The organism is Reyranella sp. (assembly GCF_030651995.1).
In the GTDB taxonomy this organism is placed as follows: domain Bacteria; phylum Pseudomonadota; class Alphaproteobacteria; order Reyranellales; family Reyranellaceae; genus Reyranella.
Genome location: NZ_JAUSBN010000054.1, coordinates 112,539 through 163,918, shown reverse-complemented (window position 1 = coordinate 163,918; position 51,380 = coordinate 112,539). Strand labels below are relative to the sequence as shown.

The 51,380-nt window shown below is 67.2% G+C and carries 50 protein-coding genes, 1 tRNA gene and 1 riboswitch (1 of these 52 only partly in view); of the genes, 24 read left to right on the top strand and 27 right to left on the bottom strand.

Annotated features, from left to right (window positions below; genetic code table 11):
* Positions 1–330: 330 nt before the first annotated feature.
* Positions 331–405, bottom strand: a tRNA-Gln gene (locus tag Q7V45_RS16790).
* A 64-nt stretch (positions 406–469) separates the two neighbouring features.
* The gene (locus Q7V45_RS16785) at positions 470–985 is read right to left on the bottom strand and encodes a flavin reductase family protein (protein ID WP_304854094.1); all 516 of its coding nucleotides are present in this window, start codon (positions 983–985) and stop codon (positions 470–472) included.
* Between the two features lie 250 nt (positions 986–1,235).
* Between Q7V45_RS16785 and Q7V45_RS16780 the strand changes: the two genes are divergently transcribed.
* From Q7V45_RS16780 to Q7V45_RS16770, 3 genes are read left to right on the top strand one after another with little or no spacing between them, the layout of a single operon-like run.
* Positions 1,236–2,060, top strand: a complete 825-nt coding sequence (locus Q7V45_RS16780; RefSeq protein ID WP_304854092.1) for a CHAD domain-containing protein — start codon at positions 1,236–1,238, stop codon at positions 2,058–2,060.
* A gap of 22 nt (positions 2,061–2,082) precedes the next feature.
* Positions 2,083–3,258 (top strand): GTP-binding protein, encoded by a 1,176-nt coding sequence (locus Q7V45_RS16775; RefSeq protein ID WP_304854090.1) that lies wholly within the window; start codon positions 2,083–2,085, stop codon positions 3,256–3,258.
* Entirely contained in the window at positions 3,255–4,136 is an 882-nt protein-coding gene (locus Q7V45_RS16770; RefSeq protein ID WP_304854087.1) for a fumarylacetoacetate hydrolase family protein, read from the top strand. The genes Q7V45_RS16775 and Q7V45_RS16770 overlap by 4 nt, the downstream gene beginning before the upstream one ends.
* Before the next feature lie 21 nt (positions 4,137–4,157).
* Here the strand turns inward: Q7V45_RS16770 and Q7V45_RS16765 are convergent, their stop codons facing one another.
* The 3 genes from Q7V45_RS16765 to Q7V45_RS16755 form a co-directional block, all read right to left on the bottom strand.
* Positions 4,158–4,736, bottom strand: a complete 579-nt coding sequence (locus Q7V45_RS16765) for a TMEM165/GDT1 family protein (RefSeq protein ID WP_304854085.1) — start codon at positions 4,734–4,736, stop codon at positions 4,158–4,160.
* Between the two features lie 64 nt (positions 4,737–4,800).
* Positions 4,801–4,943, bottom strand: a riboswitch (yybP-ykoY riboswitch).
* A gap of 89 nt (positions 4,944–5,032) precedes the next feature.
* Positions 5,033–5,359 carry an NIPSNAP family protein gene (locus tag Q7V45_RS16760; RefSeq protein ID WP_304854083.1) on the bottom strand — a complete coding sequence of 109 codons (327 nt, stop codon included), beginning with the start codon at positions 5,357–5,359 and terminating at the stop codon, positions 5,033–5,035.
* A gap of 32 nt (positions 5,360–5,391) precedes the next feature.
* Positions 5,392–6,294, bottom strand: coding sequence for an ABC transporter substrate-binding protein (locus tag Q7V45_RS16755; protein WP_304854081.1), 903 nt, complete (start codon positions 6,292–6,294; stop codon positions 5,392–5,394).
* A 60-nt stretch (positions 6,295–6,354) separates the two neighbouring features.
* On the opposite strand from Q7V45_RS16755, the gene polA reads away from it, so the two are divergent.
* A complete protein-coding gene (gene polA, locus Q7V45_RS16750) occupies positions 6,355–9,273 on the top strand; it encodes a DNA polymerase I (RefSeq protein ID WP_304854079.1) in 2,919 nt (972 codons plus the stop codon).
* A gap of 98 nt (positions 9,274–9,371) precedes the next feature.
* Positions 9,372–9,989 carry a glutathione S-transferase family protein gene (locus Q7V45_RS16745; protein ID WP_304854078.1) on the top strand — a complete coding sequence of 206 codons (618 nt, stop codon included), beginning with the start codon at positions 9,372–9,374 and terminating at the stop codon, positions 9,987–9,989.
* Here the strand turns inward: Q7V45_RS16745 and Q7V45_RS16740 are convergent.
* Positions 9,970–11,316 carry a glycosyltransferase family 1 protein gene (locus tag Q7V45_RS16740; protein ID WP_304854075.1) on the bottom strand — a complete coding sequence of 449 codons (1,347 nt, stop codon included), beginning with the start codon at positions 11,314–11,316 and terminating at the stop codon, positions 9,970–9,972. The two genes, Q7V45_RS16745 and Q7V45_RS16740, sit on opposite strands and share 20 nt — an antisense overlap.
* On the bottom strand, positions 11,313–12,656 hold the full coding sequence (locus Q7V45_RS16735) for a glycosyltransferase family 1 protein (RefSeq protein WP_304854073.1): 1,344 nt from the start codon (positions 12,654–12,656) through the stop codon (positions 11,313–11,315). The genes Q7V45_RS16740 and Q7V45_RS16735 overlap by 4 nt, the downstream gene beginning before the upstream one ends.
* Before the next feature lie 114 nt (positions 12,657–12,770).
* Between Q7V45_RS16735 and Q7V45_RS16730 the strand changes: the two genes are divergently transcribed.
* Both Q7V45_RS16730 and Q7V45_RS16725 read left to right on the top strand, forming a co-directional pair.
* Entirely contained in the window at positions 12,771–13,520 is a 750-nt protein-coding gene (locus Q7V45_RS16730; protein WP_304854071.1) for an SDR family oxidoreductase, read from the top strand.
* Between the two features lie 225 nt (positions 13,521–13,745).
* Positions 13,746–14,420 (top strand): formyltransferase family protein, encoded by a 675-nt coding sequence (locus tag Q7V45_RS16725; protein ID WP_304854069.1) that lies wholly within the window; start codon positions 13,746–13,748, stop codon positions 14,418–14,420.
* A gap of 10 nt (positions 14,421–14,430) precedes the next feature.
* Here the strand turns inward: Q7V45_RS16725 and Q7V45_RS16720 are convergent, their stop codons facing one another.
* The 7 genes from Q7V45_RS16720 to Q7V45_RS16690 all read right to left on the bottom strand — a co-directional run bounded on the left by Q7V45_RS16720 (position 14,431) and on the right by Q7V45_RS16690 (position 21,631).
* On the bottom strand, positions 14,431–14,778 hold the full coding sequence (locus Q7V45_RS16720; protein ID WP_304854067.1) for a hypothetical protein: 348 nt from the start codon (positions 14,776–14,778) through the stop codon (positions 14,431–14,433).
* A gap of 12 nt (positions 14,779–14,790) precedes the next feature.
* On the bottom strand, positions 14,791–15,012 hold the full coding sequence (locus Q7V45_RS16715; protein WP_304854065.1) for a bacteriocin: 222 nt from the start codon (positions 15,010–15,012) through the stop codon (positions 14,791–14,793).
* A 31-nt stretch (positions 15,013–15,043) separates the two neighbouring features.
* Entirely contained in the window at positions 15,044–15,961 is a 918-nt protein-coding gene (locus tag Q7V45_RS16710) for a DUF2950 domain-containing protein (protein ID WP_304854063.1), read from the bottom strand.
* Complete coding sequence (locus tag Q7V45_RS16705) at positions 15,958–17,121, bottom strand: DUF3300 domain-containing protein (protein WP_304854061.1); 1,164 nt, start codon at positions 17,119–17,121, stop codon at positions 15,958–15,960. The genes Q7V45_RS16710 and Q7V45_RS16705 overlap by 4 nt, the downstream gene beginning before the upstream one ends.
* A gap of 102 nt (positions 17,122–17,223) precedes the next feature.
* Complete coding sequence (locus tag Q7V45_RS16700) at positions 17,224–19,071, bottom strand: adenylate/guanylate cyclase domain-containing protein (protein WP_304854059.1); 1,848 nt, start codon at positions 19,069–19,071, stop codon at positions 17,224–17,226.
* A gap of 50 nt (positions 19,072–19,121) precedes the next feature.
* Entirely contained in the window at positions 19,122–20,729 is a 1,608-nt protein-coding gene (locus Q7V45_RS16695) for a phosphoenolpyruvate carboxykinase (protein ID WP_304854057.1), read from the bottom strand.
* A 182-nt stretch (positions 20,730–20,911) separates the two neighbouring features.
* Positions 20,912–21,631 (bottom strand): HugZ family protein, encoded by a 720-nt coding sequence (locus Q7V45_RS16690; RefSeq protein ID WP_304854055.1) that lies wholly within the window; start codon positions 21,629–21,631, stop codon positions 20,912–20,914.
* A gap of 121 nt (positions 21,632–21,752) precedes the next feature.
* Here Q7V45_RS16690 and Q7V45_RS16685 point away from each other — a divergent pair, with 121 nt between their 5' ends.
* From Q7V45_RS16685 to trxA, 13 genes are all read left to right on the top strand, one after another.
* The gene (locus Q7V45_RS16685) at positions 21,753–22,448 is read left to right on the top strand and encodes a response regulator transcription factor (RefSeq protein ID WP_298309189.1); all 696 of its coding nucleotides are present in this window, start codon (positions 21,753–21,755) and stop codon (positions 22,446–22,448) included.
* Positions 22,417–24,216 (top strand): stimulus-sensing domain-containing protein, encoded by a 1,800-nt coding sequence (locus Q7V45_RS16680; protein ID WP_304854051.1) that lies wholly within the window; start codon positions 22,417–22,419, stop codon positions 24,214–24,216. The genes Q7V45_RS16685 and Q7V45_RS16680 overlap by 32 nt, the downstream gene beginning before the upstream one ends.
* Positions 24,217–24,224: 8 nt before the next feature.
* Positions 24,225–24,680, top strand: coding sequence for an HPr kinase/phosphorylase (locus tag Q7V45_RS16675; RefSeq protein ID WP_304854049.1), 456 nt, complete (start codon positions 24,225–24,227; stop codon positions 24,678–24,680).
* 17 nt (positions 24,681–24,697) lie between these two features.
* Positions 24,698–25,633, top strand: coding sequence for an RNase adapter RapZ (gene rapZ, locus Q7V45_RS16670; RefSeq protein ID WP_304854048.1), 936 nt, complete (start codon positions 24,698–24,700; stop codon positions 25,631–25,633).
* A gap of 8 nt (positions 25,634–25,641) precedes the next feature.
* Positions 25,642–26,046 (top strand): PTS sugar transporter subunit IIA, encoded by a 405-nt coding sequence (locus Q7V45_RS16665; protein ID WP_304854047.1) that lies wholly within the window; start codon positions 25,642–25,644, stop codon positions 26,044–26,046.
* Positions 26,043–26,354, top strand: a complete 312-nt coding sequence (locus tag Q7V45_RS16660; protein WP_370692615.1) for an HPr family phosphocarrier protein — start codon at positions 26,043–26,045, stop codon at positions 26,352–26,354. The genes Q7V45_RS16665 and Q7V45_RS16660 overlap by 4 nt, the downstream gene beginning before the upstream one ends.
* A 157-nt stretch (positions 26,355–26,511) precedes the next feature.
* Positions 26,512–27,903: an adenosylhomocysteinase gene (ahcY, locus tag Q7V45_RS16655; RefSeq protein ID WP_304854045.1), complete on the top strand. Its 1,392-nt coding sequence runs from the start codon at positions 26,512–26,514 to the stop codon at positions 27,901–27,903.
* A gap of 40 nt (positions 27,904–27,943) precedes the next feature.
* On the top strand, positions 27,944–28,387 hold the full coding sequence (tsaE, locus tag Q7V45_RS16650; RefSeq protein WP_304854043.1) for a tRNA (adenosine(37)-N6)-threonylcarbamoyltransferase complex ATPase subunit type 1 TsaE: 444 nt from the start codon (positions 27,944–27,946) through the stop codon (positions 28,385–28,387).
* Positions 28,374–29,381, top strand: a complete 1,008-nt coding sequence (locus tag Q7V45_RS16645; protein ID WP_304854042.1) for an aminoglycoside phosphotransferase family protein — start codon at positions 28,374–28,376, stop codon at positions 29,379–29,381. The genes tsaE and Q7V45_RS16645 overlap by 14 nt, the downstream gene beginning before the upstream one ends.
* On the top strand, positions 29,378–30,070 hold the full coding sequence (locus Q7V45_RS16640) for a nucleotidyltransferase family protein (protein WP_304854040.1): 693 nt from the start codon (positions 29,378–29,380) through the stop codon (positions 30,068–30,070). Before Q7V45_RS16645 ends, Q7V45_RS16640 begins: the two co-directional genes overlap by 4 nt.
* On the top strand, positions 30,067–33,015 hold the full coding sequence (gene addB, locus Q7V45_RS16635) for a double-strand break repair protein AddB (protein WP_304854039.1): 2,949 nt from the start codon (positions 30,067–30,069) through the stop codon (positions 33,013–33,015). The genes Q7V45_RS16640 and addB overlap by 4 nt, the downstream gene beginning before the upstream one ends.
* Positions 33,012–36,449, top strand: coding sequence for a double-strand break repair helicase AddA (gene addA, locus Q7V45_RS16630; RefSeq protein WP_304854037.1), 3,438 nt, complete (start codon positions 33,012–33,014; stop codon positions 36,447–36,449). The genes addB and addA overlap by 4 nt, the downstream gene beginning before the upstream one ends.
* A gap of 83 nt (positions 36,450–36,532) precedes the next feature.
* The gene (gene trxA / locus Q7V45_RS16625; RefSeq protein ID WP_304854035.1) at positions 36,533–36,853 is read left to right on the top strand and encodes a thioredoxin; all 321 of its coding nucleotides are present in this window, start codon (positions 36,533–36,535) and stop codon (positions 36,851–36,853) included.
* A gap of 12 nt (positions 36,854–36,865) precedes the next feature.
* Here the strand turns inward: trxA and Q7V45_RS16620 are convergent, their stop codons facing one another.
* Genes Q7V45_RS16620 through Q7V45_RS16610 form a run of 3 tightly spaced genes read right to left on the bottom strand, consistent with a single transcriptional unit; the run spans position 36,866 to position 40,338 of the window.
* Positions 36,866–38,164, bottom strand: coding sequence for a folylpolyglutamate synthase/dihydrofolate synthase family protein (locus Q7V45_RS16620; RefSeq protein WP_304854033.1), 1,299 nt, complete (start codon positions 38,162–38,164; stop codon positions 36,866–36,868).
* Position 38,165: 1 nt separating this feature from the next.
* Entirely contained in the window at positions 38,166–39,056 is an 891-nt protein-coding gene (accD, locus tag Q7V45_RS16615) for an acetyl-CoA carboxylase, carboxyltransferase subunit beta (protein WP_304854031.1), read from the bottom strand.
* A gap of 37 nt (positions 39,057–39,093) precedes the next feature.
* The gene (locus tag Q7V45_RS16610; protein ID WP_304854029.1) at positions 39,094–40,338 is read right to left on the bottom strand and encodes a D-alanyl-D-alanine carboxypeptidase family protein; all 1,245 of its coding nucleotides are present in this window, start codon (positions 40,336–40,338) and stop codon (positions 39,094–39,096) included.
* A gap of 53 nt (positions 40,339–40,391) precedes the next feature.
* Between Q7V45_RS16610 and Q7V45_RS16605 the strand changes: the two genes are divergently transcribed.
* Positions 40,392–41,030, top strand: a complete 639-nt coding sequence (locus Q7V45_RS16605) for an MBL fold metallo-hydrolase (RefSeq protein ID WP_304854027.1) — start codon at positions 40,392–40,394, stop codon at positions 41,028–41,030.
* Here Q7V45_RS16605 and Q7V45_RS16600 read toward each other — a convergent pair.
* From Q7V45_RS16600 to Q7V45_RS16560, 9 genes are all read right to left on the bottom strand, one after another.
* Positions 41,027–41,632, bottom strand: a complete 606-nt coding sequence (locus tag Q7V45_RS16600; RefSeq protein WP_304854025.1) for a zeta toxin family protein — start codon at positions 41,630–41,632, stop codon at positions 41,027–41,029. The genes Q7V45_RS16605 and Q7V45_RS16600 overlap by 4 nt on opposite strands.
* A gap of 5 nt (positions 41,633–41,637) precedes the next feature.
* Positions 41,638–41,844, bottom strand: coding sequence for a hypothetical protein (locus Q7V45_RS16595; RefSeq protein WP_304854024.1), 207 nt, complete (start codon positions 41,842–41,844; stop codon positions 41,638–41,640).
* Between the two features lie 90 nt (positions 41,845–41,934).
* Positions 41,935–42,768, bottom strand: a complete 834-nt coding sequence (trpA, locus tag Q7V45_RS16590) for a tryptophan synthase subunit alpha (RefSeq protein ID WP_304854022.1) — start codon at positions 42,766–42,768, stop codon at positions 41,935–41,937.
* A 2-nt stretch (positions 42,769–42,770) separates the two neighbouring features.
* Positions 42,771–43,985 (bottom strand): tryptophan synthase subunit beta, encoded by a 1,215-nt coding sequence (gene trpB / locus Q7V45_RS16585; RefSeq protein WP_304854020.1) that lies wholly within the window; start codon positions 43,983–43,985, stop codon positions 42,771–42,773.
* A gap of 58 nt (positions 43,986–44,043) precedes the next feature.
* Positions 44,044–44,625 carry a RidA family protein gene (locus Q7V45_RS16580; RefSeq protein ID WP_370692614.1) on the bottom strand — a complete coding sequence of 194 codons (582 nt, stop codon included), beginning with the start codon at positions 44,623–44,625 and terminating at the stop codon, positions 44,044–44,046.
* Positions 44,626–44,637: 12 nt separating this feature from the next.
* Positions 44,638–45,276: a phosphoribosylanthranilate isomerase gene (locus Q7V45_RS16575; RefSeq protein ID WP_304854018.1), complete on the bottom strand. Its 639-nt coding sequence runs from the start codon at positions 45,274–45,276 to the stop codon at positions 44,638–44,640.
* On the bottom strand, positions 45,273–46,025 hold the full coding sequence (gene pyrF / locus Q7V45_RS16570; RefSeq protein WP_304854016.1) for an orotidine-5'-phosphate decarboxylase: 753 nt from the start codon (positions 46,023–46,025) through the stop codon (positions 45,273–45,275). The genes Q7V45_RS16575 and pyrF overlap by 4 nt, the downstream gene beginning before the upstream one ends.
* 38 nt (positions 46,026–46,063) lie before the next feature.
* On the bottom strand, positions 46,064–47,548 hold the full coding sequence (gene glpK / locus Q7V45_RS16565) for a glycerol kinase GlpK (protein WP_304854014.1): 1,485 nt from the start codon (positions 47,546–47,548) through the stop codon (positions 46,064–46,066).
* Between the two features lie 14 nt (positions 47,549–47,562).
* Positions 47,563–48,582, bottom strand: a complete 1,020-nt coding sequence (locus Q7V45_RS16560) for a polyprenyl synthetase family protein (RefSeq protein ID WP_304854012.1) — start codon at positions 48,580–48,582, stop codon at positions 47,563–47,565.
* Between the two features lie 145 nt (positions 48,583–48,727).
* On the opposite strand from Q7V45_RS16560, the gene Q7V45_RS16555 reads away from it, so the two are divergent.
* Genes Q7V45_RS16555 through Q7V45_RS16545 form a run of 3 tightly spaced genes read left to right on the top strand, consistent with a single transcriptional unit; the run spans position 48,728 to position 50,717 of the window.
* A complete protein-coding gene (locus Q7V45_RS16555) occupies positions 48,728–49,372 on the top strand; it encodes a tRNA1(Val) (adenine(37)-N6)-methyltransferase (protein ID WP_304854010.1) in 645 nt (214 codons plus the stop codon).
* Between the two features lie 25 nt (positions 49,373–49,397).
* Positions 49,398–50,237 carry a S49 family peptidase gene (locus Q7V45_RS16550; RefSeq protein ID WP_304854008.1) on the top strand — a complete coding sequence of 280 codons (840 nt, stop codon included), beginning with the start codon at positions 49,398–49,400 and terminating at the stop codon, positions 50,235–50,237.
* A 12-nt stretch (positions 50,238–50,249) separates the two neighbouring features.
* Complete coding sequence (locus Q7V45_RS16545) at positions 50,250–50,717, top strand: ketosteroid isomerase (protein ID WP_304854006.1); 468 nt, start codon at positions 50,250–50,252, stop codon at positions 50,715–50,717.
* 3 nt (positions 50,718–50,720) lie between these two features.
* On the opposite strand, the gene Q7V45_RS16540 is transcribed toward Q7V45_RS16545, so the two are convergent.
* A protein-coding gene (locus Q7V45_RS16540; protein WP_304854004.1) for an N-carbamoyl-D-amino-acid hydrolase crosses the window boundary here: on the bottom strand, positions 50,721–51,380 show its 3' portion. 276 nt of this gene lie beyond the right edge of the window; only the last 660 of its 936 coding nucleotides appear in the window; its start codon lies beyond the right edge, outside the window; its stop codon occupies positions 50,721–50,723.

The window sequence follows — 51,380 nt, the reverse complement described above, 5'->3', positions numbered from 1 at the left end:
CGGCGGCCTGATGGCCCGCCTGAATCGAGGCATTCCCACCGACTGGGATCAGCAGCTCACCTCGTTCTGACGTCGGCCCACCGCGTCATTCTGTCTCAAGATGCCGTATCTGGCCCCTTCGGTTGTGGCGGCGACCATGTTCTTGGCAAGACGCAACATGGAGTGAGACCACCATCTGGGCGCCCCAGAGACACTCGGGCCAAAACCGGCAATTTGCTCAGAATTTCAGAAAAAAGGCCGGTCTCTGGTTTCACCATAGCCGGCAAAAGGCCCGGCGTTAGCGACTTTTGCCGAGGTGTCTCTGGCATGGCCGCCCAACTCGGGGGTGGCTGGCTGGGGCGCCAGGATTCGAACCTGGGAATGGAGGAATCAAAATCCTCTGCCTTACCGCTTGGCGACGCCCCAGCAGGCGCCCGTTCGGGCGGGCGGGAACATAGTGGGTTGGCGCCGGGGCGCAACCCCGCCTTCGTCAGGCCGCCTGTGCAGCCTTCTTCAGCGCCTCGCCATGAACGAAAGTTCCATCGGCATAGAGAAGCGGCAGGGCGGTTTCGTGCAAGGCCACGTCGACGATCTCGCCGATGTAGATCGTGTGCGTGCCGGCCGAGAGTTCGGTGACCAGCTTGCAGTCGAAGGACACGGGACATCCCTTCAGCACGGGCGCACCGGTGGTGAGCGTCGTCCACTCGCCCATGTCCCGGAACCGTTCGTCGCCCTCGGTGCCGTCCATCCCGGCGAAACGCTCGGCGAGCTTGCGATGCTCCGGGCAGAGGATGTTGACGCAGAAGAAGCCCGCCTCGCCGATCGGATCGTGGGCGCTTGCGGATTTGTTGACGCAGACCAGGATCTGCGGGGGTTCGGCCGAAACCGAACAGACCGCCGTGGCGGTGAGCCCGCCACGCTGGTCCTGAACTTTCGTGGTGATCAGGGTTACGCTCGCCGCCAGGTGGCGCATGCCCTTCTTGAAGGCCGCCGCATCGATACTCATGGCGGCGACTCTAGGCCACGCCGGCCTGCCGCCGCCACTGCAAAGACGGCGTAACAGACGCCTCCAAAGAGGGGGCTGGCCGCTGAAACCCGGTGAATTCCAGTGAAACCGGACGGTCCAGCGTCTCGCGGATGCAACAAAACCTTCACCAGACTGTCGCTCTTTACGGTTGCCCCCTCGCCGCGCGGCGCTACGGTCGTATGCAATGTCAGCTTCCGGGCGAAAACCTGCCCCTGAAACCCCTCCCGAGGTGGCGCTTCGGACGATCGCCGCCTCCTGCCGGGCCGATCTCTCGAAGTATCGGAACATCGTCCTCCAGAGCCGCAGGCCCATCGGCATCCACCAGGCCCGCGTGGCGCTGCGCCGCCTGCGGGCCGCCTTCAGTGTATTTCGCCCTGCAGTCGACAACCCGGAAGTCCGTGCCCTTTCAGCCGAGGCCAGGTGGCTGGCAGGCGAATGCGGCCCCGCACGCGACCTGCATGTATTCCTGACGGAGAGCGTGACCGGCGTGTCGCCGGTCGTGAAGCGGGTTGGCGCGAGACTGGCCGCAAGCCACCTGGAACGCGCCCGGGCTGCCCTGGGGAGCGCCCGGTATGAGGCGTTCGACCAGCGACTCGCGGCCTTCGCCGCCGAGCCGGCCTCGATGGACGACAGGGGCGCGCTGCGGCTCGACGAGTTCGGCCGTCACGTCCTCGATACCCGCCACTCCAAGGTGGTCCGCCGCGGCCGGCTGCTGGACAAACTGAGCGAGGAACAGCTTCACCGCCTTCGCATCGGCATCAAGAAACTCCGCTATGCAGCGATCTATCTCAGCCCCGCCTTTGCCTCGCCCGTGGCCAAGCCCTATATCGAGGCAACGGTGCGCCTTCAGGGCGCGCTCGGCGCCTTGAACGATCGCGCGACGGCGGCCCGCATGCTGGCCGATATCGCGACGGCCTCCCGTCCCTCCGAGGACACGGCCTCGGCCCTCAAGGTTCTCGCGAGGCAAGCGTCAAGCGGCGAGAAGCGCCGCCGTCGCAAGCTGGAGCGGACCTGGAAGGAGTTCAGGAAGGTCGAGCGCTTCTGGCGGGCGTGATCCCCGAACACAGGATATTCAGATGAGCGACCCGCAGAACGCTGCCGAGCAGCGCATCCCCGTCACCGTGCTGACGGGCTTCCTCGGCAGCGGCAAGACCACCCTGCTCAACAAGCTGCTGCGCCGGCCCGAGCTGGCCGACACCGCCGTCATCATCAACGAGTTCGGCGAGATCGGCCTCGACCACCTCCTGGTCGAGAAGTCCGACGACGAAGGCATGGTGACCCTGAACTCGGGCTGCCTGTGCTGCACGGTGCGCGGCGACCTGGTGCGCACCATGAGCGAGCTGTTCCTCAAGCGGTCGCGCGGCGAGGTCTCGCCCTTCAAGCGCATGGTGGTCGAGACCACGGGCCTCGCCGACCCCGCCCCCATCCTGCACACGCTGATGACCGATCCGCTGCTGGCCTCGCGCTACCGCCTCGACGGCGTGGTGACGACCGTCGACGGCGTGAACGGCGCGAGCACGCTCGACAATCACGAGGAGGCCGTGAAGCAGGCTGCCGTCGCCGACCGGATCCTGCTGACCAAGGTCGACATTGCCGATGCGCCCAAGCTCGCCGAACTGAAGCACCGGCTGCACCACCTCAATCCCGGCGCACCGTTCCACACGGTCGCGACGGGCGAGATCGATCCCAACCAGATCCTCAATGCCGGCCTCTACAATCCCGAGACCAAGAGCGCCGACGTGAAGAAGTGGCTGCAGGCCGAGGCCTATGAAGGCAGCCACGACCACGGGCACGGCCATCACCACCACGGACACGACCATGGTCACGATCATGGCCATTCCCACGACAAAGATCATGGGCACGCTCACGGCGAGCAGGACCCGCACGACGTCAACCGCCACGACGACCGTATCCGCTCCTTCTGCATGACCTTCGACGAGCCGATGAGCTGGTCCACGGTGGCTGCGGCCTTCGACGCGCTGGTGACCTATCGCGGCCCCGACCTGCTGCGCATGAAGGGCATCCTGAACGTGAAGGACACCGACAAGCCCGTGGTGATCCACGGCGTGCAGCACGTCTTCCATCCGCCCGCCACGCTCGACGCCTGGCCGGAAGGCGACGACCGCAAGAGCCGCGTCGTGTTCATCACGCGCGACATCGGCGAGAGCACCATCCGCAAGGTCTTCGCCTCCTTTTTCGACGCCGAGAAGAAAGGCTGGGGCAACGCCGCCGAGCCGGCGAAGCCGCAATGAAGCTCGCCACGATCACGCACGGCGGCGTCTCGAAGGCCGCGCTCGTGAGCCCGGATGGCAAGACCTTCTGGCCGCTCGAGGAGATGCTGGGGCGTGTCGTTCCGACCCTCGGCGCCATCGTGGGCGAGCTCGACGCGATCAGGTCGAGTATCAAACCGACCGGCGCGGGCCTTCCGCTGTCGGCCGTCAAGATCGAGGCGCCGATCCCGCGCCCGGCACGCAACGTCATGTGCGTCGGCAAGAACTATCACGAGCATGCGAAGGAGTTCACGCGCAGCGGCTTCGACAGCAGCGCCAGCTCCGCGGCCGACGCCATCCCGACCGCGCCGATCGTCTTCACCAAGGCGCCCGAGTGCGTGATCGCCGACGGCACCGACATCCGCTATCCCGAGGGCGTCAGCGACTCGGTGGACTACGAGGCCGAGCTCGGCCTGGTCATCGGCAAGGGCGGCCGCGGCATCTCAAAGGGCGATGCCTACGGCCACATCTGCGGCTACACGATCATCAACGACGTGACCGCGCGCGACCTGCAGGGCAAGCACAAGCAGTGGTTCCTCGGCAAGTCGCTCGACACGTTCTGCCCGATGGGCCCGTGGCTGGTGACGTCCGACGAGGTCGATCCGGAGAACCTCGGCGTCAAGTGCTGGGTGAACGACGAGTTGCGCCAGGACGCCAACACGCGCGACCTCATCTTCGACATCCCCACGCTGATCGAGACGATCTCCGCCGGCATCACGCTCCAGCCAGGCGACGTCATCGCCACCGGCACGCCGGTCGGCGTCGGCATCGGCTTCACGCCGCCGAAGTTCCTGAAGCGCGGCGACCGCGTCACGATCGAGATCGACGGACTGGGCCGGCTGTCCAACGGAGTGGCGTAACGCCGGCCCGGCCTCCGAGGGTCAGCCGCCCATCAGGCCCATGTCGAGCTTGAGCAGCGCGAGCAGGCCCAGCACGACGAAGGAAGCCGCCGCCAGCGAGCGCACGAGCTTCAGCGGCACCTTGCGCGACAGCACGTCGCCGAACAGCACCGCGGGCACGTTGGCGATCATCATGCCGAACGTCGTGCCGGCCGTGACGGCGACCAGATCGTTGAAGCGCGCCGAGAGCGCCACGGTCGCGATCTGGGTCTTGTCGCCGATCTCGACCAGGAAGAAGGCGATGGCGGTGGCGATGAACGCACCGGCGGCGCCTGCGACCTTCGGCCCTTCGTCGGCCTTGTCGGGAATCAGGCACCACACCGCCATGGCGAGGAACAGGACACCGAGGATCCAGCGCATCGCGTCGGGCCCCAGCCAGGCGGCGACGGCGGCGCCGGCCCAGGCGGCGAGCGCGTGGTTGGCCAGCGTCGCGACCAGGATGCCCAGGATGATGGGAACGGGTCGGCGATAGCGGGTGGCGAGAATCATCGCCAGGAGTTGCGTCTTGTCCCCGATCTCGGCGACAGCAACGAGTCCTGTTGAAACAAGGAAGGCTTCCAAGACGGATCACACAGCGGGACCGAGCACGAACCTATGGCTCCCGGTGCCGCCCGATCCCGCGGGTAAAGACACTGGAAAGCCAAAGGTCTCGCCAAGCGCGGTCCGCTGGACCGTCGGTCGCCGGATGGGCCATGGTTCCCGAAGGACCCAAGTCTGTTGACACATCCGCCTCTGGGGTGAGGCCGGCTACTCCCCGATGACGGGATGCTGATAGTCCGACGCCCCGCTCATCGCAAGTCCCGGAACGTCGCGGTTCTTGCGAATGCCTCGCAGACGGCAAGCCTGAAGGCTGTCGCTCAGGGGTGCGGACCCCAGGGCGCCGCGTTCAGCAGCTTCACCTCCTGGCTCATCACCAGGGGACGAAATTTGACCGCGAAGCCGTCCATGAAGGCGGGGTCGGCGAAGACGGCGGCCCAGTGACGGCGCCGGTGGGCATCGTCCTCGAACTTCCAGAGATGCACGAGTTGGTTGATCGTGCCGGTGTCGCCCTGGAAGTAGCCGACGAGGTTCTTCGCGTGACCGCCCTTGTCGAGCGCCGGGAAGCCGAACTCCTGATAGAGCTTCACGGCTTCGCCCATCTTGCCGACGTAGAGCGTGTAGGTCCTGAGCTCGTACAGCGCCATTTCGATCTCCCCTTTTGAACTGCCGATTGGCTTCAGCCGATCGCGCGCGTGGCCAGCCTGGTGTCGACGACATCCTCGAAGGCGATGTCGCGCGACAGGATTCCCGACGAGCGCATGGCGGCGTGCAGCCGGTCATAGCCTGCGCGCCGGATGACCGGATCGCGGCCCCACAGTTCGAGCGCGCGATAACGGTCGATGCAGGCGGCGAACAGGTCGCGCGGAACGTCGGGAAAGAACGACTGCACGACGTCCACGATCTCGAGCGACGGGGTGACGGCGAACCATTTCAGGGTCGCATCCATGCCGCGGATCATGCGCGCCAGCTCTTCGGCGCGGCCTTCGAGCACGCCGCGCCGCGTCACCAGGGTCGTGTAGGCGGTAAGGCCGCGATCCGCGGCGGCGCTCCAGATATAACCGGCGCCGGTGGAAACGAGATTCTCGGCGTAGGGCTGGAACACCTGCACGGCATCGACCCTGCCTTCACGCAACGCCGTCTCGTTCTCACCCATGCTCTTGTCGGTGATCCGGTCGACCTTCGAGGGATCGACGCCGGCGCGGAACAGGTCGTCCTGCAGGCAAACCCAGGGCGTCGGCACTTCCGACACCGTCGCCAGCTTCACCGACAGGAGATCGGCGAACTTGAAATCCGGGCGCGGAGTCGCACCGACCACGAAGAACGGATCGCGCGCCACCACGTCGCAGAAGCAGACCAGGTCCGAGGCCGGGTTCTTGTCGCGCGCGATCAGGACGCGCAGCGGCCCGCCCCACATCACGTCGACCTCCCCGGCGCGCAGCGCCCGGGCGGCCTCCAGCGGGTCGGACGAGGGCCGCAACTCGACCTCGACACCGGCCCGGGCGAAGGCACCGCTTGCATGGGCGGCATAGAAGGGAGCGTAGAACAGCGCGCGGAAGTTCTCGGACAGGATGATCGTCATGCACCGATCCTATCACGGCCCCATCTCCCGCCGCACAGTCCAGCGTGCTAGGCCTTGGGCATGGCGAAATCCAAGGCTCCCGAGATGACACCGGCGGATGGCGACAAGCCGCTCCGCCACCTCTACCTGATCGACGGCTCGGGCTATCTGTTCCGTGCCTACCACGCCCTGCCGCCGATGAACCGGCCCGACGGGACGCCGATCAACGCGGTGTTCGGCTTCTGCCGCATGCTGGTCGCGGACCTGCTGGACAATCCCGAGATCGACCATATCGCGATGATCCTCGACGCCGGCAGCGTCACCTTCCGCAACCAGATCTACGACAAGTACAAGGCCAACCGGCCCGATCCGCCGGAGGACCTGATCCCGCAATTCCCGCTGATCCGCGAGGCCGCCCGCGCCTTCAACGTCACGGTGTGCGAACTCGAGGGCTACGAGGCCGACGACCTGATCGCCACCTACGCCCGCATGGCCGTCGAGGCCGGCGGCACCTGCACCATCGTCTCCTCCGACAAGGACCTGATGCAGCTGGTACGGCCGGGCGTCGAGCTGATGGACCCGATCAAGAAGATCAAGCTCGGGGCCGAGGCAGTGTTCGAGAAGTTCGGCGTGACGCCGGACAAGGTCGTCGACGTGCAGGCGCTGGCCGGCGATTCGACCGACAACGTGCCGGGCGCGCCGGGCATCGGCATCAAGACCGCCGCCCAGCTGATCAACGAGTACGGCTCGCTCGAGGCGCTACTGGAGCGCACCAAGGAGATCAAGCAGCCCAAGCGGCGCGAATCGCTGGAGAACAATGCCGAGCTGATCCGCATCTCCAAACAGCTCGTGACCTTGCGCGACGACGTGCCGACCCTGGCCGAGCCCGAGGCCTTCGACAAGCGCAAACCCGATCCCAACGTGCTCCTCCCCTGGCTGGAGCAGCAGGGCTTCAGGACCCTGCTGCAGCGATTCACCAGCGAACTGGGCGAGGCGACGGCGCCGGTCGCGCCGTCAGGCGAGCCCGCGCCGGTGAAGAAGGCCGACCCCACGCCGGCCCCGGGCGCCTCCTCGACGAAGAAGCCCAACCGGGACTTCACGGCCGCCGACTACGAGATGATCCAGGACGAGAAGCTGCTCGACGAATGGATCGCCGAGGCGACTCGGGCCGGCACCGTGGCCTTCGACTGCGAGACCGACGGGCTCGATTCCAACAATGCCGGCCTGGTCGGCGTTTCGCTGGCCCTGCTTGAAGGCCCTTGGGGCGACGTCAACTCGACGCGCCGGCGCGCCGCCTACCTGCCGCTGATGCATCGCGTCCCCGGCGCGGCCGCGCAGGGCGCCCTCGATCTCCTGGGTGACGGCGGCGACAAGGATGCCGGCAAGCTGCTGGAGGGACAGATCCCCATCAAGACCGCGATCGAAAAGCTGAAGCCGCTCCTGGAAGACCCATCGGTGCTGAAGGTCGGCCAGAACATCAAGTACGACATGGCGGTGTTCCGCCGGCATGGCGTCGAGATCGGCCCGGTCGACGACACGATGCTGATCTCGTTCGTCCTCGACGCCGGCAGGAACAACCACGGCATGGACGAGCTGGCCGAGCTCCATCTTGGCCAGAAGACCATCAAGTTCTCCGACGTGGCGGGCAGTGGTTCCAAGCAGGTGACCTTCGACAAGGTGCCGCTCGACAAGGCGCGCGACTATGCCGCCGAGGATGCCGACGTCACCATGCAGCTCTGGGCACGCCTCAAGCCGCGGCTCGTGCCTGAGCGCGTCACCTCGATGTACGAGACGATCGAGCGGCCGCTGATCCCGGTCCTGCTGTCGATGGAGAGCGCGGGCATCAAGGTCGATGCGCTGAAGCTCAAGGGACTGAGCGCCGACTTCGAGAAGCGGCTGGCCGAACTCGAGGGCGAGATCCACAAGATCGCCGGCCGCGAGTTCAATGTCGGCTCACCCAAGCAGCTGGGCGAAATCCTGTTCGACGAACAGAAGCTGCCCGGCGGCAAGCGCAACAAGAACGGCTCGTGGGCGACCGACGCGTCGGTGCTGGAAGACCTCGCCGCGCAGGGCCATCCGTTGCCGGTGAAGATCCTGGAGCACCGCCAGCTCGCCAAGCTCAAAGGGACCTACACCGACGCGCTGGTGCGCCAGGTCGATGCCAAGACCGGCCGCGTCCACACCTCGTATCACATGACCGGCGCCGCCACGGGACGGCTCGCCTCGACCGACCCCAACCTGCAGAACATTCCGGTGCGCAGCGAGGAAGGCCGCAAGATCCGCCAGGCCTTCATCGCCGAGACGGGCTACAAGCTCCTGAGCGCCGACTATTCGCAGATCGAGCTGCGCCTGCTGGCGCATGTCGCCGACATTCCCTCCCTGAAGGAGGCCTTCGCGCGCGGCGACGACATCCACGCCATCACCGCCTCCGACATGTTCGGCGTGCCGGTGAAGGGCATGGACCCGCTGGTGCGGCGGCGCGCCAAGGCGATCAACTTCGGCATCATCTACGGCATCTCGGCCTTCGGCCTCGCCAACCAGCTGGGCATCGGCCAGCAGGAAGCCAAGGAATACATCGCCAAATACTTCCAGCGCTATCCCGGTATCCGCGACTACATGGAACGGACCAAGGACTTCGCGCGCAAGCACGGCTATGTGCTGACGCCGTTCGGCCGCAAGATCCACCTGCGCTTCATCCACGACAAGAGCCAGGGCATGCGCGCCTTCGCCGAACGCGCGGCGATCAACGCGCCGCTTCAGGGCGGCGGCGCCGACATCATCAAGCGCGCGATGATCCGCCTCCCGGGTGCGCTGAGCGCCGCGAAGCTCAACGCGAAGATGCTGCTTCAGGTCCACGACGAGCTGTTGTTCGAGGTGCCCGAGAAGGAACTCGACAAGACGAAGGACGTGACCCGCAAGGTCATGGAAAGCGCCGCTTCCCTCACCGTGCCGCTGGTGGTCGACACCGGCGTCGGCGACAACTGGGCGGCGGCGCACTGAGCAGAGAAAGCCTCACCCTTCGAGACGCGGCCCTCTGGGCCGCTCCTCAGGGTGAGGTGTCGTATTTGATAAGCGATGTATGAAGTGAGGAATTCACTATGAAAATCTGGGGCCGCGCCAATTCGATCAATGTGATGAAGGTGCTGTGGTGCGCCGACGAGTGCGGGCTCAAGTACGAGCGCGAGGATGTCGGCGGGGCGTTCGGCGGCAACGACCAGAAATGGTACCTCGACATGAATCCCAACGGGGTCGTGCCGACCATCGACGAGGGCGGCCGCATCGTCTGGGAGAGTAATTCGGCGGTGCGCTATCTCGCGGCCAGGCATGCCGCGGGCACGCTGTGGCCCACCGATCCCGGCCTGCGCAGCGAGGCCGACCGCTGGATGGACTGGCAGCTCAGCACCATCGCCGAGCCGATGCGCATCGCCTTCTGGGGCCTGATCCGCACGCCGCCGGAGAAGCGCGACATGGCGGCGATCGGCAAGGCCGCCGCGGAGGCCGGCAAGCTGTTCGGCCGGCTCGACGGCTGGCTCGCGGGCAAGCGCTACGTCGCGGGCGACCAGTTCACGATGGGCGACATTCCGGTCGGCTGCTTCGTCCATCGCTGGTATGCGCTGGAAATCGAACGCCCGGATATGAAGAACGTCCGGAGGTGGTACGAGCGGCTCATGACGCGCCCGGCCTATGCCAAGCACGTCATGGTGAAGCTGACCTGAGCAGCACGCTTCCCGCGTCGTTCCAGGTCGGAAACGTCCGCGTCGCGAGCGCGCGCTCTATCCTGTCCCTGGCGGCCGCCAGGGCCTCTGCGTCGGAGATCCAGGCGACCATCGCCCGCGTCAACCCGTCGGAACTCGAGGGATCGAAATAGGTTGCGAGATCGAGGCCGGCCTCGCGCGTCGCTCCGGCATTCGAGGCGATGCAGGGGACCCCGAGGGCGAGGCTCTCCTGCACCGCCAGCCCCCAGCCTTCACCGTGACTCGGCATGACCGTAAAAAGTGCGTTCCTGTAAAGGACCCCAAGATCGCCGTCGGAGAGATTCTCGAGCCAGAGCAGGGTGCCGTTGCGGGATCCCGATGCCAGCCGGGCCCGCACCTCGGCCGCTTTCCAGCCGTAGCCGCCGACGATCACCAGACGCGGCATGGCGTCGCCAAATCGGGCGCGAAGCCCATCGGCCGCATCGAGCAGCGCCGGGACATTCTTGCGGGGCTCGATCGTGCCGACCGACAGCATGAACGGCTTGTCGGTCAGCCCGTGACGCCCAAGGACCAGGCGGTCGGAGAGACGATCATGGCCGGCGTCGCGCAAACGCTGGAAGCTGTCCCAGCCCATCGGCAAGACGGCGATCGGCTTTTCCGGGATCGACCGATCGGCGAGATAGCGTTGCACCTGTTGCTTGACGAATTGCGAGCTGGTCAGCCAGCAATCCACGCTCGGGGCGATCCCATTGAGCTGCTCGGCAAAAATCCGCACGGAATCGGCGGGAGTCCATTCCGGCCGCTCGATGAGATAAAGATCGTGGATCATCTGGACGATCCGCACGCCCGTTCGCGCCTTCAGGCCGGCGACCGTCGCGACGTACTTCTTCTGCCACCAGAGGTCGCCGGGATTGAACAACGTGTCCTGCGCGCCGGGCGGCGCAACGACATCGAGCGCAGGTGACGACCGTCCCGCGGCTCCTTCCGTCCAGGCCTCGATGAGACCTTCCATCCGGGTCAGCCCGGCCGCCAGATACGGCAGATGGAAATGTCGCCCTTCGGACAGCATTCCCGGGAGCGTTGCCAATCTCAATCCCTGCGCCAGGATGCGTCGCAGGCGCGATATTGCCGAGGAGCGCCCGCTACCGAGGTTGGCAATCAGTTCGGGTTCGATCCTGTAGAATCGATCGCTGCCGAGTATGCGCACCACGAACTCGACCGCGGACGATTGGCGGACGACATCCGAGGACGCGACTTTTTCGATAACCCTCTGCACGCCGCCGGGATGCCGGAAGTAGGCATACCAATGGATCAGGCCCGTCAGGTCGTAGAGCAACCGCGCACTCACAGGTCGCGTCCGTTCCCGTCCAGGCTCGCCTGCTTCAGCAACATCTGTCCCGCATCGTTCCAGGTTGGGAAATGCTCCGAGCCCAGGGCCTCGGCAATTCTCTCCCGCTCTCGCTGAAGCGCGGCGCCATCGGTGATCCAATGGGCCATCGCAGACTTCAAACTCGCCGGATCCAATGGATCGAAATGAACCGCGAGGCCCCGACCGGACTCACGCAGCGCTCCGCCGGTCGAGGCGATACAGGGCACGCCATGGGCGATGCTCTCCTGGACCGGCAGCCCCCATCCCTCGGAATAGCTGGGCGATACGGTGAAGAGCGCGGCGCGATAGATGGCAGACAGATCGGCGTCGCGAACCGTGGTCAGCCACCTCGTGTGCCGGTTGCGCCACAGGCGCGCCGCAAGACCCTTCGCGCTCCACCCGTAGCCACCCACGACCACCAGCTCCGGAACACGCTCCCCGAGGTCCCGGCGCAGCTCCTCCATGACATCGAGGAGCGTTGCCAGATTCTTGCGCGGCTCGACGGTCCCGACGAACAGGATGAATGGTTGACCGACGATGCCGTAGCGCCGGAGCGCCGCCGCCGCGCCGGGGCGATTCTCCCCCCTTGAAACCGCGAAACTATCCCAGCCCATGGGAAGCACCTCGACAGCTCGCGGAGGCAGCGAGTGGCTCTCCAGATAGGTCTTGAGTTGTTCCTTCACGAAGGTCGAATTGGTCAGCCAACGATCGACGGCAGGGGCAGCCCCGCCAAAGGTGGACGGAAAAGTGCGCGCGAAGGTTGGTGAGAACCAGTCAGGCCGTTCAATAAAGAAAAGATCGTGGATCATTTGCACGACCTTCACCCCCGTGCGGGTTTTCAGCCGAAGCAGGAACGGGGCATAGTGATTCTGCCACCATAGATCCCCCGGGTTGAAGAATACATCCTGCGGCCCGGGCTCCCGCACGACCTCCAGAGACGGCAAGGTGGTCGGCAATCGCCTGCCGAACCAGGCCTCGACCAATGGCGCCAGACGGGTCAGGCCGAGCAGGAAGTAGGGAACATGGATAATGGTCATGTCCGACAGCGGCCCCCGTGGCCGTGCCTGTCGCATGGTCATCGTGAAGAGGGCGCGCAGGCGGGCTATCGCCGCCCGGCGCTGCAGCGGATCCTGTAGATCAAACAATATGCCACGATCGACCCTGTATAATTCGTCGCCGCCAAGCGCCCGCGCCACGAACTCCACCTGCTCGTCCCGCTGAACAGCCGTCGAGGAAAACAGCTTTTCAGTCACCCTTTGGATGCCAGAGGGGTTCGAGAAGAAGGCGTACCAGTGAAGCAGCCCCGTGACGTCGAACAACAGTCTACGGGACACGTCCGGACTTTCGACCATCGGTCAATGCGCTGTCGGTCAACATAAATGCGTGGTCCAGCACTCGCAAGGTCACTATCATTTCAGGACACTTGCCCCAACATGAAAACATTCCGCCACATCATTATCACTGGTGCTTCGAGTGGCATCGGGGAGGCACTGGCCATCGACTATGCCGCTCCGGGCGTCGTTCTTGGCCTGACGGGCCGTAACGCCAAGCGCCTGTATGCGGTTGCGGATGCCTGCCGGGCCAAGGGAGCGACAGTGGTCGCCGATACTGTCGACACCACCGATCGGTCCGCAATGGCGCGCTGGTTGAAGGCGTTCGACGACGCCCATCCCGTCGACCTGCTGGTTGCCAATGCCGGGATCTCGCTCGACCAGAACAACCTGGGAATCGAACCCTTCGATTCGGCTCACAAGACCATGGCGGTCAATTTCACGGGTGTACTGAACACCGTCGAGCCGCTGATCGATCGCCTCATGGCGCGGCGCCAAGGACAAGTCGGCGTGATCTCGTCCCTTGCGGCTTTCTTCGGCCGCCCGCGCTCCGCTTCGTACAACGCGAGCAAGGCGGCGATACGCGTCTGGGGGGAGAGCCTTCGCTTCCCGCTCGCAAAAGCCAATGTCGGGCTAAGCGTCGTCTGCCCGGGCTATGTGACGAGCCGCATGACCGAAGCGATCGCCGATCCGAGACCGAAATCGATGAGTGCAGGGCGAGCCTCGCAGATCATCCGGCAGGGTCTCGCCCGCAACAGACCGAGAATCGCCTTCCCCTTTGGCCTCACCCTCGGCGTGTGGTTCACGGCGCTGCTTCCCGTCTGGCTGAGTGCGCGGATATTGAAGGAGTAGGGCCGCATGCCGTCCGCTGCGGAGAACAGGCCAAAGACGAGTACGATCGTACTTTGCCATATCGACAGCCTGTGTTGCCTCCCGGCATTGAACGCGGTGTTCGCGGAATTCGGGAACGACATAGGTCTCGTCCTGTCCTCGCGGCGGTTCGGCTCCCGTCACGGCACCTTCTGGGAGCAGACGACCGCCGGCTTCCGGCGCTATGGCATCCCCCTCAACCTCTGGTTGGGCTTCGACCTGATATCGGTGCCGATCGTCGCGTATTTCGCGCGCTGGCTTTCGCTGGTCACGCGCCGACCTCCGGCACTGGCGACCTTGCCCGAACTGGCGCGGCGCCATAATGCGCGGTTCGTCGAAACACCCGACGTCAATTCCGCCGAGACGCTTGCCGCCGTACAGGCTTGCGCTCCCGATTTCATCGTCGTCATGAATTTTGACCAGATCCTGCAGCCACCTCTGATCGGTCTGCCGAGGGTGGCCGCGCTGAATGTTCATCCCTCCCTGCTTCCCAACCTGCGCGGCCCCTGCCCCGTGCTGTGGGCGCAAGCGCGGCAGGAGCGCATTTCAGGCGCCACGATTCACGCGATTGAAGATCGCACAATCGACACCGGCCGCGTCATTGCCCAGGTCGAAGTGCCAATCCATGGCGCAACCTCGGTCGGAGAACTGACGACGCAATTCTTCCTGGCCGGTGCGCGCGCCCTGCCGACTGCCCTGGCGCGTCTTGCGGCCGACAGGACAGCCGGACAACCGCAGCTTCTCTCGGACGGCCAGTATCTGGGATATCCGACGGCGCTCCAGATGAAGGACTTCCGACGCGCAGGGCTTCGCCTCTGCCGCCTGGGTCACGCCGCCCGCTTGGTGCTGGCAGCTCTTGGCGTGACCCGCTGGAAGCCGTAGCTGGAAGTAACTAGCGGCGCTTGGGGAGCTTCGAGCTCTCGGCGACAATGGCGCGGTCGACCACCGTGAACAGGTAGGCGTCCGGCGAGAGGGTGCAGCCGCCACGCACCAGGTGGGCGAGATGGGCGCCGAGATCGCCGTCGGGGATCACCACGCCGCGCATGCGCGCCGAATGATCGGCGAGGAACACGGCCAGCGCCTTGCGGGCTTCCGGATTCATCGCATGCGCTTCCTTGCAAGTGACGTAGGCCGCCTGGTCGAAGTTGAGCGCCGGCATCTGGGCCTGGGCGGGCGCCGAGACGGCGATGACACTTCCGACCGAAAGGGCACCCAGCGCGAGGAGAAGCCTGGAGGTCATGCGCATCTCCCCTTACTTGCTGTTGCCGATGGCGGTGCCGCCAAGATAGCCGACGGCGCCGCCGATCAGGCCGGCGCCGACCACCGCGCCGAAGCTGCCGCCGGTCGCGAGGCCGATTCCGGTGCCGGCCGCGGCGCCGACGAGCGCACCAGTCTGGCCATCCGACAGGTTGCTGGTGTTGCAACCGCCCAGGAAGCCCGCCGCGACGACCAGCGTCAGGATCTTCGTCTTCATCACACCTCTCCCCTTAACCTCGACACCTCCATCACGGAGGCGTCATGTCCGCCTTCACCCAACCCTTATCAGGATTGAAGATGTTGATCATGCCGGCGCGCTGCGCCGTCTCGGGTCCCAGGTCCTGCTGATAGACCTCGCCCTTGTAGTCGACGATGAAGGTCATCACCCCGGTCACGCCGTAGCGCACCGGCCAGGCGATAGCGCCGAATCCGCCGATCATGCGGCCCTTGACGATGTAGTCGCGGGCGCCGCCCGGGGCCGCCTGGCCCTGGCCGTAGAGCAGCCGGAAGTGGTAGCCATAATGGCCGTCCGGCGCATTGCCGTCGACCTGGGCGCGGGCGACCGCCGGTCCGAGCGGGCTCTGCGGCTCGCCCGGCTTGGCCTCCCAGTAGAGCCCGTCCTTGCGGCCCGGCGAGCTGAGAAGGCGCCGCGCATAGACCGGCGATCCGGTCTTCATGGGATCCATCGCCGCGTAGTCGCGCTGGGCATCGACGATGGCCAGCATCGTCTGCACCACGGCGGCTTCGTCATGGCCGATCTGGCGCAGGCGCATCTCGCGCCAGCCGGCCACCGGATCGAAGCGCCATTCCGCGCCGTCCTTCACGAGCGGGATCGGCAGCGTCCAGCCGGCCTTGCCGGCCATGATGGTCGCCTTGTCGCCGGAAACCTTGACCTCGTGGCTTTCGTCCCAGGCCGCGAGATAGGCCTTCCGGCGCTCCTGGCGCTGCTCGGACGTCGCCGGGACGAACTCGCCCCATTGGGGCCCCAGCAGAGCCGCCAGTGTCTTCTGGTCACCCTTGCGGACTGCGTCGGTGAACGCGTTGGCGGCCGCCTCGGCCGTCGGGAATCCCTGAAGCTTGGGCGCCTGCTGGGCGACCGCGCCGCCGGCCAGGCCGACGAAGACGGCGAGGGCCAGGAGACCGCGCCGGAACATCGTGCCGCTCATCGCCGTCCTCCTCCCCCGAACCTGCCACCGCCACCGCCACCGAAGTGATCGCCACCGCCACTCGAGCCGCGGTTGCCCCAGGACTGGCTGCCGCGGTCAAAGTCGCGGCTGGCGCCGTTGCCGCCCCGGTTGATGTCGCCGAATGCCCCGCGTTCACCGCCGGCCCGACTCTCGACGCCGCGATTTTCGGCCGGCCTGTTCTCGAGGCCGCGATTCTGCACGCCCTCGGCGCCGCGCCCGTCGAGCTGGCCACGGAACTGCTGGCGCTGTGCCGCCGAATCGGGACGATGCTGGCCGAACTCCTGCCGCTCGGCGGGCGTGCGGTAGGGCACGCCGTCGCGATGCGCCGGATCGTGGTTCCACTGGCCGTTGCGATAGCGGTCGGCGTTGAAGTTGTTGGTGATGCTGGTCGCCCGGTTGACGTTCACGGTCGTGTAGCTGTTGCCCCAGCCACCTCCGCCATAGCCCCAGTGCCAGCCGCCGAACATCGCGGCACCCGCGGCGACGCCCAGCCCGAACATCATGCCGGTCATCAGCGCCGCGCCGTAGTTCGGCGGCGGCGGATAATAGGGTGGCGGATACGCGGGATAGGGCCACGGGCCGTAGGCCCAGGTGGGATTGTAGTAGGGCACGTAGAGCAGCTCGGGATTGGCCGGCTCGATGACGATCGCGCTGGCGCCGCCGCTCGACTGCGTCGTCACCGTCTGCTGCGGGGTCGACTTCAGGTTGCCGGTGGCCTGTGCCTTGGCGCGCAGGCGCTGGACGGCCGTGGCGACATCCTTCTGCTGGCCGATCATCGCGTCGCCGAGCTTCTGGGTCCAGTCGAGCTGGTTGCTCATCATCTGCAGCGTCTGCGGAAACGCGACGAGCGACTTCACGCTGACGTCCCAGCTCTTGTCCTTCACCGCCGCGACCGCAGCGTCGCCCTTGAGGTTCGGGTTGGCCTGCGACCAGCGCGCCGCCTCGACGACCTCCAGCGGATAGGTCGACGCCATCAGGACCTGCGACAGCAGCGCGTCGGGATAGAGGGCGACGGGCGCCAGCATCTGGTCGAGCTGCTCGGTCGTGAAAGGCTTGTTGGACTCCTGCGCGCGCAGTCCATGGAAGGGGGCAAGAGCGAGCGCGGCCGTCGACAAGGCAAGAAGTTTGCGTCGTTCCATGTGCGGCTCGTTCCTTCGAAATGCCAAAGAAGAGGACGGCCGCACACTACCGGCGATGACCATATCCCGTCCAGCGCAGCACCTCGTCACAGGAGGCGCCCGCTACAGCAGGCGATACACCTGCTCCGGCTCGTCCCTGCCCTTCACGTGCCGCAGCTCCGGCTTGGGCAGTTCGCCCAGCGCCTCGGGACGCTTCATCGCCGCGATCGTGTCGCCGCTCACCAGGACGATCACGTCCTCGTCGGGGCCCATGAATTCCTTGCCCATCTGCTCGAACCTTTGCGCCACGTTCACCGTGTCGCCGACCACGGTGTAGTTGACCCGGCCCGGCGCACCGATGTTGCCCACGATCACAGGGCCCGAATGGATGCCGACGCGCAGGCGGACGGCCTTCTGGCCGGCCGCGATGCGCTGAAGATTGTCTTCGTGCACGACGCGCCCCATCTCGAGCGCCGCGTGGACCGCATGGTCGGCATGGTCCTCCATGGTCGAGAGGCCGCCCCATACCGCCATCACGCAGTCGCCGATATACTTGTCGATCACGCCCTGGTCGTTCTCGATGCAGGTGCCCAGCAGCGCGAAATGATGGTTGAGCATGTCGGCCGTTTCCTGCTCCGGCAGCTCCTCGGCCTGCGGCGTGAAGCCCACGATGTCGGTGAACATCACCGTGACGACACGACGGCGCGACGCCACGGCATCCTCGCCCAGTTCCATCAGCCCGAAGACGAGACGGCGCGGTACATAGGCGCCGAACCACTTCAGCGCCCCGCGCGCCTTGTCGAGGCTGTGGCCGGCGTCGTCGATCTCGCGCAGCCTCGACGTGCGATGGAACGGCTCGTCGAACTTGAGCTGCTCGATCAGTTCGGCCGCCGAGGTCAGGGTACGGATGGAGCGCGCCATGCTGAGCCCCATCACCAGCGCCAGCAGCGCGGCGACGGCCAGCGTGATGCCGCCGACGATCGCCCCGTTCATCAGCCGGTCGAGGTCGCCGGTCGCATCCTCGATCGGAAAGTACTGCCCGACCAGCCACGGCTCGGGCCCGAACCGCCTGAGCTCGCGATAGACGAACACCCATTGCCGCCCGCCCTCCTCGACGACATGGCCGAGCGATCCAAGCGCCCGGTCGATCTGCGGCGACCGCACGGGCGCATCCCAGATCTTCGCGAGGACCGGGTCGTCAACCTCCTTGATCGTGGGCAGGGGCCGCGTCTCGGAGAGGCCGAGCCCTCGGGGATCGATCAGCCGGCGCGCGGCCAGCACATGGTCGCGGCCGACCAGGATGAAATAGCGTCCATCGCCGCCCCGTACGGGATCGCCGATGAGATAGGAGAGATCACCGACGGCCACCGTGGCGATCAGGCCGCCGATGAAGGCATTGTCGATGCGTCGCACCGGCGTGCGCACGTTGACCACCGGCTGCTTGATCGTCTCGCTCCAGAACAGGGCGCCCCAGAAGGTGTCTTGCGCCGTCTGGAGCTGCCGGAAACGTTCCATGCCCTGCGGCTGGCCGACGAGCGAGAGCGTTTCGCGCTCGATCGTGCCGTCGGGCTCGCGCACGGCGCGGTGCAGTTGGAGATCGAGCGTGGCGAAGCCGACCGCGGAGACGGCGGGTACCTGCTGCATCATGACGGCCAGCAGCTCACGCACCGCGACCGGCGATTCGATGTCGATGCGGCCCCCGGCGGCGAGGGCGGCGATCAGTTCGAGCTGCTCGCTCACGGGATCGAGGCGGCTGCGGACCAGCGCCACCTGGGAATCGACGACGCGGGCGGCCCGATCGACCAGCAATCGTTCGGCGGTGCCGGTCGCGCCGGCCAGCACGACGATGTAGGCGACGCCGGAAATCAGCGAGAGCGAAACGAAGGCGAGCGCCAGCGCGGCAACCATCGGCAGCCGCCAGGGGCGGCGCACGGCGCCTTTCGCAGGGGACTTTTCGACAATCTGGCTCACGCGGCGAACATCATAGGATGTCCGCCGCGCGGAAGCGATGTCCCGTCAGGTCAGGCGGCCGCGCGGATGGCCGACTTGTTGACCTTGTCGTCGACGTGACTCTCGAACTGCTGGAAGTTCTTTTCGAAGCGCTGGGCGACGTCGCGTGCGGCGCTGTCGTAGGCCTTCTTGTCCTTCCAGGTGTTCTTCGGGTTCAGCACCTCGCCCGGCACGTCCGGGCAGGCACTCGGCACCTGCATGCCGAAGTGCGGATCGGCCGAGGAGGAGACGGAGGCCAGCGTGCCGTCGAGCGCCGCGCGGACCATCGCGCGCGTGTGACGGATCGACATGCGCTCGCCCACGCCGAAGCCGCCGCCCGACCAGCCGGTGTTGACCAGCCAGCATTTCACGTTCTGGCGGGCCATCTTCTCGCCCAGCATCTTGGCGTAGACGGTCGGATGGCGCGGCATGAACGGCGCGCCGAAGCAGGTTGAGAAGGTCGCCTGCGGCTCGGTCACGCCCTTTTCGGTGCCGGCGACACGCGCCGTGTAGCCCGAGAGGAAGTGGTACATCGCCTGCTCAGGGCTGAGCCGCGAGATCGGCGGCAGCACGCCGAACGCGTCGGCCGTCAGCATCACGATGTTCTCGGGCGTGCCGGCAATACCGGTGGTCGAGGTGTTCGGGATGAAGTCAAGCGGGTAGCAGGCGCGGGTGTTCTCGGTATAGGCGCCGTCGTCGAGGTCGAGGCGGCCGGTCGCCGGATCGATCACGACATTCTCGAGCACCGTGCCGAACCGGCCCGTGGTCGCATAGATCTCTGGCTCGGCCTCGCGGCTGAGCTTGATGACCTTCGCGTAGCAGCCGCCCTCGAAGTTGAACAGGCTGTCCTCGGCCCAGCCATGCTCGTCGTCGCCGATCAGCGTGCGCGTCGGATCGGCCGACAGCGTGGTCTTTCCGGTGCCCGACAGGCCGAAGAAGACGGCGACGTCGCCGTTCGGACCCAAGTTGGCGGAGGCGTGCATCGGCAGGACGTTCTTGTCGGGCAGCAGATAGTTCAGGATCGTGAACACCGACTTCTTGATCTCGCCGGCATACCAGGTGCCGCAGATCGCCACGACGCGCTCGGTGAAGTTCACCAGGATGGCGCAATCGGAGGCCGTGCCGTCGAGCTTCGGGTCGGCCTGGAAGCCCGGCAGGTTCAGGATGGTGAATTCCGGCTTGAAGCCCTCGAGTTCCTCCCGGGCCGGGCGCAGGAACATGTTGCGGGCGAAGAGGTTGTGCCACGCCGTCTCGTTGACCACGCGCACACCGATGCGATGCGCGGGATCGGCGCCGGCCCAGCAGTCGCGCACGAAGAGGTCGCGGCGCTGCGCGTAGGCGATCATGCGGTTGTAGAGCGCGCGATACTGGCCGGGCGTGATGGGCTTGTTGGTCTTGCCCCAGTCGATGCGGCCCTTGCTCTCGGAGTCCTCGACGATGAACTTGTCGTTGGGCGAGCGGCCGGTATGGATGCCGGTCCGCACCACCAGCGCGCCGCCCTCGGCCACCACGCCTTCATGCCGGCGAATCGCTTCCTGGTAGAGCGCGGGAACCTGGAGGTTCCAGTAGACATTGCTCAGGTTCTTGAGTCCGAGCGCTTCCAGTCCAAACTTGGGTACGATGAAGCCCGCCTGATGCACAGCGTTTCTCCTGCTTTCCGGCCGATCCGAATGGCGAAGGTGGTCCAGCACTATGCGCTACTGGCAGGGCCGCGGGGAGGCAAGTCCCTTGCGACAAGTTAGTGACGAACAGCATGTGAATCGGCCTTCGCATCCGCGAGAAGAATGCTGCGACGCGAAATCGACAGACCTGCGTGACGGAATCAGGTCATCGCGCGGGCCTTGCCCACCAGGGCGACCAGGACCTTGCGTGCCTCTCCAGACGCTTGCAGCGGCACATCGAACGCAAGGCGGCCAACCTTCCCTGCCCGCCGCAGGTCGATCCCCTCGGAATCGATCCCCGTCATCCTCCATCCGTCGCCGGCCAGGCCGATCAACTTTGCGGCATAAAGCTGAACGGCATCCGCGTGATCGGCGTTCATGTGCTCGACGATGCCCGCCTCGCCCTCGGCAAGGCCCGCGGCCTGCGGCGGAGCGAGTTCGGCCCTATCGATCCAGCGTATCTTGCCGAAGCCGCCCACCAGATGGGCCCGCTCAACCGCCACGCGATAGAAGCCGAAATCCTTGAATCCCGCATAGAGCGCGGCGTCCGGATGTCGCGCCAGGAAGCGCGCCTTCAGCCGTTCGTCGGCGGTCCGCCCGGCCCGGCCGAGCACGGTCGCCCGCGGGCCCGTCAGCGGCTGGTCGAGCCCGCCGGTGCCGTCGAACAGCAGGGAGACGCGGTCGTCCGCCTTGATCGCCTTGGTATGTTCAGCCATATCGCTCAACAGAAGGATCGGCGACAGGTCGTGATCGACCGCCACCAGGACCAGGGAGGCATAGGGCCAAGCGGCCGGTTCGCCAGGCAGGTTGGTGGCCAGGGAAGCCCGGTCGAGGGCGCGCAAAAGGCCGCGCACGGTGCCGGGCATGTCGTCTTGGGTCATGTTCGGATCAAAAAAGCCGCAATTGTTCGTTGAGTATTAAGGGCCGGGAAGGCGGCGGCGACGGCCCGGTCTATGATAGCATGATAAAAATGCCGTTGTCCGCTGCAGGAGAAGCCAAGCCGTGCGCAAGACCATCGCCCTCGTCGACGACGATCGCAACATCCTCACATCGGTGTCGATGCTGCTCGAAGCCGAAGGGTTTCAGATCAAGACCTACAATGACGGCGCGTCGGCTCTGGAAGGCCTCAACCAGTCGCCCCCGGATCTCGGCATCTTCGACATCAAGATGCCCCGGATGGACGGGATGGAACTCCTGAACCGCATTCGCAAGACGCAGCAGTTCCCGGTCATCTTCCTCACGTCCAAGGACGAGGAGATCGACGAGGTGCTGGGCCTGCGCATGGGCGCCGACGATTTCATCCGCAAGCCGTTCTCGCAGCGCCTGCTGCTGGAGCGCATCCGCGCCGTGCTGCGCCGGGCCGATGTCGGCGGCGCCAAGGGCGAAGCAGCCGCCGAGCGCATCGTGCGCGGCGAACTGGTCCTCGACCCCAGCCGCCATCAATGCACCTGGAAGGGCAAGGAGGTGCACCTCACGGTCACCGAGTTCCTGCTTCTGAAGTCGCTCGCGGAGCGGCCCGGCCATGTGAAGAACCGCGACCAGCTCATGGACGCGGCCTACGGCGAGACGATCTACGTCGACGACCGCACCATCGACAGCCACATCAAGCGCGTCCGCCGCAAGTTCCGCGAGGTCGATGGCGAGTTCGAGCAGATCGAAACGCTGTATGGCATCGGATATCGATACCGCGACTCCTGAACCCGGCGCGCGGCCGCGCGGGCATCAGACCTTAGGTTCCCGGATCGCCACGGCGCTCGGCCGGCTGCTCTCACGCGCGTCGCGCAAGGTGACCGGCGGCACGGCATCGGCCAATGCTGCCGAATCGCCGTCGCTGCTGCGCCGGCGACGCAGCGTCGGCCGCGGCTACTCGCCGCTCACGCGGCGCATCCTGCTGCTCAACCTCATCCCGGTCGCGCTGCTGACGCTCGGGGCCGTCTACCTCAGCGACTACGAGGAAGAGCTGATCGACACCGAGCTCGCCTCGCTGCTGGTGCAGGGCGAGATGGTGGCGGCCGGCATCGGTGAGGTCGCGGTGGTCGGCGGCGAAACCACGGTGAATCGCATGGACGCCGACGCCGCGCGCCAGCTGCTGACGCGCCTGGTCCGGCCGACCGGCGTGCGGGCCCGGCTGTTCGGCGAGACCGGCGAACTCCTGGCCGATTCGGCGATGCTGAACGAGCTGGGCCGCATCCACGTCGTACCGCTGCCGCCGCCCGAGACCCCCGTCGAAGCCGAATCCCACGTCAACATCGGCGAGCGCGTCAGCGACTGGATCGCCCGCCAGCTGTCGCGCGTCGACCACTACCCCGAATATGTCGACAAGCCGGTACCGACCCTTCGCGATTTTCCCGAAGCGGCGAGCGCCCTGCGCGGCTTCAACGCGTCGGCCGTGCGCAGCGCCGGCCAGGGGCGGCTGATGCTGAGCGCCGCGGTGCCGGTGCAGCGCTACAAGCAGGTGCTGGGCGCCCTCCTCCTGACGCGCGACAACCGGGCCATCGCCGCCTCCTTGCGCGAGGTCCGCTACGACATGCTGACCATCGCCGCGGCGGCACTCGGCATCACCGTGCTGCTGTCGCTCTATCTCGCCGGCACCATCACCCAGCCGATCGTGCGCCTGGCCCGCGCCGCCGACGAGGTCCGCCTGGCACGCGAGAGCCGGCCCGAGATTCCCGACCTCGGCAAGCGCGGCGACGAAATCGGCGACCTGAACGATGCGCTGCGTTCGATGACCGAGGCCCTGTGGCTGCGCATCAATACCATCGAGAGTTTCGCCGCCGATGTCGCACACGAGCTCAAGAATCCCCTGACGTCGCTGCGCTCCGCGATCGAGATGGCGGGACACCCCAACCTGGATGCCGAACGCCGTGCCAGGCTGATGGGAATCGTCATGGACGACATCAACCGGCTCAACCGGCTGATCTCCGACATCTCCGACGCCTCGCGGCTCGACGCCGAGCTGATGCGCGGCGAGGTAAGGCCGGTCGACCTCGACAAGCTGCTGCGCGACATGGTCCACCACTATGCGGTGACCGCGAACCAGAAGTCCGGCGTCGAGGTCGAGTTCCGGGTCGCCGCCAATCCGCCTTTCATGGCGCACGGCCACGACGGTCGCTACGGCCAGGTATTCCGCAACGTCATCGACAATGCCCTCTCCTTCGCGCCCAAGGGGTCGCGCATCCTCGTCGAACTGGGCCGGGAGTCCCGGAACGGGCCGTTCGTGGTCACCATCGACGACGAGGGACAGGGCATCCCCGAGGACAATCTCGAATCGATCTTCCAGCGCTTCTACTCCGAACGTCCGATCGAGCACTTCGGGCAGCACTCCGGTCTCGGCCTGTCGATCTGCCGCCAGATCGTCGAGACCTATGGCGGCACGATCACGGCCACCAACCGGCGCGGCCCCGACGGCAGGGTGCTGGGCGCCCGCTTCACCGTCCGGCTGCCCGCGGCCAGCGGACGCAAGTGACGATCTGAATGGCGATCAGGGTCACGACATACGTTCACGCGACCTGCGTTGCCCTGCGTGCCGGCCGGAACTGGCGCGGCATCCTGCTGCGGGGGCCGTCGGGCGCCGGCAAGTCCGACCTCGCCCTTCGTCTCGTCGAGGGAGGCAGCCGACTGGTGGCGGACGACCAGACCGCGCTCGTCCGGCAAGGCCGCGGCCTGGTCGCCACGCCGCCCGGCACGCTTGCGGGCCTGCTGGAAGTGCGCGGCGTCGGCATCGTGAAGCTCGGCCGCGCCCAGCTTCTCGCCCGGGCGACGATCGTGCTGCTGGTGGACCTGGTACCGCCGGACCGCATCGAACGCCTGCCCGATCGCTCGCGGGAGACTCTGCTCGGTGTCGACCTTCCGGTCGTGGCGCTGGCGCCCTTCGAGGCCTCGGCCCCGGCGAAGTTGCGCCTTGCCCTCGCCCGAACCGCGGCGGCATGATCCGGCGCGCGCCGCTCATGCCAGACAGTCCCACCTCCTCCGCTTCCGACACGACACGCGACACGCGCCGGCCGTTCGTCGTGGTCACCGGCCTGTCCGGCGCGGGTCGTGCGACCGCGCTGAACGTCCTCGACGATCTGGGTTATGTCGCGGTCGACAACGTTCCGCTTCCGCTGCTCGACGACCTCATGCGCTCGACCGGTGGCGAGGCGGGCGCAAGCGCCCAGCCGCTGGCCCTCGGCATCGACACCCGCACCTTCGGCTTCGACGCACGGGACCTGGCCGCGCGCATCCGCGACCTGCGGAACCGTCCCGGCCTTGCGGCGCGGCTCCTCTTCCTCGAGGCCGACACCGAGACCCTGCAGCGCCGCTACACCGAAACCCGCCGTCCCCATCCGCTGGCGCCCGATCGTCCCGTGGTCGACGGCATCAGCGAGGAGCGCCGGCAGATCGGCTGGATGGGCGACGTGGCGGATCTCACCATCGACACCACGTCGCTGTCGCCACATCGCCTGAAGCAGATCCTGACCGGGCACTTTGGGCTCGGACGTTCAGTCGGCACGCGCATTTCCGTGATGTCGTTCTCGTTCCGCCGCGGTCTGCCGCGCGAGGCCGACCTGGTTTTCGACGTCCGGTTCCTGAAGAACCCCCATTACGATCCGGCATTGAAGCCCCTTACGGGTCGCGATCCGGCGGTTGCGGCCTTCATCGCAACCGACCCCGACTATCGTCCGTTCCTGGAAAGGCTGAAGGCCCTGATCGGACCGCTGCTGCCCCGGTTCGATGCCGAGGGCAAGAGCTACCTGACCATCGCCGTCGGGTGCACCGGCGGCAAGCACCGGTCCGTGGCGCTGGCCGAGGAGATTGCAGGCTGGTTGCGAAGCGCCGGCCGGTCCGTCACTCTCTCTCACCGGGACGTCGGGGCGGCCGGGGAGGCCGGGGGCGCAGGGTAGAGCAAAGCATGATCGGTATCGTACTCGTGACTCACGGCAATCTGGCGCAGGAATTCAAGGCCGCGCTGGAACATGTCGTCGGTCCACAGCAATGCATGTCGACCGTCTGCATCGGCGCCGACGACGACATGGAAAAGCGACGCGGAGAAATACTGGAGTGCGCCCGCGCCTGTGAGACGGGCGATGGCGTCATCGTGCTGACCGACATGTTCGGCGGCACGCCGTCCAATCTCGCAATCTCCATCATGGAGCAGGCGCGGGTCGAGGTGCTGGCCGGCGTCAATCTGCCGATGCTGGTCAAGCTCGCCAGCGTCCGCACGAAGCCGATTGCGGAGGCCGTCCGCATGGCGCAGGAAGCCGGCCGCAAGTACATCACCGTCGCCTCCCGCATCCTGGCCAAGGAAGCCTCGTGAGCGACGTGGCGGTGAATTCCAGCGCGGAGGCCGGCATCGGCACCCTGAAGCGGAGCCTCGCCATCGCCAACAAGCGCGGCCTGCATGCCCGCGCCGCCGCCAAGTTCGTGCGCACCGCAGGCCAGTTCGACGCCATCGTGCGCGTTTCCTTCAAGGGCCAGGATGTCTCGGGCCTGTCCATCATGGGCCTCATGATGCTGGCCGCCGGCATCGGCAGCTCGGTCGAGGTGATCTGCTCGGGCAGGCAGGCCGCCGACGCGATGGCCGCCATTTCAGCCCTCGTCGAAGGAAAATTCGGCGAAGATTGATGAATGCGCGCGCCGGGCATAAAGGCACGCGCATATAGACATAAATTCTTGCTTATATGTTGATCCGGCGCGTTGAGGCGGTTTCGCGCCGCTGATATGACACGCCCGCTTTCCACAATTTTCCGCCTGCCGACGCCGGCACAGCAAGGAGCGCCAAATGGCCGACTACATCGTCAAGGATATCGGGCTCGCCGACTGGGGTCGCAAGGAACTCGACATGGCCGAGACCGAAATGCCGGGCCTGATGTCGATCCGCAAGGAATACGGCCCCAAGAAGCCGCTCAAGGGCGCGCGCATCGCCGGCTCGCTGCACATGACCATCCAGACGGGCGTGCTGATCGAGACGCTGAAGGCGCTGGGCGCGGACGTGCGCTGGGCCTCGTGCAACATCTACTCGACGCAGGACCATGCCGCCGCGGCGATCGCCAAGGCCGGCACCCCGGTCTTCGCCATCAAGGGTGAGAGCCTCGAGGAATACTGGGACTACACCCACAAGATCTTCGAGTGGCATGACGGCGGCGAGCCGAACATGATCCTCGACGACGGCGGCGACGCCACACTGCTGGTCCATCTCGGCGCCCGCGCGGAGAAGGATCCGTCGCTGGTCGCCAACCCGACCAACGAGGAAGAGGAAGTCCTCTACAAGGCGATCCTCAAGACCAACAAGGAGAAGCCCGGCTGGTACGCCAAGCTCGGCGCCTCGATCAAGGGCGTCACCGAGGAGACGACCACGGGTGTCCATCGCCTCTACAACATGGCGAAGGAAGGCAAGCTCCTGTGGCCCGCCATCAACGTGAACGACTCGGTGACCAAGTCGAAGTTCGACAATCTCTACGGCTGCCGTGAGTCGCTGGTCGACGGCATCCGCCGCGGCACCGACGTCATGATGTCGGGCAAGGTCGCGATGGTCGCGGGCTTCGGCGACGTGGGCAAGGGCTCGGCCGCCTCGCTGCGCCAGGCCGGCTGCCGCGTGATGGTCTCCGAAGTCGATCCGATCTGCGCCCTGCAGGCCGCGATGGAAGGCTACGAGGTCGTCACCATGGAAGAAGCGGCGCCCAAGGCCGACATCTTCGTGACCGCCACCGGCAACGTCGACGTGCTGACGCTCGAGCACATGAAGGCGATGAAGCACCGCGCCATCATCTGCAACATCGGCCACTTCGACTCCGAGATCCAGATCGCCTCCCTGCGTAACTTCAGGTGGCACAACGTGAAGCCGCAGGTCGACGAGGTGGAATTCCCGGACGGCAAGCGCATCATCGTGCTGTCGGAAGGCCGCCTGGTGAACCTGGGCAACGCGACCGGCCATCCGAGCTTCGTGATGTCGGCCTCCTTCTCGAACCAGACGCTGGCCCAGATCGAGCTGTGGACCAATCCCGGCAAGTACGAGAAGCAGGTCTACACGCTGCCCAAGTTCCTCGACGAGAAGGTCGCGGCGCTCCACCTCGAGAAGGTCGGCGCCAAGCTGACCAAGCTGCGTCCCGACCAGGCCAAGTACATCGGCGTGCCCGAGGCCGGCCCGTTCAAGGGCGACCTCTACCGTTACTAATCGCCCCACAGGGGCACGTGCTAAAAGTCGGCATCGAAAGATGCCGACTTTTTCTTTGCCCCTTCCCGACGAGGCCGCCACCGAGCGGCTGGGCGCAGCATTGGCGGCCCGCCTGCAGCCGCGCGACGTCGTGGCGCTGGAAGGCGGACTTGGCGCCGGCAAGACGACGTTGGCGCGCGCGATCCTGCGCGCCGCCGCGGGCGATCCGGCGCTGATCGTGCCCAGCCCGACCTTTACGCTCGTGGAGGTCTACGAGACCTCCCGCGGCAGCTTCTGGCATTTCGACCTCTATCGCCTGGAGGAGCCCGAACAGGTCTTCGAACTGGGCTGGGAAGAGGCGCGCGTCGACGGCGTGGCCCTGGTCGAATGGGCCGAGCGGCTGGGACCGCTTCTGCCGCGCGAGCGGCTCACCGTCAGCCTGTCGGTCGAGGGCGAAGGCCGGCGCGCGATTCTGGAAGGAGACTCCCGTTTTGGCGAAATCTGAACGCGACCGGCTGCGGGCCGAGTTCGTGAATCGCGCCGGCTGGGGCGATGCCGGCGAACGGCTGCTGGCGGGCGACGCCTCGTTCCGCAAGTACTTCCGCCTGACCCGGCCGCGCGGCTCGGCGGTCGTCATGGACGCCCCGCCGCCGCAGGAGGACGTGCGGCCCTTCGTGCGGATCGGCAGGCACCTGATCGCCCTCGGTCTCAGCGCGCCGGAGATCCTTGCGGAGGATGCCGAGCAGGGATTCCTGCTGCTGGAGGATTTCGGCGACGACACCTATGCGCGCGTGCTGGCGGCGGGCGGCGACGAGGGCGAGCTCTACGGCCGGGCGACCGACGTGCTGGTCGAGATTCATCGCGCCGGCGAACGCAGCCTGCTGCCCGGCCTCGGCGCCTATGCCGGCGACGCGCTGATCGAGGCGGCGATGCTGCTGCCGGAATGGTACCTGCCGGAAGCAACCGGCACGCCGACGCCGCCCGAGGAAACCGCGCGCTACGTCGCGGCGTGGCACGCGTGCCTGGCGGCGCTTCCCGCGACGGCCGAGACGCTGCTGCTGCGCGACTATCACCAGGACAATCTCCTGTGGCTGCCGGCCCGGCCCGGCGTGAAGGCCTGCGGCCTGCTCGATTTCCAGGACGCCCAGCGGGGCCATCCTTCCTACGACCTCGTGTCGCTGATCGAGGACGCGCGCCGCGACGTGGCGCCCGCCGTCCATGCCGCCTGCCTCGATCGCTATGTCGGCGAGGCAGGCATCGCCGACGCCGCCGGTTTCCGCACCGGCTTCGCGCTGATGGCCGCGCAACGCCATGCCCGCATCATCGGGCTTTTCGTCCGCCTGCTTCGGCGCGACGGCAAGCCCGACTACCTGCGTCACCTGCCGCGGGTCTGGCGCATGTTCGAGCGCGCCCTGCAGCACGAGGCGCTGTCGCCCCTGCGCGCCTGGGTCGATCGCACCCTGCCGCCGGAGCTGCGCCGCATCGGAGCCGGCTCATGATCCGCAGCGCGATGATCCTGGCGGCTGGCCGCGGCGAGCGCATGCGGCCGCTGACCGATTCCACGCCCAAGCCGTTGATCCCCGTCGCGGGCCGTTCGATGCTCGAACGCACCATGGATCGCCTGCAGCGCACCGGCGTCCAGAACATCGTCGTGAACGTGCATCACCTGGGCAGCCAGATTGCTGATCGGGTGGGCGGCCGCGCCCGCATCGTTCGCGAGGATCATCTCCTGGAAACCGGCGGCAGCGTGCGCAATGCGCTGCCCCTGCTCGGCAACGGGCCGTTCTTCGTCGTGAACGGCGACGGGCTGTGGCGCGACGGGCCGGAGTCCCTGCTGGGCCGCCTGGCCGCCGCCTGGGATCCCAACCGCATGGACGCGCTGCTGCTGCTCCATCCCCTGGCCACCGCCATCGGCCGCGAGGAGAAGGATCGCGGCGACTACTATCTCGAACCCGACGGCCGCGCCCGGCATCGCGGCACGGCCGAGACCGCGCCCTATCTCTTCGCGAGCATCTCTGTCTGCGATTCACGCCTGTTCAACGGCTCGCCCGAAGGTCCCTTCTCGCTCCTGAAGCTGTGGAACCGCTCGGAGCAGGCCGGCCGCCTGCACGCCCTCGTGCACGATGGCGACTGGTTCCATATCGGCACGCCCGAGGCCCTCGCCGCCGCCGAACGCGTGCTGGGATGAAAGGCCTCTTCACCATCGCCACGGAGCGGCGCTTCGCCGACGAACTGGCGCGGGTGGTGCTGGCCGAGCATGGCGGAGATCCGCTGGCCCTCGCCGACGTGCTGATCCTGCTGCCGACGCGGCGTTCGGTCCGCGCCCTGCGCGAAGCCTTCCTGCGCGCCGCCGACGGAACGCCCACGATCCTGCCGCGCATGGCACCGCTGGGCGATGTCGACGACGGCGACTGGGAGATCGCCTCCGGCGACGGCGATGCGCTCACCCTGCCGCCCGCCATCGATCCCGCGGAGCGCGACGCGCTTCTGACGCAGCTCGTTGCGGCCTTCACCGACGACCACGGCCACCCCATTGCGCAGTCGGCGGCGCAGGCGCTGAAACTCGCGCGCGAACTCGGCCGCCTGCTCGACGAACTCGCCATCGAGGGCGTCTCGTTCTCGCAACTCGAAGGGCTGGTCGAAGGCAACTTCGCGAGCCACTGGCAGCGCACGCTGAGATTTCTCGCCATCGTCGGCGAACACTGGCCGCAGATGCTCGCGGCGCGCGGGCAGATCGACGCCATCGAGCGGCGCACCCTGGCGATCCGCAACCAGGCTAACCGATGGCGCACACGACCGCCGCAAATGCCCGTGATCGCGGCGGGCTCGACCGGCTCGCAGCCTGCGACGCGCGACCTTCTCGCGGCCATCGCCGAACTGCCGCAGGGTGCGGTCGTCCTGCCAGGCCTCGACCAGGACATGGACGAGGCAAGCTGGGAGGCTCTCGATCCATCGCATCCGCAATACGGCCTGCGCGAACTGCTGACCGCGCTGGGCCGCACCCGCGCCGACGTCCAGGAGTGGCCCGGCGCCGCGAGCGGCTCGGCCCGGCATTTCCTCATCACCGAGCTGATGCGGCCGGCGGAGACCAGCGACGCCTGGGTCAAGCCTGAGCCCGCGTCGCTCGAGCATGTGACCCGCGCCGATTGCGCCACGCCGCACCAGGAGGCGCTGGTCGTGGCGCTGGCCCTGCGCAGCGTTCTCGACACGCCAGGACGCACGGCGGCTCTCGTCACGCCCGACCGCGGGCTGGCGCGACGCGTCGCTGCCGAACTGAAGCGCTGGCGGATCGACATCGACGATTCGGCCGGCACGCCCCTGGTGGACACGCCGTCCGCCGCGCTCCTGCATGCGCTGATCGCCGTGGTCGACGCGGGCTTTGCACCGGTCGAGTTGCTGGCGCTCCTCAAGCATCCTCTCTGCACCCTGGGGCTGGACCGCGCCTCCATCCTCGATGCGACGCGGCGACTCGACCGCAAGTGCCTGCGCGGCCTCAAGCCGGCACCGGGTTTGCCGTCGATCCGAGCCCGCGTGGACGAAGCGAAGTTCGGCGATCCCGGCGACCGCGCCGCCGTGAAGGCGCTGCTCGACCGGCTCGACCAAGCCACCCAGTCGCTCGTCGAGCTGATGCACGGCAAGGCCGAGCCCGATGCGCTGCTCGCCGCCACCATCGCCGCCGCCGAGAAGATCTCGCCGCCCGAGACGTTGTGGTCGGGCGAAGCCGGCAGCGCCCTGGCAGACGTATTGGGGCGCCTGCGCACCGCCTGGGCGAACCATCCCGCGATCGCATCGGGCGAATGGCCCGGCCTGTTCGCGGCCATGCTGGAGCCGGAGACGATCCGCCCGGCCTTCGGACGTCACCCGCGCCTGTCGATCTGGGGACCGCTCGAAGCCCGCCTGCAGCGCGCCGACCTGCTGGTCCTCGGCGGCCTCAACGACGGCACCTGGCCGCCCGCCGTCGAGACCGGCCCGTGGATCAATCGGCCGATGCGTGCCGAACTCGGTCTGCAGCAGCCCGAGCGCCGGATCGGCCTGTCGGCGCATGATTTCGTGGCCGCCCTCGGCGCCGAACGGGTCCTTCTGACGCGCGCGGAACGCGAGGGTGGTGCGCCCACCGTGCCGTCGCGCTGGCTGGCGCGCCTCGATGCGCTGTTCGGCTACGAGCCCGGCAGTACCGCGCCGGTGCCGGAATACATCCAGCGCGGCCGGCGCAGCTTCATCGCCTGGGCCGAGGCGATCGACCGGCCCGACATCTACGCACCTTGGCCGCGGCCCGAGCCGCGTCCACCCGTCGAAGCGCGGCCGACGCGGCTCTCGGTTTCGAGCGTCGAGCAATGGCGGCGCGATCCCTACGGCCTGTATGCCCGGCGAATCCTGAGGCTCGAGGCACTCGATCCGCTGGAAGCCGAGCTGGGCGCCGCCGATCGCGGCAATGCCCTGCATAAAGCACTCGACGAGTTCCTGAGCCTGCATCCGTCCGGCGTGCTTCCGCCCGATGCCGTGCGCGAGTTCGAAGGGCTCGGCGAAAAGCATCTCGCCGAACTGCTGACGGCCCCGGCGGAGCGCGCCTTCTGGTGGCCGCGCTTCCAGCGCCTCGCGCGCTGGTTCGTCGCCGAGGAGAGTGCGCGCCGCAGCACCGGCACCAGGCTTCTAACGAGCGAAAGCAATGCCGCGATGACCATCGGACCCGCTTCGCGGCCCCTACGGATCGAGGCGCGCGCGGACCGGGTCGACGAGCTGGAGCGCGGCATCTGGGAAATCATCGACTACAAGACCGGCCGCGTGCCGACCAAGAAGGAACTGGAGGCGCTGTTCGCGCCGCAGCTCCTGCTGGAAGCGGCGATGGCCGAGCGCGGCGGCTTCGAGAAGATCGACGGCAAGGCAAAGACCGTGCGCCTCTCCTACTGGCAGGCCAACGGCCTCGACGACGGCGGCAAGGTGAGCGAGATCGAGGGCAGCGACGAGCTCGTGGCCGAGATGATGGTGCTGGTCGAGAAGATGGCCGATCACTTCGCCAAACCGGGCACCGCCTATCCTGCGCTGCCCTGGCCGGCCCACGGTCCCTACTTCAACGACTACGCCCATCTCGAGCGGATCACCGAATGGTCGACGGCGGGAGCCGGCGAGGAATGAGCGACGTGCTCGACGCCATCGCCCTGGCGACCGACGCGCAGCGGCGCGCCACGACGCCCGATCACTCCGCCTGGGTCGTGGCCAATGCGGGCACGGGCAAGACGAAGGTCCTTACCGACCGCGTGACACGGCTGCTGCTCGAAGGCGTCAAACCCGAACGCATCCTCTGCCTCACCTTCACCAAGGCGGCGGCGGCCGAGATGCGCAACCGCCTCGCCCACCAGCTGGGCCGCTGGGCGCTGGCCGACGAAGCGACGCTCGACGCCGGCATCGCCAAACTGATCGACCGGGCGCCCGATCCCGCACAGCGCGTCGTGGCGCGCCGCCTGTTCGCGCGCGTGCTCGATGCGCCGGGCGGCATCAACATCCTCACCATCCATGCCTTCTGCCAGGCGCTGCTGAAACGCTTCCCGCTGGAGGCAGGCGTCGCACCGGGCTTCGAGATCCTCGACGAGGCCGAGGCTCAGACGATCCTGCGCCGCGTGCAGGACGAGCAGATGGAAGCCCTGGCGCGCAACGACGCGCCGCCGGCGCTGTCCGCCGCGCTGGCTTCCGTCGCCCGCAAAGTCTCGATCGCCGAGTATGCGGAGCTGATGACGCGGCTGCTGAGCGAACGTGCCTGGCTGCTGGCCCAGGTCGCCGACGAGGCCGGTCTCGCGAAGCTCGGCGCGCGGCTCCGCCGGCACCTGAAATGCGAGGGCGCGGCGGCGCTCGACGAAGCCGCACTGCGCGAGGCGGCGCGGGCCATGGTCGAAGCCGGCGGCAAGACCGATGGGCCGAATGGCGAGAAGATCGCCAGCTGGCTGGACGACGGGCGCGACGATCTCAGTCCGGCCTATCGAAGCGTGTTCTTCACCGACAAGGGCCAGGTGCGCAAGACACTCGCGACCAAGGCGGCGCAGAAGCGTCTGCCCGGCATCGTCGAGAGTCTCCTGGCCGAGGCCGAGCGTCTCGAATGCGCGCGGGGCCAAGCACTTGTCGAGCTGACCCTGGCCCTGCTGCGCCTCGGCCTCGACGTCGCCGGCCGCTACACGCGTGCCAAGCGCCGCCGCGCCGTGCTCGACTATGACGACCTGATCGTGGCGACGCGCCGCCTGCTGGAGACAGCGGAAAGCGCCGCCTGGGTGCTGTTCAAGCTCGATGGCGGCATCGATCACGTGCTGGTCGACGAGGCACAGGACACCAATCCCGACCAGTGGGAAGTGATCCGGCGGCTCACCGAGGAATTCTTCGTGGGCGAGGGTGCGGTCGGCCGCAGCCGGACCATCTTCGCGGTCGGCGACACCAAGCAGTCGATCTTCGGCTTCCAGCGCGCCGATCCGCGCAAGCTCGAAGAGATGCGCCTCTGGTTCGACGAGCGCAGCCGCATCGCCGACAGGATGTTCGTGCCGGTCGGCCTCAACGTCTCGTTCCGCTCGACACCGGCCGTGCTCGACGCGGTCGACTGGGTGTTCGGCCAGTCCGACGCTGCGCGCGGCGTCGGCGAGGCCGGCACGGTCCGGCACCTGACCAGCCGCAGGAACGAGCCGGGACGGGTCGAGCTGTGGCCCCTGGTCGTCGGCAGCGAGGACGAGGCCGACACGACAGACATCGAAAACATGGGGCGCGGCGCGACGCAGGGGCTGCCACATGAACGGCTGGCGCGATTGATCGCCGCGCACGCCAAGCACCTGATCGCCACGGAGAGACGCGCACGCGACGGCGAGAAGCTGCATGCCGGCCACTTCATGGTGCTGGTGCGGCGGCGCAACGAGTTCGTGAATGCGCTGGTGCGGGCGTTGAAGCGCGAGGGCGTCGAGGTCGCGGGTGTCGACCGGCTGAACCTCGGCCAGGAACTCGCGATCCAGGACCTGCTGGCGATGGCGCGCTTCGTCCTGCTGCCGCAGGACGATCTCAATCTCGCGGCCTTGCTGAAGTCGCCGCTGATCGGGCTCGACGAGGACCAGCTCTTCACCCTGGCGTGGAAGCGCACCGGCCATCTGTGGCGTGCCCTGCGCGAGCGCGCGAGCGAGGCGCCGTTTGCCGCGGCTTACGCGACACTGGCCGACTGGCTGAAGCGCGCCGACTACGACACGCCCTTCGATTTCTTCGCGCGCGTGCTCGGGCCGGAGGGTGGCCGTCGACGATTGCTCGAGCGGCTCGGCCGCGAGGCCTCCGATCCGATCGACGAGCTGCTGGCGCGCGCACTGCAGTACCAGGGCATCGAAGGCGGTTCGCTGCAGGGCTTCCTGCGCTGGTTCGAAACCGGCGGCGGCGAGATCAAGCGCGACCTCGACCAGAACCGGCGGCGCGAGTTGCGCATCCTGACCGTGCACGCCTCGAAGGGCCTGCAGGCGCCGATCGTCTACCTGCCCGACACGACGAGGGTGCCGCGCGATTCCGAGCGGCTGCTGGCCGGCGCCGAAGGCGAGGCACGTCTCTGGTTGCCGCGGACCGACGACGCCAACGAAGCGGCCCGCGCCTGGCGAAGCGAAATGCACCAGCGCGCGCTGGAGGAGCAGAACCGGCTCCTCTACGTCGCCATGACGCGCGCCGAGGACCGGCTCTACGTCGGCGGCTGGGTTAGCTCGAAGAAGCCCGATCGCGGCTGCTGGTACGAGCGCATCGAAGCCGGGCTGCGCGCCAGCAGCGAGGACGAGAACGGCCGTGCCATGGCGCGGCCATTCGACTTCACCGCGCTCGTGGCCGATGGCTGGTCAGGCGATGGTTTCGAGCTGACGAACGAAGGTCATGTCGCCGAAGCCGAGCACCGCGAACTGCCGATCGCCGACGAGGCGCCGCAGCCTCCCTGGTGGACCGAGCCGGCGCCGGGTGAGCCCGACCCGCCGACACCGCTTGCCCCGTCGCAACCCCTCCCCGACGAGGCGGCAGCCGGGCCGCGGGCCTACAGCCCGCTGCTCGCCGACGATCCAAGGCGCTGGCAGCGCGGCCTGCTGCTGCACGATCTGCTGCGCCATCTTCCCGGGCTGCCGGCCGCGGAGCGTGCCGCCGCCGCACGCCGCTTCCTCGCGCAGTCCGCGCACGGGCTCGCACCGGAGGACGTCGAGCACTGGGCCGACGAGGCGCTCGCCGTCACCGAGGCACCGGCGCACGCCGACCTGTTCGCGCCGGGATCGCGGGCGGAGGTGCCGCTGATCGGCACCCTGCAGACGCCGCGCGGCACCTTCACGGTGAGCGGCCAGGTCGACCGGCTTGCCGTCTCGGACACCGAAGTCCTGATCGTCGACTACAAGACCAACCGGCCCCCGCCGGAATCGGCTGAAGACGTGGCGCTGGTCTATCGCCGCCAGCTCGCGCTGTATCGCGCCCTGCTGCAGCGGATCTATCCCGGCCGCAGGGTGAGAGCCTTCCTGCTCTGGACGGCGGCTCCTCGCCTCATGGAGATCGCCGCAGAAACCCTAGATAAATCAATGCCTTATGCCGCCGCATCTTGACTCGGGGGGCGTGCGTTCCTAGCTTCTGGGCCAAGGGCGGCGCCGGTCCCCTCGACCGGCCTGTAGTGTTTTTGGGAGAATACGTGATGACCATCAAAGCAACCGATGCTTCCTTCGAGGAAGAAGTCCTGAAGTCCGACACGCCCGTCCTCGTCGACTTCTGGGCCGAGTGGTGCGGCCCCTGCCGCATGATCGGCCCCTCGCTCGAGGACATCTCCAAGGAGATGGACGGCAAGCTCAAGGTCGTAAAGATCAACATCGACGAGAACCCGATGGCGCCGACGCGCTACGGCGTACGGTCGATCCCGACCCTGCTGCTGTTCAAGAATGGCCAGGTCGCGGCCACCAAGATCGGCGCCGAGCCGAAGCAGAAGCTGGTGAGCTGGATCAATACCGTCGTCTGATCCGGTTGCGGTTCAGCCGTTGCGGACGAGGACCTCGCCCGCAAGGTAGAGCGAGCCGCAGATGAGAATGCGCATCGGCGCGGGCTGGGTGGCCAACAGGTCTTCCAGTGCCGCGCCGATGTCGTTTGCGGGCACGCATTCGAGCCCGACATCGGACGCCCGCGCGCAGGCTTCCTGAGGCGTGTAGGCGGCATGTCCCTCGGGAAACGGCACCGCGCGCGCCGCCGCGGCATAGCGCGCCAGCGGCCGCAGAAAGCCCGACGCATCCTTGGTCGTCTGCATGGCGAAGACGAGATAGAGCGGCAGCGCCGCCGGCTCCTTCGCCCACTCCGCCGCCATGCGGCCGAGCACGATGCCGCAATCCTCGTTGTGGCCGCCGTCGAGCCAGAGCTCGCATCCGGGGGGCAACGAGTCCGGCAGTGGCCCTTTCGTGAGACGCTGCAGCCGCGCCGGCCACTCGACGGAGCCTAGCCCCTTGCGGATCGCGGTGTCGTCGATGTCGAAGCGCGCGGCCCGCAGGCGCTCGATGCAGGCTACGGCGGTCGCGGCATTGTCGATCTGATGGGCGCCCACCAGTGCGGGGTTGGGCAGGTCGAGCGCGAGGAGATCGCTTTCGTAGCGGAAACCCGAGTCCCGCGGCGTCACCTGCCACTCGCGCCCCATCCGGAACAGCGGGGCCGCGAGCTTGGCCGCCTCGGTCTCGATCACCTGCGCGCTGACCTCGCGCTGACGGCCGATCACGGCGGGCGTCGCGCGCTTCAGGATGCCGGCCTTCTCCCAGGCGATGCCTTCGAGCTTGTCGCCCAGGAAGCCCGTATGGTCGTAGCCGACCGGCGTGATGGCCGACAAAGCCGGCTCGATCACGTTGGTGCTGTCGAAGCGGCCGCCCATACCGACCTCGATGATGCCGAGGTCGGCCGGCACGCGCGAAAAGGCCAGGTAGGCGAGTGCGGTGGTGATGTCGAAGAAGGAGATTGGCGTATCGCCGTTCGCCTCCTCGCACTCGGTCAGCATCGTGTCGAGTTCGTGGTCTCCGATCAGCTGGCCGGCGATGCGGATACGCTCGTTGAAGCGCACGAGATGCGGTGAGGTATAGACGTGCACGCGATAGCCGGCGGCTTCGGCGATGGCGCGCAGATAGGCGACCAGGGAGCCCTTGCCGTTGGTGCCGGCGACATGGATCAGCGGCGGCAGTTTCCGCTCCGGCGATCCCAGCCGTAGCAGCAGTCGCTCGATCCGCTCCAACCCGAGGGTGATGACCCTCGGATGGTGGCTCATCAGGCGTTGAACGATCGGATCGTTCGCGGTCACGTCAGCGACCGGTCTCCGCGAGGGCGCGGCTCTCGACGATCAGCGGATCCATGAAGAGCGAGACCATGCGGATCAGCGTCTCGCGCAGTCTGTGGCGGTGCACGACGGCATCGACCATGCCGTGCTCCAGCAGGTACTCCGAGCGCTGGAACCCTTCGGGCAGCTCCTGGCGGATCGTGTCCTGGATGACGCGCGGGCCGGCGAACCCGATGATGGCGTCGGGCTCGGCGATGTGGACGTCGCCCAGCATGGCGAACGAGGCCGAGACGCCGCCGGTCGTCGGATCGGTCAGCACGACGATATAGGGCAGCCCCGCCTGCTTGACCTTGCGCACCGCGATCGTGGTGCGCGTGAGCTGCATCAGCGAGAGAATGCCCTCCTGCATCCGCGCGCCGCCCGAGGCGGAAAAGACGATCAGCGGCGCCCCGCGCGCGACGGCGAGGTCGGCGGCCATCACCAGCCCCTCGCCTACGGCGGTGCCCATCGAGCCCCCCATGAAGCCGAAGTCGAGCAGTGCCACGACAGAGAGGCGATTGCCCATCAGGCCGCTCGCCACCACCAGCGCGTCGGTCGTGCCCTCGGCCTTGGCCTGGGCCTCCTTCAGGCGCGCGTCATAGCGCTTGGTGTCGCGGAACTTCAGCGGATCGGCGTTCACGCGGGGCAGCGGATGCAGCTCGTACTTGCCCTCGTCGAACAGGAACGGCAGCCGCTTCATCGGACGCAGCCGCATATGGTGGCCGCAATGGCTGCAGACTTCCTGGTTGGCCTCCCAATCGCGCGTGAACAGCATCTGTTCGCACTTGGGGCACTTCACCCACAGATTGTCCGGCGCTTCCTTGCGGGCGACCAGCGCACGCAGCTTGGGGCGGACGAAATTGGTCAGCCAGTTCATGGGCGCGGTATCGCACGAATGAGCGGACGGGCCAAGGTCAGCGCCAGAACCCGCTGTAGGGCGCCGAGAAGTCCGAAGGTTTCTTCACGACGCAGAAGGATTTCCGGGCCTGGTAATCGGCGCACAGTCTCTGCGCCGCCTCGGGCTGGAGATCGGCGATGATGGCCGCCTGCTTCGTGACCTTATTGGAGGTGACGGGCAGGATGTACTCCCTGCCGGGGTGGGCGACGCCCATCGACATCAGCCTGGCCTGTCCGGCATCGAACGCGTTCTTTGCCGTCCTCCAGTCGCCGAACGTCCCGAGCCACACCGCATCCCCCGGCATGTCGTAGCGGATGCCGCCGCATTCGCCGTAGGGCAGCACCGTCACCGGGCCGCCCTCGCCGTTGCGCAGCTGCCAGACCTTCTGGCGATTGCCGCCGGTCTTGAGCGCGTAGGCCTCGTCGAACAGGCGGACGAGGAATTCGTCGCGCAGGTCGGCGCGGCGGAAACCGAAGGCGACGGCGACCAGCCGCCTTCCGTCGCGCACCGCGCTTCCCACGATGTTGAAGCCCGAGGCGCAGATGAAGCCGGTCTTCAGGCCATCGGCATAGGGCGAATAGAGGTCCATGAACTTGATGCCGGGCCCGATCCGCTGCTTGCCCAGCATGAACTCCTTGGTGCGGAAGTAGCCGTAATATTGCGGGAAATCCTTGATCAGCGCCAAAGCGAGCATCGCCATGTCGCGCGCCGTCGTGGTCTGCGCAGGGTCGGGCCAGCCATTGGCGTTGCGGAAGGTCGTGGCGGTCATTCCCAGACGCCGCGCGGTGTCGGTCATGCGCTGGGCGAAGGCAGGCTCCGAACCGGTCAGAAGCTCGCCGAAGGCCGTGGCGACATCGTTGGCCGAGCGGGCGACCAGAGCCTGGATCCCCTGCTCGACGGTGATGCCTTGCCCCGGCGTCACGCCCAGCTTGGAAGCCGGCTTGTTGCGGGCATTCTCCGAGAAGGGAAGCGTCGTGGCGAGCGTCAGGCGGCCGGCCTTCAACTCCTCGAAGACGATGTAGATCGTCATCATCTTGGTGAGCGATGCGGGATACCAGAGTGCGCCGGCATTGCGGTCCAGCAGGGTCTCGCCGGTCGCCACATCGACCACGACATACGGGCCCGCCGGGACGGGGCCGGAGGGCGAGGCCACGGGGGCGATCTGGGCCCGCGCCGGGGCCAGCGACAGGGCGAACAGGCCCAAGATACACAGCAGGAGACGCACGTTCATTGCCATCGATGCCGGAAGGAACCGCAGCATACGCCCTTCCAACCGCCCGCGGGAGGCATTAGATCGGAGGGATGCTCAAGGTCATGATCGCCCCCGTCACCCCGTTCCAGCAGAACTGCTCCATCGTCTGGTGCGACGAGACCATGGAAGGCACCGCCGTCGACCCGGGCGGCGACTTCGACATGCTGCGCCAGGCGATCGACCAGCAGGGCATCAAGGTGACCAAGGTGCTGCTCACGCACGGCCATGTCGACCATGCCTCGGCCGCCGGCACCATGGCCGAGCATTACGGCGTGAAGATCGAGGGCCCGCACGAGGACGACCTGTTCCTGATCGAGGGCCTGCCGGAGTCGGGGAAGAAGTACAACTTCCCAGTCTACAAGCCGTTCGTGCCCGACCGCTGGCTGACCCATGGCGAGACGGTGAGCCTCGGCAACGTGACGTTCGACGTGGTGCACTGCCCCGGCCACACGCCGGGCCATGTCGTGTTCGTGAACAGGCCGGCGAAGGTCGCCTTCGTGGGCGACGTGTTGTTCCGGGGTTCGATCGGCCGCACGGATTTTCCGCGCGGCAACCACGACCAGCTCCTCGATTCGATCCGGCACCGCCTGTGGCCGTTCGGCGACGACATCACCTTCGTCCCCGGCCACGGCCAGACCTCGACCTTCGGCTGGGAGCGCAAGACCAACCCCTACGTCGCCGATCTAAATTTCGAGGATTAGGCGGGTACACGATATCCAGCAGACGCGAGACGATCGCTTAGCGTCGCGAAACCTGCTTCGCTCTCGACAATCGTTGTCCCGTTCTCTTTTGTGAGAACAGGGTAAGGCGCGCGTGAGCTTGCGTCTACGATCACACCCTCATCGCAAACGTCCCAGCAGGCCGCCAGTCTTCCCAAGCCACGAGCGTGACGGCGGCGAATCACATCGACGGGAATGTTGTGCCCACCGCTCATTACGCGGTGCATGACACGCGCTTCATTCAGTGCGGGCGATGGTGTGAACAGAAAAATCAGGCGGACGACATAACCGGCTTCTTTCGCCGCGACCATAAAACGGTTGATCGAGTTGCCCGCCAAAGTCGTCTCTATGCAAAGAGACTTTCCAGCCCTCAAGAGGTTCCTGCGGCGCACCAGCGCCTTGCGACCTGCCTCCAATGCGACTGCAGCGACATCTTGAGGATTGTCTTCTCGCGCAATCTCGTCAGCATTGAGAAACGTGTGCGCTTCGATAAACGACTTGAGGTTCTTCTTCGCGAACGTTGTCTTGCCTGCACCATTCGGTCCAGCGACAACGATCAAATGCGGCGCCGACACGCCGGCCATCCTAGCTAATCACTGAGATGCTGGACGACCTTGCGTTCCCCGTTTGGGTAGACGGCGTAAACGGCCTTCGAGTCAGCTTCGAAAAAGGGCAGGCCTTGCCTGTGAGAGCGCCTGATCGCGACCGCGGCGCCATCCTTGATGCCCTTGATCGTTTCCACGAGCGTCTGAATTTTTGGACCACCCGCCCGAGAAGCTTTCTTGCCAACCTTCATATCTTACCCTCGCCGCAATCTGGCGGCACGGCCAAGGTAGGTTGGCCGGCAAGAGGTTTCAACCGGTTGGCCGGCCTCGCTACGAGCAGCCTATGCCTTCCGAACGCCCCTGACGCCGTCGGCCAGGGCCTTGATGTAGGCGAAGACGCCCGGAATCAGATCGGCCTTGGCCTTGCCGTGTTCGTCGAGGCCCGCCTTCACGCGCTCGACGATGGCGGAGCCCACGACCGCGGCATCGGCGTGACGCGCGATGGCCGCGGCCTGATCGGGCGTGCGGATGCCGAAGCCCACGCCGATCGGCAGGTCGGTGTGACGCTTGATGCGCTCGACATGGGTCCGCACGGCCTCTTCCGTCGCCGAACTGGTACCGGTGATGCCAAGCACCGAGACGAAATAGACGAAACCCGAAGAATACTTCAGCACCGCCGGCAGGCGCTCGTCGTCAGTGGTGGGGGCCGTCAACAGCACGGTGTCGATGCCGGCCGCGACCGCGTAGGGCTTGAGTTCGTCGGCCTCTTCCGGCGGCAGGTCGACCAGGATGAAACCATCGACACCGGCGGCGGCGGCTTCCTTGCAGAAGCGCTCGGGGCCGCGCTGGTAGACGAGGTTGTAGTAGCCCATCAGCAGGATCGGCGTGTCGTTGTCGCCGGTTTCCTTGCGAAAGCGACGCACCATGTCGAAGGTCGCATCGACGGTGATGCCTGCCTTCAGCGCGCGTTGACCGGCGAGCTGGATCGACGGGCCGTCGGCCATCGGGTCGGTGAAGGGCATGCCGAGCTCGATGAGATCGGCGCCAGCGGCCGGCAGGCCCTTCAGGATCTGATAGCTGACGTCGAGGTTGGGATCGCCGGCGGTGACATAGGTCACGAGACCGGCACGTTTGTCGGCCTTGAGCCGGGCGAAGCGCTTGGCGATGCGGCTCATGGTCAGATCTTCATCCCGAGGCGTTCGGCTACGGCAAAGACATCCTTGTCGCCGCGTCCGCAGAGATTCATCACCAGCAGATTGTCCTTCGGCAAGGTCGGAGCGAGCTTGATCACATGCCCCAGAGCGTGGGCCGGCTCGAGCGCCGGAATGATGCCCTCAAGCTTGCACAGCATCTGGAAGGCCGCGAGCGCCTCGTTGTCGGTGGCCGACACGTATTCGATGCGGCCCGTCTCCTTCAGCCAGGAATGCTCGGGCCCGATGCCGGGATAATCGAGCCCGGCGGAGATCGAATGCGCCTCGGTGATCTGGCCTTCCTTGTCCTGCAAGAGGTAAGTCCGGTTGCCGTGCAGCACGCCCGGGCGGCCACCCGTGAGCGACGCGGCATGTTCGCCGGTCTCCACACCCTTGCCGCCCGCCTCGACGCCGACGAGGCGTACGCCCTTGTCGTCGAGGAAGGGATGGAAGAGGCCCATCGCATTCGAGCCGCCGCCGATGCACGCCACCAGCGTGTCGGGCAAACGGCCCTCGGCCTTCATCATCTGCACGCGCGTCTCGTTGCCGATCACGCACTGGAAGTCGCGCACCATCGCCGGATAGGGATGCGGGCCCGCCACGGTGCCGATGCAGTAGAAGGTATTCTCGCAGGTCGCGACCCAGTCGCGCAGCGCCTCGTTCATGGCGTCCTTGAGCCTGCCGGAACCCGCCGTCACGGCGCGGACCTCGGCCCCCAGCATGTTCATGCGCACGACGTTGGGCGCCTGGCGGTCGACGTCGACGGCGCCCATGAAGACCACGCAGGGAATGTCGAAAAGCGCACAGGCGGTGGCGGTGGCGACGCCATGCTGGCCGGCGCCGGTCTCGGCGATGACCCGCGTCTTGCCCATGCGCTTGGCCATCAGAACCTGGCCCAGCACGTTGTTGATCTTGTGGCTGCCCGTATGGTTCAGCTCGTCGCGCTTGAAGTAGATCTTCGCGCCGCCCAGCTTCTCTGTCAGGCGCTTGGCGTAATAGAGCGGGCTGGGGCGGCCGGCATAGTGCTCCAGCAGATAGTCGAGTTCGTTCTGGAACGACGGATCGGCCTTCGCCTCGTTGTAGGCCTTCTCCAGATCGAGGATCAGCGGCATCAGCGTCTCGGCCACGTAGCGGCCGCCGAAAATGCCGAAGTGCCCCCGCTCGTCGGGGCCGGTGCGGAAACTGTTGGGTGCGCTGGGCATTGCTTTTCCTGTCGGGACGGGCCGGCTTAGCAGTCCCGGCACCGGTCGGTCAAAAACGCTAGATCTTCTTCTTTTTGGCCGCCTTGGCCTTGGGGGCCGCCTTTGCCTTGGGAGCAGCCTTGGGCCTCGCCGTTGCCTTGGCGGCCGGCCTGGCGATGGCGGCACGCGGTGGCGGCGCATCGTCCTCGAGCTCGACGATCACCTCGATCTCGACCGGGATGCCGCGCGGCAGGGACCCCATGCCGACCGCCGAGCGCGCATGGCGGCCCTTGTCACCGAACACCTCGACGAAGAGATCGGAGCAGCCGTTGATGACTTCGGGCTGGCTGCCGTACTCCGAGGTGGCATTGACCATGCCCAGAACCTTCACGATGCGCTTCACGCGGTCGAGGTCGCCCAGCTCGGCCTTGAGGGCGGCGAGAATGCTGAGACCCGTGTCGCGCGCCAGGCGATTGGCCTGCTCGAGCGAAAAATCGCGTCCCACCTTGCCCACCGGCAGCGGCTTGCCCGGCAGGCCGGGGCCCTTGCCCGCCATGTAGAGCAGATTGCCGGTGCGCACGGCATTGACGTAGCTGCCCACCGGCGTCGTCGCCTCGGGAAGCTCGATGCCGAGTTCCTTCAACCGTTCCTCGATCTTCATGCAGCCTGCTCCTCAAAGCGCTTTTACTGCGCCAAGGAAGGCGCGGATCAGTTCGACGGATTTCACACCGCGTGTCGCTTCTACACCAGAAGAAACGTCGACGGCGCGCGCGCCGGTGACGCGGACTGCCTCGGCGACATTTCCGGGATTGAGGCCGCCGGCGAGGAACCACGGACGCGGCACCGTCCGGCCCGCCAGGAAGGTCCAGTCGAAGGCCTTGGCATTGCCGCCCGGCAGGGTGCCGTCGGCGGCATCGAACATCAGCCGGTCGGCGACGTCGGCATAGACCTCGATGCCGCGCTCGACGTCCGCGGGACCGGCGACCTTGATGGCCTTGATCACCGGCTTCCCGGTGCGCGCCTTCAGTGCGGCCACGCGTTCGGCGGTCTCGGCGCCATGAAGCTGCAGCATGTCGATCGCGCCCGTCGCGAGACGCGCCTCGATCAGCGCGTCGTCGGCATCGACGAACAGGCCGACGCGAACCACAGTGCGCGGCACACGCGCACCCATTGCCTTGAGCAGGTCGAGCGACTCGATATGGCGCGGCGAGCGCGGAAAGGTGACGAAGCCCACGAAGCCGGCGCCGGCCTCCACGGCCGCATCGACCGTCTCCGGCGTCGACAGTCCGCAGATCTTCGCCTCGACGGTCATAGGTCGTTGACGCCGGCCTCGCGCGCGATCGCCTCGGCGGCGGCGCGCGGGTCCTGGGCCTGATAGATCGGCCGGCCGACGACCAGGTTGGTGGCGCCGAGATCGACCGCCTGGCGCGGCGTCATCGCCCGCTTCTGGTCGTTGGCGGCGCTGCCCACGGGGCGAATGCCGGGAACCATGAGAACGAAGTCCGGCCCGCACTGCCGGCGCAGCGCTTCGATCTCGAGCGGCGAGCAGATCACGCCGTCGAGGCCGCTTTCGTGCGCCAATGCAGCGAGCCGCAGCACCTGATCCGACGGGTCGGCATTGACGCCGGTCGCTTCGAGGTCTGAGCGGTCGAGCGAGGTGAGGACGGTGACGCCGAGCAGCTTCGGCCGCGCAACGTTCTGCTTCGCCGCCTGCGAACCGGCCTCCTCGACCGCCGCCTTCATCATCTCGCGGCCACCGCTCGCATGGATCGTGATGAAGGTGGGCGCCAGCTCGACCACCGCGCGGATGCCGCCGGCCACAGTGTTGGGAATGTCGTGCAGCTTGAGGTCGAGGAAGAAGCCCACGCCGGTCGCGCGCACCGGCGTCGGAAAAGCATAGCGCACGCCCGGAGCACCATGGGCCAGGAAGAACTCCAACCCGAGCTTGATGCCGCCGACGGCCGGCCTCGGCCCTCCGGCGACGCTCTGGATCAGCTTGGTGGCGTGGGCAAGATCGGTCGTGTCGATGCTGCAGTAGACGGGATTGGCAGGGCTTTTCATGGCGGGCGCAACCTAAAGGCCGCGCCCCTCACCAGCAATCAGGAACTGCGCACCCGGCGGACCGCGTCCTTCCAACCGGCGTAGCGACGGTCACGCGAGGCGGCATTCTCCTCAGGCAGGAAAGCCCGGTCGAGCACCCAGGTCTTCGACAGGGCGTCGAGCGACGGCCACAGGCCCGCCTTCAGACCGGCCAGAAAGGCGGCGCCCAGCGCGGTCGTCTCGGTCACTTCCGGCCGCTCGACCGGCGTGCCCGCCGTGTCGGCCAGTCGCTGCATCAACGGGTCGTTCACGACCATCCCGCCATCGACGCGGAGCTCGTCGATCTGGGCACCGTCCGCCCGCATCGCCTCCAGGAGGTCGCGCGTCTGGTAGCAGACCGAATCGAGCGTGGCAGCGGCGATTTCGCCGGGGCCGGAATCGCGCGTGAGGCCGAGAATCGCGGCGCGCGCCTCGGGATCCCAGTGCGGCGCCCCCAGCCCGACGAAGGCCGGCACCATGTAGACGCCGTGGCCGTCCCTGGCACCGGCAGCGACCTTCTCCACGTCGGAGGACTTCTCGATCAGCTTCAGCCCGTCGCGCAGCCACTGCACGGCGGCGCCGGCGATGAAGATGCTGCCTTCCAGCGCATAGGTGCGCCGTCCGTCGAGCTGGTAGGCGATCGTCGTCAGCAGGCGGTGACGCGAATGCACGGCGATGCTGCCGGTGTTGAGCAACGCGAAGCAGCCCGTCCCGTAGGTCGCCTTCACCATGCCGGGCTTGATGCAGGCCTGGCCGACCGTGGCCGCCTGCTGGTCGCCGGCCATGCCGAGGATCGGCACCGGCGCGCCGAGGATCTCGGGGTCGGCGACACCCAGCTCGCCGGAACAGTCGACGACCTTTGGCAGCATCGAGGCTGGCACACCGAGTATCTTCATCAGCTCGGCGTCCCAGGTGCCCGCGCGGATGTCGAGCAGCAGCGAGCGGCTGGCATTGGTGGCATCGCTCGCATGCACCGTGCCGCCCGTCAGGCGCCACAGCAGGAAGCATTCGATCGTGCCGGCCGCGAGGGCGCCTTTCTCCGCGGCAGCGCGGGCGCCGGCGACGTTGTCGAGGATCCACGCGATCTTGGTCCCCGAGAAGTACGGATCGAGCAGCAGCCCGGTGCGATCGGTGAAGAGCTTCTCGAGCCCTTCCTTCTTCAGCACGGCGCAGCGGTCGGCGGTCCGCCGGTCCTGCCAGACGATGGCGTTGTGGATCGGCTTGCCGGTGGCGCGATCCCACACGACCGTGGTTTCGCGCTGGTTGGTGATGCCGATGCCGGCCAGTGCCTTGGCGTCGAGCCGCGCCTTGGCGAGCGCACCACGGCAGACCTCGACCGTCGCCGACCAGATCTCCTCCGGATCATGCTCGACCCAGCCGGGTTTGGGGAATATTTGCGGCAGTTCCTTCTGCGCCGAGGCGACCGGGCGACCGCTCGCGTCGAAGACGATGGCGCGAGTGCTGGTCGTGCCCTGGTCGATGGCGAGAACGTACTGGGCAGCCATGGCGTGACGAAAGCCTAGTGGGCGCGGTCGATGGCGAAGTCGACCGCCTCGAGCAGCGCGGCCTTGAGCGGCGAGCTGGGGAACAGGCCCAGCGCGTCGCGCGCCATGGCGCCATAGTGACGTGCGCGCTCCAGCGTGTCGGACAGGGCGCCATGCCGTTCGATCAGGCTGTACGCCTGTTCGAGATCGCCCGGCCGCTGGTCGAGCTTCTCGATCGTGCGCTTCCAGAATTCGCGATCGACGGCGCCGCCGCGCAGGAAGGCCAGGATCACCGGCAGGGTGATCTTGCCCTCGCGAAAATCGTCGCCGACCGTCTTGCCGAGCTTGGCCTCGCGGCCGGAATAGTCGAGCGCATCGTCGACGAGCTGGAAGGCGATGCCGAGATTCATGCCGAAGCTCTGCAGCGCCACCCGCTCGGGGCCGTTGCGGCCGGCCACCATGGCGCCGACCTCGGCTGCCGCGGCGAACAGCTTGGCCGTCTTCGCCTTGATGATCTCGAGATAGGTCGCCTCGGGCGTGCTGATGTCGCGCTGGCTGACCAGCTGCAGCACCTCGCCTTCGGCGATCGTCGAGGAGGCATTCGACAGCACGCCGAGAATGTCGAGCGAACCGACCTCGACCATCAGCTCGAAGGCGCGCGTGAACAGGAAATCGCCGACCAGCACCGAGGCCTTGTCGCCATACACGGTGTTGGCGGTCGGCTTGCCGCGGCGCAGAGCACTCACGTCGACGACATCGTCATGCAGCAGGGTGGCGGAATGGATGAACTCGACGCAGGTCGCGAGCTTGATGTGGCGATCGCTGCCCGCGCTGTAGCCGCACAACCGAGCCGCCGCGACCGTCAGCAGAGGACGCATGCGCTTGCCGCCGGCGCCGACCAGATGATTGGCGAGTTCGGGGATAAGAGCGACCGGCGAGCGCATGCGTACCACGATCTCACGATCGACCCGCACCATGTCGTCGGTGCAGAGCGCCAGGAGCGGTTCGAGGCTGGGCGACTTGCGCTTGCCTCCGAGAGAGACGACGGTTGCCATGACGAAGGCCAAACTCTCCGGTGAAGCCTGTTACTGCGAATCAAAATCGTGAGAGATGAGTAGCACGGAATCCGCGCCGACCGAAAACACTGTGATGGGCGGAAGGGTGAAGCTCTTGCAGCCCCGACGCGGATATCGAATTGCCATGGACGCAGTGTTGCTGGCGGCTGCCGCCGACGTGAAGCCTGGCGAAAGCGTGCTCGATCTCGGTGCGGGTGTCGGCGCCGTGGGTCTCTGCGTCGCCGCGCGCGTGCCCGGCTGCACCATCACCGGGATCGAGCTGCAACCGGCGCTGGCGGCCCTGGCCGAGCGCAATGCGGTCCTGAATGACGGGGCAGACCGGGTCCGAACGGTGGTTCACGATCTGGCGCACCCACTGCCGCCCGGCATGGGCCCCTTCGACCATGTCGTGACCAATCCACCCTACCTTCCGGCAGCCGTCGCCGATCCTTCGCCCGATCGCAGCAAGGCGCTCGCCACCGTCGAATCGAGCGCAGATCTCGCACGGTGGCTAACCGTAGCGACCGACGCACTGGAACCTGCAGGGACGCTGCTCGTGATCCATCGCAGCGACCGCCTGGAAGAAATCGTCGGCGCTCTGGTCCGTCTCGGCTGGGGCGACGTCACCGTGAAGCGACTGCCGCCGGCCGCGCGCGTTCTCGTCCGCGCACGCCGTGCGGATGGCTTGCGCCGGCACGACGCCCCGCCCCTGATCCTGCATCGACCCGACGGCGGCTACACCGACGAGGCCGAGGCCATCCTGCGCCACGGCCAGCCGCTTGCCTTCTAGAGGCACGCCCGCGACAGTGCCCGGCATGCTGAACTGGATCAGGGATCGTTTTCGTCGCGGGTCGGTCGTGCCCGTCGTCCGCCTTTCAGGCGTCATCGCTTCCGGCGGCCTGTTGGGCAGCCGCGGCCTGTCGATCGAAACGGTCGCGCCGCTGCTCAAGCGGGCCTTCGAGACGCGTGGGGCCAAGGCCGTCGCGCTCTCCCTCAACTCGCCCGGCGGCTCCCCCGTACAGTCCGCGCTGATCGCCCAGCGTATCCGGCTGCATGCCGCCGAAAAGGGCCTGCCTGTCATCGCCTTCGTCGAGGACGTGGCCGCTTCGGGCGGCTACTGGCTGGCCTGCGCGGCCGACGAGATCATCGCCGATCCGAGTTCGATCGTGGGCTCGATCGGGGTCATCAGCTCGGGCTTCGGCTTCCAGGACCTGATCGCCCGCATCGGCGTGGAACGCCGCGTCCATACGTCGGGCGAGAGCAAGTCGATGCTCGATCCCTTTCGGCCCGAGCAAGCCGAAGACGTCGAGCGCCTGAAGCGCCTGCAGGCGGAGATCCACGACGGCTTCAAGGACTGGATCCGCCAGCGGCGCGGCAAGCTGCTGAAGGGCGACGAGGCGATGCTGTTCACCGGCGAGTTCTGGACGGCCCGGCGCGGCCTCGAATTCGGCCTGGTCGACGGGTTCGGCGAACTGCGCGCCACCCTGCAGGCCCGCTATGGCCAGAAGGTGCACCTTCCCGTCATCGGCCCGCGGCGGAGCCTGTTGTCGCGCTTCGGCCTGCACACCGGTACCGGCGGCGGGATCGACACGATCGGCCCCGCCACCCTGGCCGCGCTCGAGGAGCGCGCACTCTGGCAGCGTTTCGGACTCTAGGAGAGGCTTGCGATGAACCTTCGGAACCCCGTCACCCCCGACGATCTCGCCGCCGTGCGCCAGTGGTTCGACACGCTGTCGAAGCATTGCCGCGCCGTCGACTACGAAGGCGCGCGGCCGATCTTCGCCGACGACATGATCGCCTTCGGCACCTTTACCGACTTCATGATCGGCCGCGAGCTGGCCGAGCAGAAGCAGTGGCGCAACGTCTGGGGCACGATCCGCGAGTTCCGCTACGACCTCTCGAAGATCGAGGCCATCGTCTCGGCCGACCGGCTGACCGCCGTCGGCATGGGCGTCTGGCAGTCCTATGGCTTCCACCCCAACGGCGACCGCTTCGACCGGCCGGGCCGCACCACGACGGTGATGGGACGCAAGGCGGTGGGCGACCCGTTCGTGGCCACACACACCCACATGTCGCTGTTCCGCGGCACGCCGGAGCGCTCCTACGGCAACTTCGCGAAGAGCGAAGTCGTCTGAGCTTCAGGCCGGATCGATCGCGCCCTTGCGCTCGACGATCATGCGGTACTGGTCGGGCTGGCGGTGGACGGCGAAGTTAAAGGTCGTCGTCTTGTAACTCCGGCCGGCATCGAGATCGCAGCGATGGACGATCAGCTCGTCGCCGTCGCCGCCGGCGCGCGCCACGACCTTGCCCGAGGGGGCCACGATCATGCTGTCGGCCAGGGACGGGACGCCCTCCTCGGTGCCGCCCTTGGCGACGCCGACCACCCAGGTGCCGTTCTGATAGGCGCCGGCCTGCATGGAAAGCTGGTTGTGGAACCAGGAATGCTCGTCATGGTCGGGCGATGGCGCGTTGTGCAGCGGCGTATTGTAGCCCAGCAGTACCATCTCGACATTCTGCAGGCCCATCACGCGATAGGTCTCGGGCCAGCGGCGATCGTTGCAGATGCACATGCCGATGTTGCCGCCGAACGCCTTGACGACCGGGAAGCCGAGATTGCCGACCTCGAAGTAGCGCTTCTCGAGATGCTGGAACGGCCGCTCGGGCTCGTGCCCGGCATGGCCCGGCAGATGGACCTTGCGGTACTTGCCGACGATGCTGCCGTCGCGCTCGACCAGGATCGAGGTGTTGAAGCGCCGGATGCGGCCGTCTTCGTTGGCGAGCTCCGCGTAACCGAGACA

Bases quoted from the DNA above. Each gene is read 5' to 3' on its own strand.
- Q7V45_RS16785 (WP_304854094.1), bottom strand. From the start codon at position 985: ATGAGTATCGATGCGGCGGCCTTCAAGAAGGGCATGCGCCACCTGGCG.
- Q7V45_RS16775 (WP_304854090.1), top strand. From the start codon at position 2,083: ATGAGCGACCCGCAGAACGCTGCCGAGCAGCGCATCCCCGTCACCGTG.
- Q7V45_RS16770 (WP_304854087.1), top strand. From the start codon at position 3,255: ATGAAGCTCGCCACGATCACGCACGGCGGCGTCTCGAAGGCCGCGCTC.
- Q7V45_RS16760 (WP_304854083.1), bottom strand. From the start codon at position 5,359: ATGGCGCTGTACGAGCTCAGGACCTACACGCTCTACGTCGGCAAGATG.
- Q7V45_RS16755 (WP_304854081.1), bottom strand. From the start codon at position 6,294: ATGACGATCATCCTGTCCGAGAACTTCCGCGCGCTGTTCTACGCTCCC.
- polA (WP_304854079.1), top strand. From the start codon at position 6,355: ATGGCGAAATCCAAGGCTCCCGAGATGACACCGGCGGATGGCGACAAG.
- Q7V45_RS16745 (WP_304854078.1), top strand. From the start codon at position 9,372: ATGAAAATCTGGGGCCGCGCCAATTCGATCAATGTGATGAAGGTGCTG.
- Q7V45_RS16730 (WP_304854071.1), top strand. From the start codon at position 12,771: ATGAAAACATTCCGCCACATCATTATCACTGGTGCTTCGAGTGGCATC.
- Q7V45_RS16720 (WP_304854067.1), bottom strand. From the start codon at position 14,778: ATGACCTCCAGGCTTCTCCTCGCGCTGGGTGCCCTTTCGGTCGGAAGT.
- Q7V45_RS16715 (WP_304854065.1), bottom strand. From the start codon at position 15,012: ATGAAGACGAAGATCCTGACGCTGGTCGTCGCGGCGGGCTTCCTGGGC.
- Q7V45_RS16710 (WP_304854063.1), bottom strand. From the start codon at position 15,961: ATGAGCGGCACGATGTTCCGGCGCGGTCTCCTGGCCCTCGCCGTCTTC.
- Q7V45_RS16705 (WP_304854061.1), bottom strand. From the start codon at position 17,121: ATGGAACGACGCAAACTTCTTGCCTTGTCGACGGCCGCGCTCGCTCTT.
- Q7V45_RS16690 (WP_304854055.1), bottom strand. From the start codon at position 21,631: ATGACCCAAGACGACATGCCCGGCACCGTGCGCGGCCTTTTGCGCGCC.
- Q7V45_RS16680 (WP_304854051.1), top strand. From the start codon at position 22,417: ATGGCATCGGATATCGATACCGCGACTCCTGAACCCGGCGCGCGGCCG.
- Q7V45_RS16675 (WP_304854049.1), top strand. From the start codon at position 24,225: ATGGCGATCAGGGTCACGACATACGTTCACGCGACCTGCGTTGCCCTG.
- rapZ (WP_304854048.1), top strand. From the start codon at position 24,698: ATGCCAGACAGTCCCACCTCCTCCGCTTCCGACACGACACGCGACACG.
- Q7V45_RS16665 (WP_304854047.1), top strand. From the start codon at position 25,642: ATGATCGGTATCGTACTCGTGACTCACGGCAATCTGGCGCAGGAATTC.
- ahcY (WP_304854045.1), top strand. From the start codon at position 26,512: ATGGCCGACTACATCGTCAAGGATATCGGGCTCGCCGACTGGGGTCGC.
- tsaE (WP_304854043.1), top strand. From the start codon at position 27,944: ATGCCGACTTTTTCTTTGCCCCTTCCCGACGAGGCCGCCACCGAGCGG.
- Q7V45_RS16640 (WP_304854040.1), top strand. From the start codon at position 29,378: ATGATCCGCAGCGCGATGATCCTGGCGGCTGGCCGCGGCGAGCGCATG.
- addB (WP_304854039.1), top strand. From the start codon at position 30,067: ATGAAAGGCCTCTTCACCATCGCCACGGAGCGGCGCTTCGCCGACGAA.
- addA (WP_304854037.1), top strand. From the start codon at position 33,012: ATGAGCGACGTGCTCGACGCCATCGCCCTGGCGACCGACGCGCAGCGG.
- accD (WP_304854031.1), bottom strand. From the start codon at position 39,056: ATGAACTGGCTGACCAATTTCGTCCGCCCCAAGCTGCGTGCGCTGGTC.
- Q7V45_RS16610 (WP_304854029.1), bottom strand. From the start codon at position 40,338: ATGCTGCGGTTCCTTCCGGCATCGATGGCAATGAACGTGCGTCTCCTG.
- Q7V45_RS16605 (WP_304854027.1), top strand. From the start codon at position 40,392: ATGATCGCCCCCGTCACCCCGTTCCAGCAGAACTGCTCCATCGTCTGG.
- Q7V45_RS16600 (WP_304854025.1), bottom strand. From the start codon at position 41,632: ATGGCCGGCGTGTCGGCGCCGCATTTGATCGTTGTCGCTGGACCGAAT.
- Q7V45_RS16595 (WP_304854024.1), bottom strand. From the start codon at position 41,844: ATGAAGGTTGGCAAGAAAGCTTCTCGGGCGGGTGGTCCAAAAATTCAG.
- trpA (WP_304854022.1), bottom strand. From the start codon at position 42,768: ATGAGCCGCATCGCCAAGCGCTTCGCCCGGCTCAAGGCCGACAAACGT.
- trpB (WP_304854020.1), bottom strand. From the start codon at position 43,985: ATGCCCAGCGCACCCAACAGTTTCCGCACCGGCCCCGACGAGCGGGGG.
- Q7V45_RS16580 (WP_370692614.1), bottom strand. From the start codon at position 44,625: ATGAAGATCGAGGAACGGTTGAAGGAACTCGGCATCGAGCTTCCCGAG.
- Q7V45_RS16575 (WP_304854018.1), bottom strand. From the start codon at position 45,276: ATGACCGTCGAGGCGAAGATCTGCGGACTGTCGACGCCGGAGACGGTC.
- pyrF (WP_304854016.1), bottom strand. From the start codon at position 46,025: ATGAAAAGCCCTGCCAATCCCGTCTACTGCAGCATCGACACGACCGAT.
- glpK (WP_304854014.1), bottom strand. From the start codon at position 47,548: ATGGCTGCCCAGTACGTTCTCGCCATCGACCAGGGCACGACCAGCACT.
- Q7V45_RS16560 (WP_304854012.1), bottom strand. From the start codon at position 48,582: ATGGCAACCGTCGTCTCTCTCGGAGGCAAGCGCAAGTCGCCCAGCCTC.
- Q7V45_RS16555 (WP_304854010.1), top strand. From the start codon at position 48,728: ATGGACGCAGTGTTGCTGGCGGCTGCCGCCGACGTGAAGCCTGGCGAA.
- Q7V45_RS16550 (WP_304854008.1), top strand. From the start codon at position 49,398: ATGCTGAACTGGATCAGGGATCGTTTTCGTCGCGGGTCGGTCGTGCCC.
- Q7V45_RS16545 (WP_304854006.1), top strand. From the start codon at position 50,250: ATGAACCTTCGGAACCCCGTCACCCCCGACGATCTCGCCGCCGTGCGC.